This is a genomic window from Paraliobacillus sediminis (assembly GCF_003426055.1).
On the sequence record NZ_QJSI01000004.1, the window covers coordinates 57,672 to 115,342 of the forward strand.

Below are 57,671 nucleotides of genomic sequence, written 5' to 3' on the forward strand. Positions count from 1 at the left end.
ACGAAAATGTTGATGTAACAACAGAAATATTAAATGCTCTAATGTTTGCAGTAGCAGTAGCTGTTGCCGCAATTCCAGAAGCGCTTCAATCGATAGTAACAATTGTTTTATCTGTAGGTACGAATAAAATGGCGAAGCAACATGCGATTATCAGAAAGTTACCTGCCGTTGAAACGCTCGGTTCTACAAGTGTTATTTGTACAGATAAAACAGGAACATTAACACAAAACAAGATGACAATTACAGATTACTTTATTCCTGGAGATGGCGAGAAAGAACATCTTCCTGAAAGTCCAGCTAAATGGAATGAATCAGAACGTCTATTAGTTGACATCGCAGTTCTGTGTAATGATTCATACATTAACAATGATGGAAAAGAAGTTGGCGATCCTACCGAGGTTGCGTTAATAAACTTTGCTAATGATAATAATCAAGATTATCAAGAATTACGTGATACACATAAGAGAGAAGCTGAATTACCGTTTGACTCTGATCGTAAATTAATGTCTACCCTTCATACGATAAAAGGTGAGAAGTTGATGTTAACAAAGGGTGGACCTGACGTTGTCTTTAATCGCGCAAGCTATATTTTAATAAATGGTGAAGAACAACCGCTAACAGATGAATGGAAAGAAAAACTGCATGTAGCGAATGAAGATTATTCCAAACAAGCATTGCGTGTGTTAGCGTACGGTTATAAAAGATTTAATCAAGATAAATCGGCTGTAGAACTTGATGATGAATATGATTTAGTTTTAGTTGGTCTTACCGCAATGATGGACCCGCCACGAGAAGCTGTTTTTGGATCAATTGAACAAACGAAAAAGGCTGGCATTAAGACGGTTATGATTACAGGGGACCATAAGACAACAGCAGAAGCAATCGGAAGACAAATTGGTCTGATGGAAGCAGATGATATTGCCTTAACTGGACAGGAACTAGACGCTTTATCAGAAGAAGAACTGAATGAAAAGTTAGAAAAAATTTCTGTTTATGCTCGTGTGTCACCTGAAAACAAGATTCGTATCGTTCGTGCTTGGCAAAATAAAGATCAAATTAGTGCGATGACTGGTGATGGGGTAAATGATGCTCCAGCTCTAAAGCAGGCAGATATAGGTATTGCAATGGGAAGTGGAACAGATGTAGCAAAAGACTCAGCTGCAATGATACTAACCGATGATAATTTTGTATCAATCGTTAGTGCAGTTGGTGTAGGTCGTACTGTTTTTGATAATATCAAAAAAGCAATTGGTTATTTATTTGCTGGAAACTTAGGTGCGATTATTGCTATATTATTTGCTGTTATATTCGGATGGGCAAATCCATTTACAGCGTTACAACTTTTATTCATTAATCTTGTAAATGATTCATTACCAGCAATTGCGCTTGGTATGGAAAAATCAGAACCAGATGTGATGAGTCGAAAACCACGTCGTGTTGATGAAGGGATTTTCGCAGGTGGTACAATGCGCTCTGTTATAACACGAGGAACCTTGATTGGTATTGCCGTAATAATTTCCCACTATATTGGTTTGCAACATTCTGATGAAATGGGTGTGGCAATGGCATTTACGACGTTGATTCTATCTCGTACACTACAAACGTTTGCGGCTAGATCTAATACACAATCAATCTTTGGTGTGGGTCTATTAACTAATAAATATGTACTTGGAGCTGTAGCTCTATGTTTCGCTTTATATAGTGTAACAATTTTACCATTCACACGTGATGTTTTTGCTATTCCGACAGCATTTGGTTGGAATGATTGGAGTATTGCAACTGGATTAGCTATTGGTGCAGTAATTATGATGGAAGTAGTAAAAGTTACATTCCATAAATTTCAAAAATAAGAATGACTGAAAACTCTTGGTTTTATAGCCAAGGGTTTTTTATTAAATAAAATAAATACTATAATGTAGTTATCAGAATATTAATGCTATAATTAATAAAGGTAAAAGTTACTATTTGAATATCTTTTTTATAAAGGAGTTAGCTACTTGAACTACGATCAAATATGTTATCAGGACGTCTTAGATGGAATACAGGATATGGTGTTTGTAATGCGTGTCAGTGAAGATATGAAATATTTTTACTATGAGTTTGTTAATGAGCAAGCGATGCTAATAACGGGTTATAAACCAGATGTAATTGGACAGGAAATAGCAAGTGTTACCTCACCAGATCTGACAAAATTCTTACATGAAAAATATAGAGAAGTAGTTAAAGGAAGAGAACCACTTACATATGAAGATAATTTTCATTCGAATAATAGAGAAGAAAAAATCAGTAAAAATACATTAACACCATTATTTATTGACAATAAGGTTATAAGAGTGGTTACTATAACACGAGATATTACCCAACTAAAGCGAGCAGAGTTGGATAGAAATAGATCAGATGCGAAATTAAAGGTTAGTCGGCAACGCTATAAATCGTTATTTGAACATAATTCGGATGCCATACTTCATTTGGATTTATATGGTAAACTCATACGAGAGAATCATGCATTTGAAAGATTAACTGGAAAAAAGCCTAAAAGTTTAAAAGGTGTTTCTATGCTTGAACTTATTAGAGATAACGATAAAGAAAGAATTAAACAAGCATTTGATGACTCAAGTAAAGGGAGACCAACCTATTTTGAAATGACGGTAACAACAGCTTATGAGAATGAGGCTTATTTGCAGGTGAAATTAGCGCCAATTATTTTAAAAGATAATATTACCGGTGTATATGCGATAATAAAAGATGCGACAACAGAGCACAATGCGAAAGAGAATTTAATTGAAAGTGAAGAGAAGTTTCGGCTTATTACAGAGAATTCTTATGATTTAATTACACTAGTGAATAAGTATGGAAATATTATTTATGCGTCACCATCCCATACTTATGTCCTTGGTTTCCCAACAAAAGATTTTATTGGTAAACCATTATTGTTTTTAGTTCATAATGCTGATCATCCTTTAGTTGAAAAGATAATCGCAGAATCGATTAAGAATAAAAATTCATTTTCAACTGAGTTTAGAGTAATGAATAGTGAAAAGGAATGGCTTTGGTTTGAATTAAATGGACAACCCGTATTCTCACAAAATGGTGAACTAAAGCATATGGTTACTGTTGGTCGAGATATCACAGTAAGAAAGCGCTATGAAGATAGTTTGAAAACACTAGCGTATCGTGATTTTTTAACGAATCTACCAAATCGTCGTTTGTTTCAAGATCATTTAAGTAAGCTACTTGCGTCTTTTGAGAGAAATGAAAAAGAATTTGCTGTAATGATATTAGATTTAGATGATTTTAAAATGATAAATGATGAAATGGGTCATGATGCTGGCGATGAGGTGCTAATGGAATTTGGACGTCGTTTGCAACAATCAACTCGGGAGATGGATACAGTAGCTCGGATGGGTGGCGATGAATTTATTATTTTATTAACAGAAGTAGAGACAGATGAGAATGTAGCACATGTAGTTGAGCGAATTGAATCAGAAATTTCAAAACCTTGGGAAGTAGCAGGCAAAAAGTTTCATATGTGTTCAAGTATTGGTGTGGTCATTCCAAAGTGTAAAGGATTTACAGTAGAAGGTTTAATTAAAGAAGCTGACGTGGCATTATATCAAGCGAAAAAAACGGGAAAGAATAAGTCTATTATTACTGTTTGTAATAGAAAGTAAAACGAGAGAGAACATATTATATGGTATCCTTTATACTATACAATATGTCATCAATTAATGATTGCGCTTACTACTAATAATTGGAGGAAGAAAATGATGAGTAAAAAAATTGTGTTTATTGGTGATAGTATTACAGAATGGGGAAGGGAACCGGGTGTGAATGACCTAGGAACTGGATATGTAAAATATATTCATGACTATCTATTAGTAAGTGACCCGTTAAATTTTCCAGAGATAATTAATCGAGGTATCGGTGGTGACAGGATTACAAATTTAGCTGAGCGCTGGGAACAAGATGTAGTTGATCTTCAACCAGACATATTGTCTATCTCTGTTGGGATAAATGATGTTTGGAGACAACTTGATGATCCAGAAATAGAACAAGTTACTCCGGAGAGATTTGAAGTGATTTATCGTGAACTTTTACTGAAAACACAAAAAGAAACAGATGCTGTCATTATTATGATGGAGCCAACAGTTATCGAAGAAAAAATAAATTCTGAAGGTAATGAAAAATTGAAAGCATATGTGCAAATTGTAGCTGAACTTGCAAGTGAATTTAATCTCGTGGTTGTACCAACGCATCAATCCTTTTTAACCTATTTAGAAGCGAAAACCAATTATGAGCTTACAATAGATGGGGTACATATGAATGATGCAGGTAATCTATTAATGGCTAAAACATGGTTAGAGACATATAAGAAATTAAATGTATAACTAAAGAAAGCAAGCGATCATGGCTTAAGTAATTAAGTCATGATCGTTTGCTTCTTTTATTAAGATTACTACTTACGTAACATCTTGGCAATAAACACAACCAAAGCAATTACGAGTAGAATATGGACAAGACCACCTGCAATTTCAAAAGCAAACCCAAGTATCCATACTAGTAATAGAATTCCAATAATAGTCCAAATCATTTATATTCACACTCCTTTATACTTCATAAGTTACCCGTATATCCAAAAAGTAAACTATTTGGATATACTAGAGAGAAAATTATTTGTTTGTTTTGGAGAAGTGAATTCTAACAATTGGGCATGATGTACGCTATTTAGCCGTTCTCGAATTGAGGGAAGTTTATCTTTTTTGAATCTAGCAACCCAGAGGATGAATTCTAAATCCAATTTCTCAGGGCAATCTTTACCCATGTCAGGTCTGGTTTTGCCTTGATATTGGATTCTTCGTTTTGTAATACCATAAAGACAACGCAATGTAGCGTAGTTGAGAAAGATAACCGTGTCGCAAGCATGTAGACGAATATCCATTGTAGCGCTATAGTTTCCGTCTATGATCCAACTATCCTTTTTAACAAACGTTTCTTGTAAACTAGCTAGCGCTGACTTTTCAATCGGGTTCCAACCAGGTTTCCAAAAATAAGCATCTAAATGGTAAACTGGTATATCTAAAATTTGTCCGATATTTTTAGCGAGCGTTGATTTACCAGAACCACCACTACCGATTATCATTATCTTTCGCATCGTTTGCTCCTTTCTTTCTACTTAAGTGGAGAAGAAATAAGACCAGCCTCTAGTTGGTATGCTTCTTGTAATGCTTGTGTTAGCAATCCTGGTTGCCCATTCCCAATTTCTATTTGATCTACCTCAACAATTGGCATCACTTCTGCTGTACTACTAGTTATAAATACTTCATCTGCATAGGGTATATTATCTGTTGCGAATGCAGTTTCATTTAATTCCATGTCCAAAGCGTCAATGAGTGTTTTTATTCTGTCTCTAACACACCCATGCAATATATGATGTGTTTCTGGATGTGTATAAATTACATTGTTTTTTACTAAGTATACGTTCGAGGAGCTACATTCTGTGACGATGCGATCGCGATGTAATATAGCTTCAAAACAGCCATTTTCAAATGCTTCTTGTTTAGCCATGACATTTGGTAATAAGTTTAAACTTTTTATGTAACAGTTTTGCCAACGCATATCAGGTAGCGTTATTGCCTTCACACCAAGTTTAAGCTTTTCAATGGGGCGTTCTAATTCCTCCACATAGGCATAGAAATTCGCCTCAACTGCTGGGAATATGTGATTACGTTTTGCTGATCCCCGTGTTACTTGTAAATAAATTTTTCCGTTAGTATTTAAATGATTAACCTCTACTAATTGTTTTAATTCAATTCGCATTTGCTCTTTAGTGAAAGGTAATGTTAGCTTAATTGCTTCGGCTGATCGAAATAAACGATCGATGTGCTTTGAAAGCAAATAACATTCTCCATAATAAACGCGAATTACTTCATAAACGCCATCACCAAATTGTAGGCCACGTTCCTCGTATGGATAATACAATTGTGTACTATCTATTAATCCTGTCTGAGTCAAAATCATTGGATTATCAATCACGATAATTACCTCCTTTGATAGTTTTATAAAGATCATTATAACAAATATTCATAATAATAGCGTGAGAAATAATATCTCTCACGCTAAATAGAATTGATTCAATATGGTTGTACTTTTGTTGTTTTACGTTTCGAACGCTTATTCCAAGTTTTAAATATAACACCGTGCTTTGGACTAAACAAAAAGGCAAGTGAGAAAAGAATTCCAGCTGCTGTTGCCATTGAACCTGCAATAGAAACATTCCAATAAACAGCACCTATATATCCTAATAATGCAGAAATAACACCAACAACACCGCTTAGGATTAAAACGTTTAAAAAGCGATCAGTTAAAAGATAAGCAGTTGCACCAGGTACAATTAACATGGCCACGACGAGTATTGCACCCACACTATCAAAAGAAGCAACAGTAGACAACGATACCATAGTCATTAGTAAATAGTGAATAAAGACAACAGGCACCCCGATTAACGAAGCGAACTGTGGATCAAATGTAGATGTTTTAATCTGTTTATAGAACAAACCGATTAATATCAAATTTATCACTAGTACACTACCAAGCATCCAAACTGCTTTGGGGCCATAATCATTTCCATTAATCTGAACAGTATCCCAAGGTACAAAAGCGATTTCTCCCATTAATGCGTGATTTGTATCTAGGTGTACTTGATCACCAATAAAGGAAATAAACACAACAGCTAAGGCAAATAATGTTGTGAAGACAACCCCGATTGCTGCATCTGATTGCACCCCTGAATTATCTAAGGCTTCTACTAGAAATGCAGTCAATAAACCAACAATGGTTGCGCCAATAAGCATTGGAATACCATTTAAAGATTGTGTGATAAAGAATGCTCCAACAATTCCTAAAAGCACCGTATGACTAATTGCATCTGCAATCATTGACATTTTACGTAAGACTAATAAGGAACCAGTAACCCCACAAGTTAGTCCTACAAGACAACCAGTAAGAATAATCCAAAATGTATAGGTCATGCTACTTTCACCCCCTTTAGCAAAATGCCTTTACGCTTACCAAATAATAAACTAATGAAAAAAATGAGGGAGGCACTTAAGACGATCATAGGTCCAGTTGGTAAGTCACTTATAAATGTACTCATACTTGCACCAACCATACCGGATACACCTCCAAATATACCTGCTAACCATGCCATCACACTCAAATTTTCAGTCCAATATCGAGCAGCTAATGGTGGAGTAATTAATAAAGCAGCAATTAATACAACTCCGACCATTTGAATGCCAATTACAACAATTCCGACAATGAGAAAAAGTAAAACCCCATTAAAGAATCCTACAGGAATACCTACGCCACGTGCGAATGAGGGGTCGAAAATACTTATTTTAAATTCTTTAAAACAAAATGTTGTAACAATCATTAATAGTAGGGAACTAATAGCGATTAATTGTACATCGCCCTTAACTAAAGAAGCGGCTTGACCAAAGATAAATGAATTTAATCCCGCTTGGTTCCCACCAGAATTTTGTTGAATATATGTTAATAACACAATTCCGAAGCCAAAGAATACGGAAATGATTATTCCTATTGCTGCGTCTGTTTTTATTCTAGAGTGTTTTATAATAACTTGAATAGCTTGTGTTGCTAGCAGACTTGTAATAGCAGCACCTATTAATAATAGCGGCATTGATTTTTCTTGAAATATAATGAAAGCAATACAGACTCCGGGAAGTGCAGCATGTGCCATTGCATCACTGATGAGACTTTGTTTTTTTAATAAAACAAAACTTCCGATCATGCCACTTGCGAATCCTAACAATAAGCTGCCCATTAATACCCATTGTACATTTGCATTTGAAAACAACGAGATAGCTTCATCCCACATCCTACAATCCTCCTTGAAGTACGATTGGAGTCTTTTGTAAGAATGATATGTTACCACCATATGTGCGCTCTAAATTATCTAAGGTAAAAACCGACTTTGTTTCACCATATGCAATAGGAGTTTTATTAAGTAATAAAACATGATCAAAGTAATCTTCAACTGTTTGTAAATCATGATGAACAACAAGAACAGTTTTTCCTTGATTTTTCCATTCCTTCATTAATTGAATAATTGCTTTTTCTGTTGCAGCGTCAACTCCAGCAAAAGGTTCATCCATAAAGTAAATTGTTGCATCTTGAGCAAGTGCACGAGCCAAGAATACACGTTGTTGCTGTCCGCCTGAAAGTTGACTGATTTGTCTCTGTGCATAATCTAGCATGCCAACTTTATCTAGACAATTCCGTGCCCAGTCGATATCTTTCTTTTTCGCTCGTTTAAAGAAACCAATTTCTCGATAACTACCCATTAAGACAACATCAAGTGCATTAGTAGGGAAGTCCCAATCAACTTCACTTCGTTGTGGAACGTAGCCAATTAATTTCTTTTGCTGTGCATAAGGTTTCCCAAAAACCTGTATGTCACCTGTTTGCATCGGAACGAGACGTAATATCGCTTTAATTAATGTTGATTTCCCAGCTCCATTGGGACCGATAATACCTGTTAGTGATCCAACTGGTACATTAAAATCAACTTGATCAAGGGCGGGCTTTTTATCATACAAAACTTTTAAATTCTTTATTGTTAAAGCATTCATTTTCACATACCTCCTTTATTTTAGTGCATCGACAATCGTATCAACATTATGTTTAAACATTCCTATATACGTACCTTCTATCGTTCCAGCTTCACCCATTGCATCAGAATATAACTCTCCGCCAATGGAGACTTCATGCCCAGCTTCTTGCGCTCCTTCAACAACTGCATTAATCGAACGATCAGAGACGCTACTTTCAATGAACACACCTTTTACGTTTCTTTCAATTAGTAGATTAATAATTTGCTGGACATCATTGACACTATAATCAGATTCCGTACTTAAACCTTGTAAGCCAACAACTTCAAATCCATAAGCTTTGCCAAAATAATTAAAAGCATCATGAGCGGTAACTAAAACTCTACTTTCCTCAGGTATTTCCTCAAAACGTTCTTTTGCATAAGCATCTAATTCTGCTAGCTCTGCTAAATAATCAGCTGCGTTTTGACTGTATGTTTCCTCGTTTTCTGGATCTATAGCGATTAAATCATCACGTACCGCCTCTACACTATACGACCACGTCGATATGTCGAACCATACGTGAGGGTCAGTGATAGTGGGGCTTTCTGGATCACTTAATAATTTGTCTTCTGGAATATTTTCAGATACGGGTGTTGTTGTTTTGTCTTGTTCCATTTGTTCGAAGATTTCGCCCATCTGCCCTTCTAAATGAAGCCCGTTATAAAATATGATTTCAGCTTGATCTAATGTTTGGATGTCTCCTTGAACGGCACTGTATAAATGAGGATCAACACCAGGTCCCATAAGGCTTGTTACCTCTACATGTTCTCCACCAATATTTTCAACCGCATCTGCTATCTGTGCGATTGTTGTAACTACTTTTAATGGTTCCTCTGCTGTATTAACAGTTTCCTCATCTTGTGTAGCACATCCCAATAGACCGACTAACATGAACCCCATACTAATAATTAATTGTTTTTTCACTATAAATTCCTCCTTTTAAAATTAGCTTTGTATAAACGTTATGCGTTAAACTAAAAATGTTTCCCTAATGCAAATTATATTCTTTAAGGAAAGAATGTCAAGAGATAATGTGTGATTTTACATAAATTTAATCGTTTAAAGTTATTAGCCTATATACAGATACCTAACAATAATAGTTGTTTTACAAAGAAAATCGGCAAAATCTGCAAGAAGGGGTTGCATTCACAAAATTGGCTAGGTATAATAGAGAACATCAATTCAAATAGCGCCAGATTATCTGACAAAGAATTTGAAAATTGCCCAATTAAAAATGCGGGTGTAGTTTAGTGGTAAAACCTCAGCCTTCCAAGCTGATGTCGAGGGTTCAATTCCCTTCACCCGCTCCATACATATGTGTACAACGCAGTGTTTCGTTGATTTACAACGAAGTATTGCGTTTTTTTGATTGGTGCTACATTAGTGCCTCAACTTTTTCACCAAAAAAATAAGTGCTAATTGGTGACTGTTTTAAATTTGAAGTATATCTATTCTATTGCTTGACAGTCTTAAAAAAAGCCTACTTTCTAAAAGATTGTCGTTTATTACAAAACATGTATAAACTTCGATATAAACATTAATCTGACGAACTTGATATTAATTGCTAGTGAAACTTTCTTAGCCGCTACGTCAGCAAATGGATTCCCTTTCCGTGGGCAACAGCCTCAGCTAACTTGGTAAAGAAGAACGCTTTACCAAGTGGATCTTCGGCTTGTGCTGTTCCCACATTAGTGTCATCCATTTGCTTCCTTCGCTAGACAGACTTTAAATGTAGTAGGTTATTACTATCTGTTGACTCATAAAGTTATATTGTGGTTTTGACAATCAGTGAACGAGTTGAAAAATATCCAAAAAGGTCTGTTATCGTTGATATAGCGCCTCCCTCGATTAACACTACCAACTAGCGACGGAAAGCGTAGTGTATTTCCATAGCGAGTTAAGCCTGTACGTCATGATGATTATGATAGGGGTACTAAGTCAACTTCAACTTTGGATTTCGAGGCGGAAGTCGTGTTAGTAATATATAGTTAATTTGATGTATTGCTTGATACATGCTCAAGAAAGGTTGTATCCTAAGAAGGCACAATGTATGAGAAGGTGGTTTGAAAATGAAACAATTAGAAGAAAAGTTACAACAAATAGATGGTAAAGGTTATAAAGCATACAAATCGATTCATGGGAGATATTCATTTCATCGATTTGAATTGTGTGTGGACTATGTCCAAGGTGATCCATACGCCACTCCTTCAAAAGTCCGCATAATTATACCAACCGCTTACCGAAAAATAAGATCGGATTGGAAGGAAGATCGTAATCGAAAAATATATGTAGAAGATATGATAGCCCGCAGTGTAGCTAAGTCCATTGCTCAAAATACGTTAGATAATAGAAATTCAATCGTCATAGATGAACCAGGACAAGAAATTTTAGAGCGAACTGCTGTGGCACTTGACGGGGAACATGTAACGATCTGCTTAACTGTTAGCCTGCCAGCAAACGGACGTCGCATTAATGGAAAAGAAGCAAAATATCTTTTCTTTGAAATGATGCCTCGTGTTTTAGCTGGTTCGATTTTTACTATTAAAGATGAAGAGTTGGAAGAGGCAGTTAAACTCTCTGATCAACATCAAGCTATTCGAGCGGAAATGATGAAGAATAATTGGATATCGTTTGTTGCAGATGATGCAATCCTACCCCGAGAAAATGGAATAAGTAACCGCCCATTAATGAACGCTGTACCGTTTAAAAGTCCAGTTGCTAATCGTGTTAAAATCGAACTTCCACACCGGAAGGAAGCTATTTCTGGATTGGCGATATCCAAGGGGATTACACTTATTGTAGGTGGTGGTTATCATGGTAAAAGCACGCTACTACAAGCGATGGAGCGTGGTGTTTACCACCATATTAAAGGTGATGGACGTGAATATGTCCTAACTGATCCCGCGGCAGTAAAAGTTCGAGCTGAAGATGGTCGGAAAGTTAGTGGTGTGAATATCTCTGCTTTTATCAATCAGTTACCACATCAACAATATACAACGAAGTTCACGACAGATAATGCAAGTGGAAGTACCTCACAAGCAACGAACATTATGGAAGCTCTAGAAGCGGGAGCAAATACGCTGTTAATTGATGAAGATACGAGTGCAACAAATTTTATGATAAGAGATAGACGGATGCAAGAACTGGTTGCGAAAGAAAAAGAACCGATCACACCGTTTATAGATAAAGTTAAGCAGTTAAAAGATCAACTGGGCATATCCACTATATTCGTTATGGGAGGATCTGGTGATTATTTTGATGTAGCTGATCAGATAATAATGATGGACGAATATGTCCCAGAAAACGTAACAAAGGCAGCAAAAGAAATAGCCAGTAAGTATCCTGCAAATCGTATCGAAACAAACGAAACAGATTTTGGTGATGTATCAAGTCGCATTCTTTTACAAAGTAGCATAAAACCGTTTAAAGGGAAGAAATCGAAAGTACAAGCAAAAGGACTGTCAACAATAATTATCGGAGAAACTACGATTCAATTGGACTATCTTGAACAGCTTGTCGACAGTTCCCAAACGAGCATGATTGCTATGATTATCCGTTATTTGGATAAAAATCAAATTTTGAAAAATGAACTGACAATCGCCCACTTATTAGAAAAAATAGAAATGCAATTTGAAACAGAGGGTCTTGCGTCATTTGCCCCATATCCTAATAAACATCCAGGCGAACTAGCTAGACCACGTCGTTTTGAAATAGCAGCTGCGTTAAATAGAATGCGAACTGCAAAAGTTAAGTAGCTTTTATCAAGAATAAGGAAAGGAGGTAAACATATGGCTTATGAACAATTAAAAGCAGAAATCATTGCTTATAGTAAGGAAATAGGTATTGATAAGATAGGATTTGCTGCTGCGAATGAATTTTCGGAAATGAAATCCCGTTTGAAACTACAGCAAGAAGATGGCTATCAGTCTGGTTTTGAAAAGGGAACGATAGAAGAACGTACAGAGCCAGAACTTTTATTAGCTAATGCGCAATCAATAGTAGCGATTGCAGTGGCCTATCCGTCCCGATTAAAGAACCCGCCTAAAAGTAAAAAAGGGGATCGTCGTGGTAACTTTTGTCGTGCTTCATGGGGTGCAGATTATCATACAGTTCTAAATGAAAAATTAGATAAATTGAGTGCATTTATGGCGACAAAAATAACGGGATTTCAATTTCGATCAATGGTAGATACAGGTGAGTTATCAGATAGAGCTGTGGCAGAGCGAGCAGGTATTGGTTTTAGTGGAAAAAATTCAATGATTATTACCCCTGAATTCGGTTCTTATGTCTATCTAGGCGAGATGATAACTAATATTCCATTTCCTCCTGATCAACCAGTAGATGATAGCTGTGGTGCATGCACAAAATGTTTGGATGCCTGTCCAACTGGCGCACTAGTTGCACCGGGAAGGTTAAATGCACAAAATTGTATTGCTTTTGTTACACAAACGAAGGGATTCTTGCCTGATAAATATCGGGACTTGATGGGCAATCAACTATATGGTTTTGATACATGTCAGTTAGTTTGTCCAAAAAACAAGCAAGTGGATACCCATTTACATCCTGAACTAGAGCCTGATCCGGAGCTTGTTAAGCCTAAATTACTACCGTTGCTATCGATGTCAAATCGTGAATTCAAAGAGAAATTTGGTTCAATGGCAGGGAGTTGGAGAGGGAAAAAGCCAATTCAGCGTAATGCTATTATTGCATTAGCACATTATAAAGATGAATCGGCAGTAGATGAGCTAATACGTTTAATGAAAGAAGATCCACGACCAGTAATTCGTGGAACTGCCGCATGGGCAATTGGGAAAATTGGTGTACCATCGGGTTATGATGCCATTCGTTCCGCGCGATCAACCGAAGCGGATGAAGAAGTTTTAGAAGAAATGGAAAAAGGTTTAAGATTTGAGCAAACAAAAATGAATGTGTAAGCCTGAAGTTCATGCTCTTCTCACTAAGTTCATATAAATAGTGTAGAGGAGTTGATATAAATGCCATGGACAAAAAAACTGCAACACTATTGGCAAGAACAATTGGCTGTAGATCGTACTTCAGTAGCTGATAATTGGATCGCATCAAAGAAAAAGTTACATGAACAAAGAGGTAACAAAGTTCCACATGTGTTTGGGCAAGGGAAAATTATTAGAAGTAGAGCAATAAATCAAAAAGAAGTACAAATTGACTATTTGCTAAGTGTCACGTTATTAATAAAACAAGAAGCAAATTTTTATCAAGAAGAGGAACAATGTGAACATCACTGTTCCTTCTATAAAGGCACGTTAGTAGAAGATAAACCAATAAGTGTAGAATTGGATCCATCATTGGAAGTAGTTCAGTCAGTTGCAGAAGAACCGTTGTTAAAAGTAGGAGAAAAACGGTTTTCTTATGATCGTCGTGCAGCTGTTCAATATGCTGAACGGTGGTGGAACGATTATAATCCAGCATATAAAAAATTCGATGTAGATTGTACCAATTATGTTTCCCAATGCTTGCATGCTGGTGGTGCACCGATGAGAGGGTACGCTAATCGTTCCAACGGTTGGTGGTATCAAAATGAAAATTGGAGCTACAGCTGGGCGGTTGCCCACTCACTTCGGTGGTATTTAAGTGGCTCGTCGCATGGCTTAAAAGGAAAAACCATGGAAGAGGCAAATCAACTACTTCCAGGCGATGTCATTTGCTATGACTTTGAAGGTGATGGGAAATGGGATCATAACACGATTGTTGTTAGTAAAGATGAAAATGGTATGCCTTTAGTAAATGCCCATACAAACAACAGTAGGCATCGTTATTGGGATTATCAAGATTCATATGCATGGACACCAGAATGCAACTATAAGTTTTTTCGTATAGGTGAAGATTAAAGGCTTTTTATGCTATAATAAGCTAGTTATTATTGTTCTAGAGGTGAAAAAAATGGGCTTACATGTCGTATTATATCAACCAGAGATCCCTGCGAATACCGGAAATATTGCACGGACTTGTTTAGCAACAAATGCAACATTACATCTTATCCATCCATTAGGATTTTCAACGGATGATAAAATGCTTCGTCGTGCTGGGCTTGATTACTGGCAAGATGTTAAGATTATGTATCATGATTCAATAGAAGAATTGTATCAGAAGTTTCCAGTAAGTGAATTTTATTATATCGAGAATTTCGGTGAAAAGTATTATAGTGATTTTGATTTTAGTGACACAGAAAAAGAGCTTTTCTTTGTATTTGGTAGAGAAACAGATGGTATACCAAAGGCTTTGTTAGTAGGAAAAGAAGATCGTTGTCTACGAATTCATATGGCGCAAAATGACAAGGTTCGTTCACTGAACCTCTCTAATACCGCTGCGATAATTGTCTATGACGTTTTAAAACAGCAAGGTTTTCCAAATATGCATTAAAATAATAAGCACGATTCATTGGTGAAAGACTAATGAATCGTGCTTATTTTATGCTAGTAAACATTCATTTTCTTTAGGTACATGACATAGAATAGGAGTATCTAGTGAAAGGGATACTTAGGGAGGCATATGGATGGACATATTGCGTAGGGTAAAGGAATATCGCGAAGAACAGGAAAAATTAAGATGGGAAGGCACGTTGAAAGATTATTTAGAACTGCTAAAGGAACGACCATATTTGGCTCAATCTGCACATTCGCGGGTATATCAAATGATTAAGGATCAGGGAATAGAAGAAATAGATGGACACAAACAATATAATTTTTTTAAAGATCAAATTTTTGGTTTAGAAGAATCATTAGAACGGTTAATTGAAGAATACTTTCATCCAGCAGCAAAACGACTTGATGTGAAAAAGCGGATACTATTATTGATGGGTCCTGTTAGTGGTGGTAAATCAACGTTAGTTACCTTGTTAAAAAGAGGGCTAGAAGCATACACCTTTACAGATAAAGGCGCGGTTTATGCTATCAAAGGTTGTCCAATGCATGAAGATCCGCTGCATTTGCTTCCACATCACCTTCGCACTGAATTTGAACAAGATTATGGGATTAAAATAGAAGGTAATTTATCACCACTTAATGTGATGCGTTTAGAAGAAGAGTATGAAGGTCGGATTGAGGATGTTTTAGTAGAACGAATCTTCTTTTCAGAAGATAAACGTACAGGTATCGGTACGTTTAGTCCATCAGATCCTAAATCACAAGATATTGCAGATTTAACTGGTTCAATCGACTTCTCTACAATAGCAGAGTATGGTTCAGAGTCTGATCCGCGTGCTTACCGGTTTGATGGGGAATTAAATAAAGCAAACAGAGGCATGATGGAGTTTCAAGAGATGTTGAAGTCAGATGAAAAATTTCTGTGGCACTTATTATCTTTAACACAAGAAGGAAACTTTAAAGCGGGAAGGTTCGCATTAATTTCCGCTGATGAACTGATTGTTGCGCATACGAATGAATCAGAGTATCGCTCTTTTATTTCTAATAAAAAAAATGAAGCATTACACTCTCGGATGATCGTAATGCCAATCCCATATAATTTAAAAATGAGTAAGGAAGAACAAATTTATCAGAAAATGATTGAAGAAAGTGATATTAAAGAAGTGCATATAGCACCACATACTTTGAAGATTGCAGCGATGTTTACTATCCTAACGCGTTTAAAGGAGTCAGTAAAAGGTAGCGTTAGTTTACTTAAAAAGATGTATCTATATGATGGTCAAACTGTTGAAGGGTTTAGTGATTCAGATGTACCAGAGTTAAAGAAGGAATTTAATGATGAAGGAATGAGTGGAATTGATCCACGGTATGTAATTAATCGTATTTCATCTACTATTATAAAAAAAGAGATACATGCAATCAACGCCCTAGATGTGTTGCGTTCTTTAAAAGACGGTTTAGACGCACATGCATCTATTTCGAAAGAACAAAGGGAAAGTTATTTAAACTTTATTTCCGTTGCACGTAAAGAATATGATGAGTTAGCGAAAAAAGAGGTACAAAAAGCATTTGTATATTCATACGAAGAATCAGCTAAGACGCTTATGGATAACTATTTAGATAACGTGGAAGCCTTTTGTAATAAATCAAAACTTGAAGATCCATTGACTGGTGAAGAAATGCAACCAGATGAAAAGCTAATGCGATCAATAGAAGAACAGATTGGTATCTCTGAAAATGCAAAAAAAGCATTTCGTGAGGAGATCCTAATTCGTATTTCAGCTTATGCGAGAAAAGGGAAAAAATTTGATTATCAATCACATGAGCGCTTACGTGAAGCGATTCAGAAAAAACTATTTGCAGATCTAAAAGACGTCGTGAAAATTACAACATCATCGAAAACACCAGATGAGCAACAATTGAAAAAAATGAACGAAGTTGTTGCCACATTGATTGATGAATATGGATATAATTCAACATCTGCTAATGATTTGTTGCGTTATGTTGGAAGTCTGTTAAATCGTTAATCCTCCATTTGGGGGATTTTTTTTATTCTTAACTCAAATTTTGAAGTGTAAAACAGACACTTAAGTCTAGGTATAACAAGGAAGTCTCGCAATCCAAAATAGAAGTTAACCTCACACATCCTTCGAAATCAACTGCATTTCAACTGACGCACTTGAGAGAAACTCTGTTGTGTGTCTTACAACTTTAGACACGCTACGGTAGCAAATGGTCTCGCTTTCCGTGGGCACAACCTCAGCTATCTATAGAAGCAAAGAACGCTTCTATAGAGGATCTTCGGTTTGTGCTGTTCCCACAGGAGTCTCAACCATTTGCTACCTTCGCTGGATAGACTTTAAAAGTAATACGTTATCTGCTTGTCATAAAGTTTTATTGTGCTTATCACAATAGTTGTTCACATTATATTGATTGTAGCGTAGGGCAGTCGATCCTCGAAAATATAGTTCAATTTTCTTCGTGCGGTGTTGGTTCAGGAAGTAAATTCAAAGTCCTGCGGGAAAAGCAAGATCTGAAGATCCACTTCGGAAAGTGCTTTTTGGGCCTGCGATTACTCGGCCCACCGTAAACATTTGCTTTACGAAGTTAGCTGAAGACTTGCCCGCGGAAAGCGACTGCCTGAAGCGGAAATCAACATGGCAGTTACGAAAGAGTCCATGTTAATTATGTCATTGACAACAATTTTTTAGAAAGCAGACCTTTTTAAAGAATGTCACGTAATAGAACAGATATAATCCAACGCAACATAACCAACGATTAATGCTTATTTTTAAATTGAGAAAGTTGAGTTCTTTAAAAAAAACAGCATTAATTTGGGTGAATAGCACATTGTTTCCTTGAAAAGAATAGGTTATATTAAGAAATAAGAGTTACTCTGAAGACATGGAGGGATTTTATGACGCAAAGAGAATCAAAGGAACGATTCTGGCGCAACATTCATGCTGCTAACAGAAGCTACATGGAAGAACAATATCGCATGTTTATCCAAAACGCTGCTAGTGTTCCTGTATCCTTTCGTGACATGTTTGAACAATATGGTGCCCCTAACTGGGCTGAACAATCTATAAATCAAAAAAACAGTAACGATATATCGTTTGATATGCTAAAAAAGGTAACTGCGACCATAAAACTCGTTGAAGCAATACGACGATATGGACATCTTGCAGCTAAGATTTATCCTGTAGGCAGAAAGAAAAATCGTCATTCGACATTAATTTTACCTGAGAGTTATGGATTATCGGAACAAGACTTAATGGCAATCCCAGCAACAATGATTTGGGAAAAACCTACCGCTGAGCTCGAGACAGCGCATGACATTATTGACATGTTAAAAGGTTGTTATTCTGATACAATATCTTTTGAATATGACCACGTGAATCAACATGAGGAACGAAAATGGTTACAAGAACAAATTGAGTTTGGGGATTATCTGGTTCGTTTTACAGAAAGTAAGAAAAGAAACTTATTAACGCATTTGATCGAAGTTGAAGGATTCGAAAATTTCCTTGGAAAAACATTTGTTGCGCAAAAGAGATTCTCAATTGAAGGTTTAGATGTTATGGTTCCGATGCTAAATTTACTTGTCCAACAATCTTTATATGACGAGACAGAAAATGTCATGATTGGGATGGCGCATCGTGGACGATTAAGTGTATTAACACATATTTTAGGGAAACCATTCGATTTATTATTCTCTGAGTTTCATCACGCACAGAATAAAGCATTGCTTCCAATTTCTAATACGCATTCTATAACATATGGTTGGACTGGAGATGTGAAATATCATTTTGGCGCAAAGCGTGATATTGGTAAGGAGAAACCGTCTCCGACTCGAATCACTCTAGCACATAATCCGTCACATTTGGAATTTGTAAATCCTGTAGTGGAAGGTTTTACACGTGCTTGTCAAGATTACCGTTTTCAATCGGGATATCCAGAACAAGACCAAGATAAAGCATTTAGTATTTTAGTACATGGTGATGCTGCATTTATTGGGCAAGGTGTAGTTGCTGAAACACTTAATTTAAGTGCCTTACCTGGTTATCAAACAGGTGGAACGATTCACTTAATTGCTAATAACCAGATTGGTTTTACAACAAATCATCATCAGAGTAGATCAACGCGTTATGCGAGTGACTTAGCAAAGGGTTTTGAGATTCCAATTGTTCATGTTAATGCGGATGACCCAGAAGCGTGTCTTTCAGCAATGAAATTAGCATATGCTTACCGTAAGAAATTTCATAAAGATTTCTTGATTGATCTTGTCGGTTATCGGCGCTACGGTCACAATGAAATGGATGAGCCTAGAGCGACACAACCGGCACTTTATCAAGAGATTGATCAGCATCCAACAGTTACAGCACTTTATGCTGAGAAGTTGATTAAAGAAGCAGTTATAGATACAGATACTTTCCATTCTATGAAAAAGAAAGTTTGGAATGAATTGCAAGCGATTTATGAAAATATGAAAGAAAATAATAATGATGAACACGAACCAAAGGCTGCTCCAACAGCACTAGCTAATGGCTTGGATCAAATTAATACTGCTGTGCCATTTCAGTTACTGAACAAATTAAATAAAAAGTTACTAGATCGTCCAGAAGGTTTCACTACGTTTAAAAAGTTGGAAACAATATTGAAAAAGAGAGCACGAGCCTTTGATTCGAATCAAACAGTTGATTGGGCTAGCGCAGAAGTTTTGGCATATGCGACGATTTTGGCAGATGGTATTCCAATCCGTTTGACAGGTCAAGATACAGAACGTGGTACATTTGCGCACCGTCATCTCATGTTACATGATATAAATTCCGGTGAACAGTATTGCCCGTTGCACGGTTTAGATAATGCAACTGCATCATTTTCTATCCATAATAGTCCTTTATCAGAAGTAGCTGTATTGGGGTTTGAATACGGCTATAGTGTGGAAGCGCCGAAAACACTTGTTATATGGGAAGCGCAGTTTGGCGATTTTGCAAATGTTGGTCAAGTTATGTTCGACCAATTTATTTCAGCGGGTCGAGCGAAATGGGGAGAAAAATCAAATATGGTATTTTTATTACCTCATGGTTATGAAGGACAGGGACCCGAACATTCAAGTGCTCGACTGGAACGGTTTTTAACCTCAGCTGCAGAGAACAATTGGATTATTGCAAATGTCACAACAAGTGCACAATACTTTCATTTATTACGTAGGCAAGCTGCACTCGTAGATAGTGACGCAGCTCGTCCACTTATTGTGATGACACCGAAAAGTTTGTTGCGACACGCTGCAGTTGTTTCAAACATAGATTTATTATCAGAAGGAAGATTTGAAACGTGTATGTCAACCAGTAAAGAAGCAGAAGATTATTGTAAGGTTAAACGTATTATAATCGGTAGTGGAAAAGTTATGGTTGATTTAAATGAGGCGTTAGCCAAATTAGACAACACAGAATGGCTACATGTCATTCGACTAGAGCAAATCTATCCATTTCCAAAGCATGAAATAGATGTTATTTTTGCTGCTTGTGAAGGGTTAGAGGAAGTGATTTGGATTCAGGAAGAACCAGAAAATATGGGAGCATGGAATTTTGTGAAGGATAGATTATATCAGTTATTACCAAAGGCGGTTAGACTGCGTTTTGTTGGTCGATGCAAAAGATCTGCCCCTGCTGTAGGTGATTTGTCTATTCATAAAAACGAACAAAAGCATCTTATTGAAACTGCTCTTGAAGACAGAACAAGTGCTTTTAAGAAGCCTGCATATTTCGTAAAATAATCTATCGTTTGGAAAATGGGGAGGATGTCCTGATGATCGAATTAAAAATTCCGGAGTTAGCTGAATCTATTACAGGTGGAACGGTTGTAGAGTGGTTTGTAGAAACAGGTGCTATCGTAAAAAAAGGCGACCCTGTTTTAGAAATAGAAACAGATAAAATTAATGTGGAAATACCTGCAAATACGAGTGGTGTCATAAAATCAATTCGGAAGCAAGTAGAAGAAGAAGTAAATGTCGGTGATATAGTAGCAATTATTGATGATAAGCACGAATTATCCTCGGGTAAAGCAGAAAAAGTTGATACACAACCAACAGTTCAAGGGCGTACGATTCATACAGGTGAATTAAAAAAGGCTGTGGATTACATTGTTGCAACACCTTCAGCTAGGAAAAAAGCGCGACAGTTAGCTATTGATCTGAAAGAATTAAATGGACAAGTTCCCCTCACTAGAATTCAGTCTAGTGATGTAGAAGCATTTGCCAAACAGAAAGAATTAATTAACGAAAAAGTAGAAAACAAAGCACCAACAATTGATTTTGTACAAGAGGAAAAACAAGTAACAAATAATACGAAAAATGAGCGTGCAAAACAGATTGAAAGAATTAAAATGAGTCCGCGTCGTCGAACGATTGCTAAACGATTAGTGGAAGCACAACAAGAAGCAGCAATGCTGACTACGTTTAATGAAATTGACCTATCAGTAGTGATGGAGATACGCACGAAACGAAAGGATACATTCTTTAAAAAACATGGTGTTAAGCTGGGTTTTATGTCGTTTTTTACGAAGGCCGTTGTTATGGCGCTCAAGGAGTTCCCCGTGTTAAATGCAGAGTTACAAGATGATGAAATTCTACTGAAGAAGTTTTATGATATTGGGATCGCAGTTTCTACGAATGATGGTTTAGTTGTACCAGTACTTCGCGCGGCGGATGAACTTGGATTTGCTCAAATCGAAGCGGAAATAGGTCGATTAGGTGAGAAAGCGAAGGCAAGGAAGTTAGAGTTGAGTGATTTACAGGGCGGAACGTTTACGATTACAAATGGTGGTGTATTTGGGTCATTATTTTCAACACCTATTTTAAATACACCTCAGGTTGGAATTCTAGGGATGCATACTATCCAGAAAAGACCAGTTGTACTAGAAGACGATACTATTGTAGTTCAACCAATGATGTACGTTGCTCTATCATATGACCATCGAATAGTTGATGGGAAAGACGCTGTCCAATTTTTGAAATATCTAAAACAATTACTTGAAACACCATATGATCTTTTATTAGAAAGCTAAACAACGAGTCACAGTAAATGTGACTCGTTGTTTTTAAGTTAAATTAATTGATTTTTCTAAATATTAATCAAAACATTAAATACTGCATATAATAAGTAAATACACAAAAAGGAGGGGATTTACACATGTCTAAAAGTTTCTTGATTTCAGAAGATGACTGGTCACTTCATCGCAAAGGATATGATGATCAAAAGCGTCATCAAGATAAGATTAAAGATGTTCTAAAGCAGAAGCTCCCCGACCTCGTAAGTGAAGAAAGTATTATTATGTCTAGAGGCAAAAATATTATTCGAATTCCAATTCGTTCGTTAGATGAATATAAAATCCGCTACAGTCAGGAAAAAAATAAGCAAGCAGGGCAAGGAGATGGTAAAAGTAAGGTTGGTGACACTGTCGCAAAGGGTGGTAAACCTAAACAGGGTGATGGAAAAGGCGAAGGAGCCGGCGATAAACCTGGAACGGATTACTATGAAGCTGAAATATCTATGGAAGAATTACAAGAGGCTTTCTTTAGTCAACTAGAGTTACCTAATTTACAGGAAAAAGAGAAAGATAATATCGTAGTATCTGATATTACCTTTAATGATATACGAAAAAAGGGACTAGAAGGTAATATTGATAAGAAACGTACTTTATTAGAGGCCTACAAACGAAATGCAAGGCAAGGTAGTGCTGTGTTTCATCCGATTTACCCTGATGATTTACGTTTTAAAACGTGGAATGAAATTGAAAAACCACAATCGAAAGCTGTTGTTTTAGCAATGATGGATACGAGTGGAAGCATGGGACAATTTGAGAAGTATGTGGCGCGTAGCTTCTTTTTTTGGATGACTCGCTTTCTTCGAACTAACTATGAAACAGTCGATATTGAATTTATAGCCCATCATACGGAGGCAAAAGTAGTAGATGAAGAAGCTTTCTTTTCTAGAGGCGAAAGTGGAGGGACTATTTGCTCTTCAGCTTATAAAAAAGCATTAGAATTGATTGAATCAAACTATGATCCTGCTCGTTATAATATTTATCCTTTTCATTTATCTGATGGTGATAACCTTACCTCAGACAATAGACGATGTGTAGCTTTGGTAAAAGAACTGTTATCATATGCAAGTTTATTCGGTTATGCCGAAGTGAATCAATATCAGCGTCATTCTACATTAATGCAAGTCTTTAAAGAATTTGATCAGCCAAATCTAGATCATTTTATCATACGAAAAAAAGAAGATGTTTATTACGCCATGCAGCACTTCTTTAAGAATGATAAAAAGGAAGTATATGCATAATGAAAAATGGTTGAGGATAAGTGTGAGTAGTTTAATTTTCGTGGATGAACTATTTATGACCAAATTGTACTTTGATTTGGTCTTTTATATTTATGGATGGGAAAAAATTATGTTTATGCAAACTGACTCTTTGAAAGGTATTGGAATATTTATGATAAAATAAATGTAAAGAAGATTATATATACCAAGGGAGAGCCGAGAATGTTAATACATAAGATTGATGAAGAAGTTTCATTGAGAATGCTCAATGAAGATGACGCTGAAGAATTCTATAAATTAACCATTAATTCAAAAGAATATTTACGAGAATGGCTTGGTTGGCTGGATAACATTAAAAGTTTAGAAGATAGTACTCAAAATATAAAAGCGAGATTAAAAGCGTTTGCTGAAAATGGTGGATACCCAAAATCTTTCGCCATTATCTATAAAGGAGTCATTGCAGGAACAATAGGATTTAATGACATTGATAAGAGAAATAAAATTGGTTAGGTGTGAAGTTTCAAGGTGTGGGTGTTATGTCGAGAGCTTTTAAGACTATAATTGATTATGGGTTTAACGACCTTGGACTTAATAAAATTGAGGTGAATGTCGCTACTGAAAACAACAAAAGTAGAGTACTTCCTGAACGTTTTTGCTTTAAAGAAGAAGGTAAATTAAGACAAGCAGAGTGGCTATATGACCATTATGTGGACCACGTTATTTATGGGCTTTTGGCTGAAGAATATAAATAAATATTTAGGTTTAATAATAAATAAACACTATGAAAAATGCTTGGAATTTCCAAGCATTTTTATGTGTTAAATTTTAAGCGATTTATACTGCCTATCGGAATGAAGTATTGATTCACCTTTTTTTAATATCTATTTCTTAAGGTGTCCAAGCTGTGTAATCACTACTTTCCCATAAAGTGAGGAATAAATCATTCCATTCTGTTGCTAATTCAGTATGCTCAATAGCGAAAAGGAGCTCCTGGTTTTCTTCACTTGAATTGTCTGTGTAATTAAATGAACCAGCCACTACTGTTGTTTGATCTGAAATTGTTAATTTTAAATGCATTTTTGTTTTTGTATTTATTTTTATCGGTATACCAGCTTCAGAGAGTGAGGTGAAAATTTCTTCACTATCATCATTCGCTAATTTTTCTTGATCTGTTATTATCTGAATAGCTACACCTCGCTGATTCGCATCAAGTATAGCTTCTGCAATAGCTGTATCATCAAGGTTATATATAGCTATATCAAGACTTTCTGTTGAATTGTTAATAATATCTAGCAATTGTTGCTCTGGATCTCCTTCCAAATTACTAAGAGAATAAGAGATCTTGCTTCCTGTTGCGTCAATTTCATTTGTATTGTTATCAAAGATGAAATAGACATTTAACAGGATGGAAAGTGCCAAAAAGACACTAATAATTTTATTCATAATATGTTCCTTTCTTAGGTGAAATGTTATCCTATGTTACCAATTATATAATTCATTTCTTAAAAATCCCTTAAATAAAGATAATCTATTTTTGAGAAGAGAATTTTTTCTGAATATTATATTTTCTTTTGTCGAAAAGTGTTACTATATGTATACTTTACGATTTTAACAGGGGGAAATGAACATGGCGACATTTTTAATCGCATTATTTGCACTTATACTTGGTTACGTTTTTTATTCTAAATTCGTAGAGAAGATTTTTGTAGTAAACGATGAAACAGTAACACCTGCATATAGTAAGCGTGATAATTTAGACTTCATTCCTATGAGTTGGTGGAAAGGGAATTTGATTCAATTATTAAATATTGCAGGATTAGGTCCTATATACGGGGCAGTTGCCGGTGCTTTATACGGACCAGTAGCATTCTTCTGGATTGTATTAGGCAGTATCTTTGCAGGGGGAGTACACGATTATTTTTCCGGAATGATGTCCTTACGTCATGGTGGGGCACAATTTCCAACACTTGTTGGTCGATATTTAGGGAAGTATATAAAGTCATTTATTAATGTTATTTCACTTGTATTAATGATTTTGGTTGCAGCTGCATTCACGGCTGGACCAGCACAATTAATTTCGCAAATTACACCATTAAGTTTTTTTGTTGCGTTAGTAATTATTTTTGCCTATTTTGTTATAGCAACTGTATTGCCAATTAATCGTGTTATTGGACGAGCCTATCCTATTCTAGGCGCAATTTTGTTAATAATGGCGGCTTCTGTTGGAATTGCCCTGCTGTTTTCAGGAAAACCGATCCCTAATATTACATTGCAAAATTTACATCCTGGAGAATTACCGATTTGGCCTTTATTAATGGTTACAATATCGTGTGGGGCAATTTCTGGTTTTCATTCGACACAAAGTCCGATTATTGCTAGGACAATGAAAAATGAAACGGATGGACGTAGAATATTTTACGGAGCAATGATCACTGAGGGAGTTATTGCATTGATTTGGGCTGCTGCTGGGATGACTTTCTTTAATGGAACTGCCGGGTTACAAGAAGCTTTAGCGGCTGGAGGGCCGTCAGGTGTTGTTAACGAAATTTCAACGTCATTACTAGGGGTTACTGGTGGGATTTTAGCAATATTTGGTGTGATTATTCTTCCGATAACTACTGGGGATACTGCATTACGATCATCACGAATGATTTTGACGGATATGCTTACGAATATATTTGATATGAATAATAAAATTAAAGTACTACTTGTTGCAATACCGGTTTCTATTCCTGCTTTCTTTTTAGCAACCATTGATTATACATTCTTATGGCGTTATGTGGGCTGGACAAATCAAGTTGTTGCAACAGTAATGCTTTGGACAGCTGCAATGTATCTAGTTGAAAGTCATAAATTTCATTGGATAGCAGCGATACCAGCAACTTTTATGACAGGTGTATCGGCAACGTATATTTTTTATGCACCTGAAGGATTAGGATTAGATTATAATTTATCTTTGGCAATCGGATTTGTATTAACCTTAATTGTATTAGCTTGGTATGTGACGCAATTAGTTAAATACCAAAAAATAAAAAAAGAAATGCGCAATTAAACATAGTATAACTAAAGTTAATTTATTAAATAAGTAGCTTCTAATATTATGCATACTATGATATTATATGTAAGCAATTAGAACTACATACTTTGGCAAACTTATTGAAAGATAAGGACGCAAAGCCACGAATCTAAAGCTTTAGAGCAAAGATGGTCGGGTTGCATTTAGTCATTTAGCACGTATTAAAATGATTATGAGCCTACAAATATTTTTGTAGGCTTTTTGCGTACATGGTATAAAAATAGGAGGAAAATTAAAATGGAAAAGTACAGTATTAAGGTTGATAAAACAAATAAGAAAGTAGACATGATGGTTAGTGGTTCATTTGAACCTGAGGATGTGGAACTTTTTGTGAAAGATTATCAAACAAAAGTAGGTTCTATTACGGCTAATCAATATACATTAGATGTAGATTGTACAACTATGAATATACTGACAAAAGATATGGTTCCGAGTTTAGAAAATTCATTTAAAATGTATAACCAATCAGGATTTGAAAAAGTTCTTTTTACAATTAAGAAAAGCCCTGTTATAAAAATGCAGTTGAAACGGATTGCTAAGAATGCAGGTTTAACAAATGGTGAAGTAGTCGAGATTGCGTAAAACTGCTTGAATGGAGTTAGTATAAAGGTGGGGATTGTTAGTGGAAAACATCCGAATTAAAGGGGTAGATGTTTATCATCCGGATAAAATTCTGGATAATGAATACTTCATTAATCATTTTGCTGAGAGAGATAAAGATATAGAGCGGTTTTTAGCACATATGGGTAGAAATAAGAGATATGTAATTGATAACTCAGAAGAAAATGGTTTGACAATGGGAGTAGCTGTTGCTCAAAAATTATTAAATAAACTAAAGCTCACTGGTAAAGATATCGATATGATTGTATTTTCAACGCAAGTACCAGAAACAACTTTTCCTACCAATACGATGTTTTTACATGATGCAATTGAGGCAAATAGTGAGACGATAATATTTGACTCTAATGCTAATTGTGCAGGCATGACAGTTGCTGTAGAACAAGCGTCTTATTATATGAAAGCAAATTTTCGAATAAATAGAACGTTAATTGTAGGCTCTGATTATAATTCGCTTATTAGTAATCCAGAAGATGAGATTACATATGCTAATTATGGTGACGCTGCTGCGGCTGTAGTACTGGAGAAAACAGAGAAAGATAGTGGTTTCATTGATGCTATATACCATACTGATTCTGTTAATCGTGATAAAATCATGTACCCTGGTAGCGGCTTATCGAATATGAATAGTGTAGAGGATAAATATATTAAATGGCTTCCGTTTAACGCCGATTTAGCAATGCCACCAACTTACAGGATGTTAGAAAGATTATTAGAGAGAAATAATCTAACAACAAAGGACATAAAGGCCTACTGCTTATCCCAATTCTCTTTAGCTAACATCTTAAAAATTAAAAATGAATTTACTTTAGAGCAGAAACAATTAATTTATGTTGGAGATCGTTTTGGTTACACAGGTACTAGTAGTCCATTTATTGCTTTACATGAAGCAGTAGAAACTGGCGTTGTAACCCGTGGAGATTATGTTGTTTTTTGGACGATAGGTGCAGGTTTTCAACTTGTTGCAATGTTGTTTAAATATTAGTTCGAATGTTAGAATGGTGCTAGAGGTGAATTTTGTATGAGAGCAGTTCTTTATATTTGCCATGGTAGTAAAAATAATCAAACGAATAAACAATTTCAATTAGAATTGAAAGAGATGGAGCGATACATTGCTGCTCCAATACAGGTTACAACTTTTCTTGAAGTAGAGCCTTCAATTATTGAAGGTGTTACACAATGTGTGAAGCATGGTGCGACAGAAATTATTCTTGTACCGGTATTTTTATTACCTGGAGTACATGTAATAGAGGATATTCCTAATGAAGTAAAAAAGGCACAGCATAAATTTCCCGAGTTAGCTATCCATGTAAGTGAGCCGTTAGGAGCCAGCGAACAACTTATTGTAAATACACAAAAAAGAATAGTAAATAGGCGTGTGATGCATGAACAAAAAAGAGAGGCAGTTCTCCTTGTTTCTCATGGTAGTAGGTATTTAGAAGCAAGTGATATGTTTGCATCTTTTGGTCGTGAATTAGAAAATAAGTTAACAGGAATGCCTGTTTATGAATCTTATTTAAATTCGAATGATCCAAATTTTGAAGTCGAGTTGGAGCGATTGCTAGCAGCAGATTATGACGTTATTTATCTTGTACCACACTTTTTTTCGATAGGTTTTTTCCCTGAAAAGATACAGCAAATAGCATCATCTGTTCAGGCGAAACAGAAGCGGACAGTAGTTATTTATGTGGATCCAATTACATTTGATCAGGATATTTTTACAAACATCGCTACTAATTATAATCGAACACTTATCCAATAAATGGACCAGTGTTTGATTTTTTTTAAATAACCCGAAACGTAATGGAAGTGTCGCACGTCTAATAAATAGCATATTTCATGTGCATAGAAAAATGAAGGAGGGACGAAGTGTAATGAAAAGATATCTAATCTTGTGCATGATAAGTTTTTTTGCATTGATCGGTTGCAAACAACAGGTATCCATTCCTGAGGGTTATTATACGTATGAAAGTTCGGAAGTGAAAGAAGCTTTAGATGGATTGTCATTCAATCCTGAAACACCGGAATTCGTCCCTATTCAAGTGGACTTTATCATTTCAGATCAATATGTTGTTAAGGGTACAAGTCAAGAGGCATTAGATGTTAGTTTTTATTCACAAGAGAACGACCTATTAACTTTTCAAGCAGTTGAGGGAGATTTTAAGAATCTTGCTACAGGTGATTCGGTTATGATCGATGAAGAAATAAGTGGATCATACATTGATAATACCTTTGCAAAAACGCTTTATTGGAGTAAATCAGGTATATCTTATAAACTAGTTTATCGTTCTGGGATCATTAAAACAGAAGATGTTTCTAATAAAATAACAAAAAATGAACTAGTAAAAGTTGCGGAATCGTTTCAATTATAAAAATGATCCGTTCTTTTTTCCAATAGTAATTGTTTCATACATATTTGCCTTTCTTTTATGGTAAAATTCTTAGAGAGTACTGTGAATAAAGAGAGGGTTTTATTAATGAGTGAAAAGTGTATCGTATTTACTGGTGGAGGAACTGCTGGTCATGTTATGGTAAACATTGCAATTATTCCTACTTTTTTAGAACAAGGTTGGAAAGTTGATTATATTGGATCAAAAACTGGAATTGAACGCGAATTGATAGGGAAATTAGAAGGTGTTACATATCATCCGATTTCAACTGGAAAGTTACGGAGATACATGTCTAAGGAAAACTTTAAAGATCCGTTTAAGGTAATGATAGGTATTGAGCAAGCATATCGAATTTTAAGAAGAGTGAAGCCGAAAGTTATATTTTCTAAAGGTGGATTTGTCTCTGTTCCTGTTTTAATAGCAGCTCGACTGAGACGTGTTCCAGCTGTGATACATGAATCAGATATCACACCCGGATTGGCCAATAAACTTGCAATGCCCTTTGCAAAAAAAATACTAGCAACATTTCCTGAAACAATGCAACATTTACCTGATAAGAAAGCAGAATGGATTGGTGCGGTTGTGAGACCAGAACTTTTCCAGGGGAGCAAGCAAAAGGGATTAGCGTATGCTGGGCTTCAAGGTATTAAGCCTTCTCTTCTTATTATGGGAGGGAGTGCGGGTGCACAGCGAATTAACCAGACTGTAAGAGATGAATTGACCGCACTAACCTCACAGTTTGAGATTATTCATATTTGTGGAAAAGACAATGTGGATCAGACTATAACTGTATCTGGATACAAACAGTTTGAGTATGTACATGAGGAATTAAGTGATTTATTTGCTGCTACTGATTTTGTTTTGTCGAGGGCTGGAGCAAATGCTATTTTTGAGTTTCTAGCGTTACGAAAACCGATGCTTTTAATACCACTATCTCGACAAGTAAGTCGTGGCGATCAAATCTTAAATGCGGACTCCTTTAAAAAACAAGGTTATGCGCATGTATTAGAAGAAGAAGAATTAACAGGAGAAACGCTAGTAAATGCTTTACACAAATTAAAAGAAGAAGGTCCGATTTTCGAAAAGAATATGCGTAAGTATGAAAGTCGTCAAGCTAGAGATGAAGTAATTTCAATCATTAAAAATACAGCAAAATAGTAAAAAGATGAAAAAACTCGCAAACGATTGGTTTGCGAGTTTTCTATCGTGTTACAATCAGAACTTTCTTTTATGAAACGAGTTTAAGACCTACTGCGGCTCCTAAAACCATGCCAATAAAAACAAGTCTTTTCCAGTCTTTTGATTCACCATATAAAACCATACCTAAGATTGCTCCACCAGATGCACCAATTCCTGTCCAAATAGCATAAGCTGTACCCATAGGGAGTGTTTTCATTGAATAAGCAAGAAGAATAAAACTTGCTCCAAAGCCGAGAATCAAAAGTGCGAATGCTTGCCAATTACGGTCTTGATGCAACTTATTTATCATGACAACACCAAACATTTCACACAAACCTGCTAAGATTAAAGAAATCCATGCCATTAGGATTCATCCCCTTCCTGAACTTTTTCTGTTGTAACTAATTTCAAACCAATTACACCTGCTAATAATAGTAAAATCAAGAATACTTTTTCTGCTTTAAATGGTTCTCCAAAGAATAGAAATTCAGAAAGAACAGTTCCTGCTGTACCTATACCAACAAAAACTGCATATACAGTTCCTACGGGAAGTTTTCGTCCAGCCATAATCATTAAATAGAAGCTGATAAAGATAGCGACACCTGTTCCACCCCAAGTCCAAAAGGTATTTGCATGTTTTAAACCAATAACCCAAAAAATTTCAAAGAAAGCAGCAATAGATACTTTAATCCATTCATTATTCATCTAAAAGGCACCTCCAATAGCATTATTAATAAAAAAAGCCTAAGAGTTAACTGTTAAACAGTTTCTCCCAGGCTTTTGTCCTTCCGTGACACAGCTTAGCTGTGAGTTTTCTCTCGGACCAGACCAACATAAACGTTGTTGCGGAACCCTAGAAAACATTTTAAGTGTGCAATTACTGTACATTATACAAGTTTTTATATCTTAGTCAATATTAGATTTGGTCCTTATGGTTTAATGAAAAGTATGTGCTCCAAAGTCATAATACAGTCAGGTACCATAAAAGATTGTGGATATTCAAAACCAATAAGATTAACATATTTAAAGAAAAAGGCACTTATTTTTTAATATGTATAGAAAAATTGTTATAATTAAAAGGTTGAAGGGAGAAAAGTGATGAAATTAATTATATGTCCATATTGCAAGAAACCAATTGAAGAACGTGATCAACTTGTAACCGTAAGTAACATGTTTCGTATTCGTCCTTATCACTATGTTTGTTATCAAAAAGTAGAATTGGAAACAAAAACAATTTGGAGTCTTTGGACACCATTAAATGGTATTTCGGGAACTGTACGGTTTATTATTTTACTAGGGATTGCCATTTGGTTACTAACAACTAACGAATTCGGCTTAGGTGGAGAGTTACTGGGGTTGTTTGCAATGTATAACGTTATTGTACATATTACTGCTTATTTATTATATGATCGACGTTTACCAAAGTTATAGCGAGAAAATCCCCATTTTGCTTATTAGCCTTCGATATTATGAGGAATAGGGCAGAGCAAACAGTTTGAAACTATCCACTCAAGATAAAAGGAATAGAACACATCTAGTTGTATTTTAAACTCTATAAATGATGGCATACATATTGCAATATGTATGCCATCATTTATGGATAATTTTCTTAGTAACCTTTGCTAACTAAATCTAACTTTCCAGTATGCGGATCTATTACTAATCCGTGAACAGGAGTATCCTTGGGTAACAATAAATGATTCTCGATAATAGAAATAGAAGCTTTGACTGAGTCTTCAACATTTGTAAATCCTTTAAGCCAATCTGTTGGGTTTACAGGTAGTTTTTCTATATCCTCATCTGTTATGCCTTGTGATTTCATTATTTCTATTAGTGTTCCTGTATCAAGGTTAAGCATACCACAGTCATGATGCGCAACAACAAATACTTCTTTCGCTTTTAAAGCGTGAATAGCTATTAGAATACTCCGCATTACACTGCCGTATGGATGTGTAAGGAATGCTCCTGCAGTTTTAATGATTTTAACATCACCATTTTTGAAGTTTAGTGCTTTTGGTAATAATTCGACTAGACGTGTATCCATACAAGTCAGAATTACCGCCTTTTTATTTGGAATACCATCAGTTTCGTATTGTTGATACGATTTATCGTCTACAAATTTCTCGTTAAAAGTAAGTATCTCCTCTAATAACATGTTTAGCCCCCTTTTATTTAACGCTCCTTATATAATAGTTGATATATGCTATGTATTTCAAGTATTATGTCGAAAATTTTCATTATGGTGAATTTTTGCAATTTTCATTGACTGAAGAAATAGTTAAGCTTATAATATGTATATTGAATTCACGAGAGGAGGTCACGAAAATGAAAATGCAGAAAATCTATTCAGTTACAGTTTTCACTAATTTTATAAATAACGTGACCTCCAAAGCGAAATTAGGGTTTGAGTGAATTGTATGGTCAACTCTAAGTGTTTTAATACGTAAGTGTATTGATGTGGTCACGTAAGTTGTCCGTGATTATATATGTATTTGTGTAAAGCACATACGTCTTCGGACGTATGTGCTTTTTATATTTTGTGAAATTTTTGAGTTGTTGGATGTAAAACTGGTTGTTCAGTTTTAAAAAAATATGAAAAGGAGTGAGGTCAAATGTTTAAATTTATTGGAATAAAACAACATGTAATGGTGAGGAAAGACGGCGGTTGACTAAATTGAATAGTAGATGAAATGGGTGATTTTGTGATAGCTGAAAAAGAAAACAAAGATTTTGTATTAAATCGATTACTAAAGCGATATGTTTTAATATGCGTGATTTTCAGAAAAGAAAACAGAATAGGAATAGATAGAATTATTTTTATAGTTTGTCGAAAATAATGTTAGCTAAGGAGATAATAATATGAAAATACATCAATTTATAATAAGAGATATAACAAAAATAAAATGTTGGAAAGATAGCGGCTAGTAATACTAAATCATTCTATTTCCCAGGAAATAAAAATGTCGAAATTATTATTAATAACTCGAACACAACAGTTATGTTATATTCAATCTGTTAGAATTAGTATGAAGCAAGATGACTTATAGGTAGAGTGTATTAATAATGGGGTGACACGGCGTGGATGATAATAACGAAAAGTCAGATGTGATTGACAAGGACTTATATGAAGATATAGATGAAGAAGAATTACTAGAGATTTTTGATAAAGATCGCCAAGAAGAAAAAAATGATGTTGATAAAGAAAAAAAGACGAAGCGTCCTTTTCCTAAATGGGCATTTTGGTTAATTGCAGGCTCATTGTTTTTAAATGTTGTAGCAATATTGCCACAAACATTTTCTATACCAGCGATTGAATTTTTAATAACTTCAACAAAATTGTCTGCGGATCCAACTATTAGCTCTTATAAAGAAGCAGTCGTTGTAGTGGAGGCAGGAAACAGTAAGGGTACGGGTTTTTCGATTGCTTCGGATGGCATGATTCTTACCAATTATCATGTCATTGAAGAAGAAGATCAAATTTCTATTTCCTTTCCTGAAGAGGGTTTATTTGCAGCAGAAGTGATCGAATCCTATCCAGAGATAGATTTAGCTGTTTTACAGGTAGAAGCAAGTGGACTTCCTCACTTAGAATTAGCTGAGAATGGAGATTTTGAAGTTGGGGAAAAAATTAATTTCATTGGTAATCCACTGCGTTTTAACGGTATAGCTAACCAAGGAAGTATGATTGGTTACACGAATTTGAAAAGTTGGGATCAAGAAGTAATGATGTTAGAAGCACCGGTTTATCGCGGAAATAGTGGTAGTCCAGTATTAAACCAGCAAGGAAAAGTTATTGGTGTTATTTTTGCAACTATGAACCATGAGCAACATGGGAAGGTCGGTTTAGCTGTGCCAATTACTTATTATAAAAACACTCAGAAAGAGTAGAAAAACCCGTAGACATTAAAATACAATGTTTACGGGTTTTTTGCAGGATAATTTTAGGGTTGTTCTCTAATTATGACTAATTGTTTTCATTTAGATGATAAAATAGGCGGTTTGCACTATTTTTTGATATGTATTCTTAAGAATTTGTAAAGTTCCTGTGATGGTTTCCTTCCTATTTCTCTTGTATCATTTGATTAGATAGAAAATTACTGCGAACAATAACAATTAGATGCAAGTAAACTGGAGTTGAATCAAGATGAAAAACCTAGCAGATATGGAAACAGCTACATTAGAGAGACAAGTTCATCTTGTACAATTAGGTGATCGTAAATTACAAAACAAGCTATTAAAGGCATATAAGCCATATATCGCAAAATGTGTATCGGAAGTTTGTAAAAGATATATTAATCCAAGCAGAGATGATGAGTTCAGTGTTGGTCTATTTGCTTTTAATGAAGCAATGAACGGCTATTCAAGTGAAAAAGGGAGTTCATTTCTAAGTTTCGCTCAATTAATTATTAAACGAAAAACAATAGATTACATTAGAAAAGAAAGTGCTAGACTGAAGGTGATATCATTAGACGAGAACTTTGATAACGTCATGATGGATAATCCAATTGAAATAAATGTAGCGAATAAAGTGGACAAGTTTAATATAGATCAATGGAATCGACGCAATGAAATCCTTATGTTTGCAACAGAATTAAGTTATTTTCACTTATCTATCTCGGAGTTAATGCGTGTATCACCAAAACACAAAGATGCCCGTGAATCAGCAATTCAAGTTGCACGGACGTTATATCAAAATGAAAAGATGCGTGAATTTGTCCAAACAAAAAAGAAGATACCAATTACACAATTAATGGAATACGTTACGGTAAGTAAGAAGACCTTGGAACGTAATCGTAAGTATATTTTAGCGATATTTATAGTATTAGATGGAGACTTTCTGTATATAAAGGAATATATAAAGGGTGTTGGCAGATTGGATTAAAAGATAAATTAAAATGGTAAATGTTTGATAAATTCATGCTATAATGTCCTTAACTATTCAGTAGACAGGAAGGTGTATGACATGAAAAGGAAGGTTCGTGTTGGTGTAGTTGGACTTGGTGGAATAGCACAAAAAGCGTATTTACCAATCTTAACTACCCAAGAGAATTGGGAGTTAGTTGGTGCTTTTACGCCGAATCAAACAAAATCAAAAAAAATTTGTGCGAGCTACCGTATGCAATCCTTTGCAAGTATGGAAGCTTTAAGTAAGGAATGTGATGCTGTTTTTGTTCACAGTTCAACAGATACACATTATCAAGTGGTCGACTATTTATTAGATCAAGGCAAGGATGTATATGTTGATAAACCATTAGCATCGAACATAGAAGAAGCGGAACTATTAGTAGAAAAAAGTGAGAAACTTGGATTGAAGTTGATGGTTGGTTTTAATCGAAGGTTTGCGCCTATTTATCAAGAAGCAAAAGAATTAGCAGGAAATTTTGACGCTGTACACATTGAAAAGCACCGTCCATTTGGCATAGGGCCTATGCTATTTAATGAGACGATGTTAGACGATTATTTACATGTAGTGGATACGGTACGTTGGTTAGCAAATGATGACCTTAAAATTAAGAATTTTTTCGCCAAGCAAACGACTGAGCAGGAAATGATATTTGCTAATCATACGTATGAAAGTCAAGATAGATTATATACAACTTCCATGCATCGTCAAGCTGGTTTAGATTTGGAAAAATTAGAATTTATAACAGATCAATCAATTATTCGGGTATGGAATATGCGTGATTTAGAAAGAAATGAAGAAAAAATCACAAAGAAAAGAACTTCTGGATCATGGCAAACAGTGGGTAATATTAGAGGGTTTGAAGGAGCAATTAAACATTTTATTACGTGTATTGAAAATAATACAAGACCAATTATTGATGGAATGGAAGGCCTTAAATCACAACGTCTATTACAACTTATGATAGACCAAGCCAAATAAAAACGCATTATAAAGAAGGGAAGAATACTTATCCAAGGTACTCTTCCCTTTGTACATGTTACAGCATTTCTATTTCAGCAATTGGTGTGTATCCCATCGCGTGATCAATATAATGCAATAAGGAATCATGGTCGGTCATAATTTGCTGTTCATTGTGACTATAATGAAAGGCGTGAAGAAATGCCTCGATTTTTTTTGACAAAATATCATCATGGGTGCGTACCATTAGCACTAGTAGATCATCCCATTGGCCCCAAAGCGTAAAATATAATGCTTTATCATAATCAGGTATTCCCATCATTGTCACCCCTCTTTCAAATTTATTCCATGGTATTTGGAACAGTATCTAAAGGGCTACTGTTAGTATGGCTAACTTCATTAAAATAACGATGCCACATTCTTGGGTCTCTTACCATTTATTAAATCATATGCAATGAATAAGTATTCAGTGCATTTATTTAGGGTAAGATGAAAGGTTTTACTTCTTGTCTTACACATGTATAAAGAAAAACTTCATTCACATACTATTTATGACTCTAAAAAAGGAGGAGTTAAGTATGGAATGGAAAAAGGCAAGTATCGCATTATTGACAGTAACAACATTAGTTGCCTGTGGGGCACAAGATAATAATGAATTGGGGCAACGTGGTACAAACAATCTTGAACCAGTTCGTAATGAAAGTACTTTAGATGCACCATTTGGTAATCGCAATGTACAGAATGGGCAAATGAACAATGGTACAAATGGAAATAATGGTACGACGTATGATGGCACATATCAGCGTGGTACAGATTTAACGGCAGATAATGTAAAACAGGATAAGACGAATAAGAATCAAAATAACACTAGCAGTAGACACAACACAAATGGGAATCAGCAGGGGAATAATGAATACGAAGTAGCTGACAAGGCCGCAGATCGTATTGCGGATGAAGTAGATAGTATTGACCGTGCTTATGTTTTAACAACTGATAACAATGCCTATGTTGCAGCTGAATTAAATGAAGGTACGAAAGAAAATGGTAAAAATGGTGAAGTAAGTGAAAAAGTGAAAAAACAGGTTACAAAAGTCGTAAAAGCTGAAAATGATAATATTGATAATGTGTATGTATCAACAAATCCTGATTTTGTTAATTTGACAACGGGTTATAGGGACGACGTTGAAAATGGTGAACCAATTGAAGGCTTTTTTGATCAATTTGGAGAAATGATACAACGTGTATTTCCAAATCAAGCAGATTAATTAATAGAAGAAAAGCGTCTGTTACTAATTGCGGGCGCTTTCTCTTTACATATAACGTCTATTTCACGATCGCCTATTTTGTGTTATCTTATTCCTATAGGAAGATAAATACTTAAAGGAGCTGAGGAGAAATGGTCGAAAAAATGAATGTAGAAAGTTTCAATTTAGATCACACAAAAGTGAAAGCCCCTTATGTACGTTTAGTTGGTGTTACTACTGGACAAAGTGGGGATAAAGTATATAAATATGATGTTCGTTTTTGTCAGCCTAATAAAGAACATATGGATATGCCTGGCTTGCATTCAATTGAGCATTTGATGGCAGAAAACATTCGTAATAATATTGATGATGTCTTGGATATTGGTCCAATGGGGTGTCAAACAGGTTTTTATTTAGCAATATTAAATAACGACAGCTACGATGCTATTTTAGTTGCTTTGGAAAAAACGCTTAATGATGTATTAGATGCAACTGAAGTACCAGCATGTAATGAGGTACAGTGTGGTTGGGCGGCTAATCACAGTTTGGAAGGTGCGAAGGAAATTGCTTCACGTATGCTAGAACAAAAAAATGAATGGCACATTGTGTTTGCTGAATAAATAATCATTAAACGTAAGAAGAGCTGGTATATAAACGTACTGCTCTTTTTATCTTTAATCTGAAAGGGAAGTGTATGGTTTATGACAGAGGAAGTATTACAATATTTAAAAGAAAATAGGGATGCACAACTCAACGTATTACATAATTTTTTATCGATTCCTAGTATTAGCACGGACAGTTCACATAAACAAGACGTGAACAAAGCTGCGGAGTTTGTAGCAGATTACTTAAATAGTATTTCGTTTGATAAAGTAGAAATACAAGAAACAAAAGGACATCCACTTGTATATGGAGAGTGGCTTGGTGCTGGTGAAGATGCTCCGACTGTTTTGTTATATGGTCATTATGATGTACAACCAGCCGAGCCGTTAGAGCTATGGGAGAGCGAACCATTTGAACCTGAAATTCGGGATGGTCGTTTATATGCCCGTGGATCTAGTGACGATAAAGGGCAGGTATTTATGCATTTAGCGGTTTTTGAAGCATTTATCAAAACAAAAGGTGCATTACCGATTAATGTAAAGGTTTGTATAGAAGGGGAAGAAGAAATTGGTAGTGAGAATTTATATGCTATCTTAAAGGAAAAGAAGGACTTATTCCAAGCAGACTTTGCTGTTATATCTGATTCTGGAATGGTGGCAAGCGGTCAACCTACAATTTTATATGGGTTAAAAGGTTTTACTGGACTTGAATTCACATTGCAAGGTCCATCAAGTGATCTTCATTCGGGATTATATGGTGGTGCGGTAAGAAACCCTGCTATGGCAATGGCACATCTTTTAGCATCCTTAAAAGACGAGGATGAAGTAGTACAAGTAGAGGGATTCTATGATGATGTAGAGCCGTTGACAGAAGAAGAGAGAAGTCTAATTGCAGCGGTTCCAGGCGAAGATTATCAACAATCCACCGGTGTAACAAAAACAGTATCTGAAAAGGGATATACAGCTAAAGAACATACAATGGCACGCCCAACTTTAGAAATAAATGGCCTATTTGGTGGTTATCAAGGTGAAGGAACAAAAACAATCATTCCGGCTTCTGCAACGGCAAAAATGACTTGTCGTTTAGTTCCAGGACAAGAGCCTGACAAAATTCAAGATTTACTGATTAAACATTTGGAGAAATATGTGCCCACTGGAGTTACACTAAATGTAAAGCGTGAAGCATTATCAGCAAAAGCATATAAAGTAGATCCAAATCATGAACTTATTAAAAAGGCAGCAGAAAGTTATGCAAAAGCATTTGGAAAAGAAACAGTATTTGTGCGTATGGGAGGATCTATTCCAGTTGTAGAATGGATTGATGCCATTTATAATATACCGATTGTTTTATTAGGGTTTGGTACACCGGAAGATCGATTACATTCACCAAATGAGAGTTTTCCATTAGAAAGCTTTGATAAAGGTTTAGAAACGCTCGTGCATTATTGGAATGCAGTGAAGATGAAATAATTGTATTGAAACGGGGCCTATAGAAAAAATTAGGTCTCTTTTAAAATCGCAAATTATCAAATAAAACATAATATGTGGGAGCAAAACATTTTAATTGACCTTTATACCTTAGCGGGTATATAATGGGTTTTCAAATGAATGTATTAATAATTGGAGTGATGTAATTGATGATACTGTTGGTAATTCTGTTAGTGATTGTGGCTTACGTGTTATATTCACGATATTACCCTGTTAAAGGTGTTCCTTGTATGGATGAAAAGCAATCAAAAGAGAAAAATGATAGTGTTACTCTAGATATTCGAGATTATAATACGTCATCAAAGGAGTCGACAAATGATTCGATTTTTATGCCTATCGCATATTTGAAACGATATCATCATGAAATACCATCCAAGTATATATATATAATTGCTTCTGATAAAATAGAAAAGAATTTAGGTATCCGATTTTTAAGTCAAAGGGGATATCAAGTCATTGGATATAAGTTGGCTAATTGCAACTGTAAAAATAAACTAGAGAATTTATTTTAAATACTGAAAGAAATGGAGGAAATACAATGGAATATACTGACCAAATGAAAAACAGAGTAAAACGGATAGAAGGCCAATTACGCGGGATTTTGAAAATGATGGAAGAGGGAAATGATTGTAAAGATGTTATTACACAAATGTCCGCTGCTCGCACTGCAATGGATCGTACGATGGGAGTCGTTGTAAGTTCTAATTTAGTGGCATGTGTTAAAAGGGCTGAAGAAGAAGGAGAAGACACAGCTGAATATGTCAATCAAGCTGTAAATTTATTAGTAAAAAGTAGATAAATAAGATATTTATAACAATGTATTTATAAAAACAAGTCCAACACCTTTCATCATTCATACGCACAGATCATATACTGATGATAATCCAGTCAAAGGAGCGATCATGAATGAAACAATCGGATCAGAAACAATTGGAATACGCGATTGATGAGATCACAGAAATTGCAAAGGGTTTTGGACTTGATTTTTTTCCTATGCGTTACGAAATTTGCCCCCCCGAAATAATCTATACATTTGGTGCCTATGGCATGCCTTCCCGCTTTTCCCATTGGAGTTTTGGTAAACAATTTCACATGATGAAATTACAATATGATTTAGGGCTCAGTAAAATTTACGAATTGGTGATTAACTCAAATCCATGTTATGCCTTTTTACTAAACTCAAATAGCCTAGTACAAAACAAACTAATTGTTGCACATGTTTTAGCACATTGTGATTTTTTTAAAAACAATGCACGTTTTCAAAATACACAACGTGATATGGTGGAAAGTATGTCAGCAACAGCAGAACGAATAGCCGCTTATGAAAAGCAATATGGCGATCATGAAGTTGAAGTTTTTCTTGATGCAGTATTAGCAATTCAAGAACATATTGACCCTTCTTTAATGAAATCAAAATTCGATTGGACATTAGATGAGTTAGAGGAAGATGAAGCAGTACAAAGGCAAACTGTTTATGACGATTTATGGAAACTAGATGAGAAACCCCAAATTGGACCTGACCCGATTAAAAAGAAAAAAAGAATGTTACCGCCAAGACCAGAAAAAGATATCGTTTTGTTTATTGAGGAATATAGCGCTCACTTAGAAGATTGGCAACGTGATATTTTAACGATGATGCGAGAAGAAATGCTTTATTTTTGGCCGCAGCTGGAGACAAAAATCATGAATGAAGGGTGGGCTTCTTATTGGCATCAACGTATTTTAAGAAGCTTGGATTTGAAAAGTGACGAAGCTGTCGAGTTTGCTAGTCTGAACGCTGGGGTCGTGCAACCTTCTAAAACCCAAATTAATCCGTATTACTTAGGCGTTAAAATGTTTGAAGATATCGAAGAGCGATTTGATAATCCTACGGAGGAAATGAGAAAGTGGGGAGCGGTTCCTGGAAAAGGGCGTGAGAAGATGTTTGAAGTTAGAGAAATTGAATCAGACATTTCATTCTTACGTAATTATTTGACAAAAGACTTTGTTGAGAGAGAAGACTTATACTTATTTCAAAAACAAGGGAATGACTATAAAGTTAGTGATAAAAATTGGGAAAATGTCCGAGATCAATTAATTACAATGCGTGTTAATGGTGGTTTCCCTTTTATTACAGTAATAAATGGCGATTATGCCGGTAATGGAGAGCTTTATTTGAAACATCATTATGAAGGTGTTGAACTGGATATGCGCTATCTTGAGAGAACGATACCTTACATTTATCAACTTTGGGGAAAAACAGTTCATATGGAAACAGAAGTGGAAGATAAACATGTTGTCTTTAGTTTTGATGGGAAAAAAGTTAGTAAAAGACAGTTGTAAAGTCAGCACATCTTCTAAGTTTCAACAAAAGGGAAACAGTAGAAATTAACTGTTTCCCTTTTGTGTTTATTCATGTAAAGCATGGTGTATGGTTTGTTCTAACGTCCTCATAACATGTTCATCATCATGTGAATAATAAATTGTTTTACCATCTCGTCGATATTTAACTAAGCGTAAATTTTTCAAAAAACGAAGTTGATGTGATACGTTCGATTGTTTTAAATCAAGGTATTCTGATATTTCCGTAACAGAACATTCTTTCTCAGATAGTAAATGCAAGAGTCGAATTCGAGTTGGATCAGCCAATGCTTTAAACGTTTGAGAAACGATAAATAACGTTTCTTCATCAAGTCCGATATAATCATTTTTCTTTAATTCATCCACTATAAGCAACTCCTAGTTAAATCTAATTACAACAATCTTCATGATCCTGTAATGTTGTACCTTCTCCTTCAATTTGAATGGTTGTATGTTTTAATTTAAAATTCTCTAATAATAATTTTGAAGAAACTTGTAAAATATCATCTCTATTATGATTCTGCTCAACCTTTAAATGACAACTAAGAGCAGGAAAATCAGAGGTTATTGTCCATACATGTAGATCATGTACATTTTTTACCCCATCGATTGACATAAGGCATTCTTCTACTTCAGCAACATCAATTTGGTTTGGTATGCCCTCCATTAATACATGGAAAGAATCCTTTGTCACACGCCAACCACTAAACAAGATTAAGCAAGCAACAATGACACTTGCAATTGGATCAGCAATATTCCAATTAAATAATAAAATTAGTACCCCAGCAATAATTGCGCCAACAGAGCCAAGTAAATCTCCAAATACGTGTAACAAAGCACTGCGCATATTTAAATTGTCTTCTGTATCACCACGCATTAGAATCCAAGCAACTAAAATGTTAATCAAAAGGCCGATAATTGCTATTATCATCATACTTCCATCCACATTTGGTGGCTCTAAGAAACGACTGTATGCCTCCCAAAAAATATAAATGGAAATAGCCAGTAATGTGATGCCATTAATAAAGGCTGCTAATATTTCAAAACGTTTATAACCATAAGTCTTAGTTGAAGTTGCGGCTCTTTCGCCAAATTTAAATGCAAATAAACTTAATCCTAAGGCAGTAGCATCGCTTAACATATGCCCTGCATCAGATAACAGCGCTAAGCTATTAGTCAGTATGCCGCCAATAACTTCTACAACCATGAAGGTTGCAATTAAGATAAAACTTAATAACAATGCTTTTTTATTAGCATTATGCCCATGTTGGTGGTCATGTCCGTGCGTATGCTCATGTCCCATTCGAATCACTCCTGTATTTTCATATGATCATGTATTCATATTATAATACAATCAATGAAAATACAACCAACTTTCGCCCGAAATTCTTTAAAACTTATTATATTTTAAATATGTATTATAATGGATCTGTCTTATTTTATTTTTGATAATTGGTAGCATTAAACGGAATCCAATTTATGGGCCCCCATTTTTTCCTCGGTTATAATCAATTAAACCTGACAATATTTAATCGACATATGAAAAAGGATATACTTTGCCACCAACTTTAAATAATAACGGAATAAGTGCTAATAAAATAATCCCTACAACTAACGTAGCTATTAGTAACTCCTTCCATAGAATCAAATTCTCTACAAACATTTGATAAATAACCAATGAGTTTATAGGAATGTTAAGCAATAAGCCAGTAAGAAGTCCAGGTGCATACTTTTTCATCAAAACAGTTGCAGTTAGATGTGGAAAAATAGCATTGAAAATCATTGAACCTAAAAAGCCAATGAAAATCCATTTTGTGATATTTGATTCTGGTATATATAAATAACTAAGTGCAGATAAATGAGCCAAAATAGTTATTACAATGATGGCAATATGAAATTCACTTGAAGTAACTGGCTTTTGAAACTTTGAAGAGTATTGAGACCACTTAGATAACCAAATTGCTTCCTCAATATTATGCAGTGTAATAGCAAAACAAAAAAATACTACGAGATAATCCATGTACCTTTTCATCCTCCATCTTAAAGTAACTTAAATACAAGATTGTTCTTTAACAGAGCCATTATATTAAAAGGATAATATCTAAGTTAGTTTTAAAAGAAACCCACCAAATGCTCCAAATAGTACGATCAACCATGCCGGTAATTTCCAATAGACCAACATACTAAATAATACTGCAGCAAATGCAAAGTCAAGAGGATTAATAATAGTAGTTCTCCAAATGGGTTGATAAAATGCAGCAATTAAAATACCAACAACAGCAGCATTAACGCTTATAAAAGCACCTTTCATTTTAGCGTGATTTCGTAGACGATCCCAAAAAGGCAGCACACCAACTAGCAATAAGAATGATGGCAAGAAAATAGCGATTGTTGCCGTCAAACCACCTAACCAACCAGATTTTACAGCACCAATATATGCAGCAAAAGTAAATAATGGCCCCGGTACAGCTTGTGCAGCGCCGTATCCAGTTAAAAATTGTTGTTCTGTTAAAAAGCCACTAGGAACAAACTCTCTTTCTAGTAATGGCAATACAACATGTCCACCACCAAAAACTAGCGCACCAGACCTGTAAAAACTATCAAACATCGCAATCCAAGTGGTCCCAAACACTTCACGAAGTATCGGCAAGATACCGAATAATGCAAAAAACAGCAAAATAGAAAATCCAGCGACTTTTTTTGAGATGGTTACAGTGATCAAAGATTTATCTTTTTCTAGTTGATCGCTAAATAAGAAAAGTCCAGCAATGGCTGCTAGTAGTATAACAACTACTTGTGATAAGGTTGTTTGCCATAATAATGTAATAATTAAAGCAAGTAATGCAATTAACTTATGAGTTAGTGCGGGTGTTAGTTTTTTACCCATATTTAAAATTGCATGGGCGACAACAGCAACTGCTACAATTTTTAAACCTTGAATTGCACCTGATTCTGCAATTGAAAAAGTATTCAAAAAGTATACAAATAGAATGAGTGCTATAACAGATGGTAATGTGAATCCTATGAATGAGACAATACCACCCAACAAACCACCTCTAATAATCCCAATCCCCATGCCAACCTGGCTACTTGCTGGACCAGGTAGAAATTGACATAATGCAACCAAGTCTGCATAGCTTTTATCGTTCAACCATTTTTCTCTTTTCACGTAAGTTTCATGAAAGTAGCCTAGGTGAGCAATTGGTCCACCAAATGATGTTAGTCCTAATCGAGTTGATATTTTTAATATTTCCCATAAAGTGTTGCGTTTTGTTTTATTGTTAATCGTAATTCACCCCTAATGGTTATTTATTATTTCTTCTATAGATATCACTTTTTAGTTAAATTGTAAGGCAGTACGCGTTGTTTATCAATAATAATAATGTAAACTATATGTAGTTTTTAAAATAAAACGTAACGATTACTGTTTACAATACGTAATGATTACGATATAATCCATATAAAGTTAATATACGGGGGAGAGTTAAGAAATGAGATTGTTATTACGATACATGTTAGTTATGTTGGTTGGTGGAGTATTGGTTGCTTGTGGAAGTGAGGAACAGTCAAAGTCTGAGTCAGAAGCAGTATCTGGAACAGAATCAGAACAAGTACAAATATATACGACCTTATATCCATTAGAATATTTTGCGAATGAGATTGGTGGATCCTATGTTGATGTAACTTCTATTTTACCCGCTGGTGCGGACCCGCATACGTATGAACCAACATCAAAAACGATGGTTGATATTGCAACAGCAGATGTCTTTATTTATAATGGTGCAAATTTAGAAGCCTATGCCGAGAAGATTCAAGAAGCTTTAATAGATGAAGAGGTAAAAATGCTTGCAGCTACTGATGGTTTAGATTTATTAAACTATGAGCATGAAGATGAAGAACATGCGCATGAAGAAGAAACAGAAAGTACAGAGGACGATGGTCATGATCACGGAGATATTGATCCACACGTATGGTTAGATCCAATGCTTTCTATTTCTTTAGCAGAAAATATTAAAACAGAATTAGTAGCACAAATGCCTGAACAAGAAGAGACCTTTGAAGCGAATTATCAGGACTTGGTTTCAAGACTGGAAAACTTAGATAGCACTTTCCATGAAACAATTGAAGGTTACGAACAAAATCAAATTTTAGTTTCACATGCAGCTTACGGATATTTGGAGAAAGCTTACGGAATTGAACAATTAGCGATTTCAGGAATAACTTCTTCAGATGAACCGTCACAAAAGGAATTAGAAGACATCATTGAACAAGTTAAAGAAAATGATATTAATTATTTGTTTTTCGAGCAAAACATCCAACCTAAAGTAGCAACTGTTATCCAGCAGGAGACTGGTGTCGACTCGCTAGAATTGCATAACCTTTCTGTGTTAACAGAGGAAGATATCGAAAATAATGACGATTACTTTACATTAATGGAGCAAAATTTAGAAGCAATAGAAACAGCCTTAGCTGAATAATAAAAGCGTGTGTCTTCTTAAAAACAGAAGATGCACGCTTTTTGTCGAACGAATAGTTATTTATACCTATTCAAACGAGCTTGAGGTGTGTTTTTCTTACATAATCTACGTATTTTAAGCAATTTATGCAAGAAAACTGATGAATATGCTTTAAAATGTGTGTGATTTTACCTATATTTGATAATGTTATTCAAAATAATGAGTTGAAATATCTTATATTTAGCATTAATGTATAAATATATATATTTATAGTAGATTGTAGATAAATTGATTCTCACAAATGTACAGTATTGGAGAAAAAAACATGGTATATGATGGTATTCTATTCGCTGTAATTGTTGGTTTTATACGGAAAGGAAATTTAAAGTTCTTAACAGAACCTTTATTTCGTTGGGGATGGATATTCCCAGTCATCTTAATAATTCAAATTTTTGTTTTCAATTTTCAAAACCAATTACCTATTCTAGGTGAATGGAGTAACAAAATATTTATCTTTGTATATATAGTTGGTTTATTCTTCCTTTGGCTAAATCGTAAACATGCTGGTTTTAATATAATAATGATAGGTGTGTTGTTAAATTTCATTGTTATGGCTATAAATGGAGGTCGCATGCCAGTTTCTGAAGAGGCTTCAACTATATTAGATCCGATGTATATGGAAGCAATTAAAAATGGATTTTATGGAAAGCATGCACTCTTGACTGAATCTACGAAACTAGCTTTTTTGGGTGATATTATTCCGATTACTTCCCCATATCCAAGAGATCAAGTTATTAGTATTGGTGATGTCATTATGAATGTTGGTATTTTCCTTTTTATTCAAAATAAGATGTTGCAGGACAAGCCAGCAAACGAGGAAATGATCTCAACGCATGAACTTAAAGGAGGTGAAATCAAATGAAAAAAGCAATGCAAAGCAATACAGGAATTAAACTTACTGGAGTTGTAATCAATGCTATAATTATAGGTACGTTATTAGTGGGATTAACATCAGGATTTAAGTTAGGTTAATAGTATAATAGTGGAGAGTTTAGACTCTCCATAGTTTCTTTTAAAGAGAGTTGATAAAATGATAATAGAAAAAAGGAAATTAAATATATTAATATTTCTCTCATTTGTGTATGTATTTGGTGTATTCTCTTTTTTAATATATATTGATTTCTCTTATCAATCTAATTTAGAATGGATCCTTTTGTACTCTCTTGTAGGTGCCTCTCTTATATTAAATCATTATAAAATACAACTTTTACCTGTTGGTAACTTTTTGTCACTGGATTCTTCTATTTATTTAGCAATATTATTTACATTCGGTATTAGTTTAACGCTAACTGTTTTATTGATAAACAGCATTATTTATTTCTTTTATGATAGAATATTAATTTGGTGGAAACATATTTTTAATTTTTCAATTTACTCAATCATGTTGTTTTTTTCATTTCATGTTTTTCAATTGTTAGGTGGTAGTGTTGGATTTGTGGATCCTCAAAATACAATTGCCTATATTAGTTCATTGTTCTGTTATTTTATTGTGAACACCCTTTTAGTTAGCATATACTTTTGGTTATTAGAAAGAAAAAACTTACTAGAAGCACTTAGAGGTTTAATGAAAGGTACAATTGAAAGTTATGCTACTACAATGTTGCTATCTATTGTTTTAAGTATTTTGTTGCAAAGCACACCAATTTTTGGATTATTTCTTTTTGTAATTATAACAGTACTACTATCTTTTACATTCAGGCAACAATTTACTCTTTACGAGTCTGTAAAAAGCAAAGCAAATATGGATCATTTAACGGGTCTTTATAATCATGGTTATTTTAAAGAAATACTAAATGAAAAGTTTGACGAAATGAAACAGGTTACTATTAATAAACCATTATCCTTGGCTATGTTGGATATTGATGATTTTAAAATATTTAATGATAGTAATGGTCATATGAAAGGTGATCACGTATTAACGTTATTTGGTGAAATATTATTAGAAAAATGCCGAGAGAAAAATTATGTGGTGGCACGGTATGGTGGCGAAGAATTTGTGGTTTTAATGCCTGAAACAAAAGAAAACCAGGCAAATGATTTCATTGAATGCATTAGAAAAGAACTAAACAATACATATATAGATGGAGTAGAAAGATTACCATATGGATGTCTATCATTCTCAGCTGGTATTATTGAATGGAATATAGAAATGTACAATCCGACCGAATTTTTAACACATGCAGATCAGGCGATGTATTATGCAAAAGAACAAGGCAAAAATAATACACATATACACGGTCACGAATTTGAACCGCTGGAAATTACAGCTTCTATAGAAGAATTGGAACAGCAGTTAAAATTACTTTTGGCCAAAGATATTTATACATATAGACATAGTAAACGTGTGTTTAAGTTTGCAGTAGAGTTTGGTAAATACCTACTACTTAGTGAACAAGACAAGAAAATACTTACCCTAGGAGCACTTGTCCATGATATAGGCAAACTAGAAGTGCCTAGAGATATTATTAATAAAACTGGAAAATTAACAGCTGAAGAATGGAATGCTGTGAAGCAACATGTAACATGGGGAAAAGAAATTATAGAAGTTGATAAGAAAAATGCTTCTTTAGTACCTTTGGTCGAATTACATCATGAGCGCTTTGATGGAAAAGGTTACCCGTATGGTAAAAAGGCAGAAGAAATACCTAAGTTAGCGCGGATCTTATGCGTTATTGACTCATTTGATGCAATGACAACGGAAAGACCATATCAAGAGACCAAATCTTACAAAGATGCATTAGATGAATTACGTGTTTGCGCAGGAACTCAATTTGATCCATATTATGCGGAAGCATTCATAGATTTTTTTAATAAAGAGTATATAGAGCCTGAAGAGGATATAACTATATAGAAGAAAAATTGCTTGGGATAAATTATCCAAGCTTTTGTTATGTTTACTAAAATAAAAAATAAAGCCACGGATTTGTTCAGAATCGTTCTTATTTGTAAACAATTATACAAAATCTAAGCCCAGAAATAATGGTTTGATTTATGATAAACTTTTCCTTAATTATGAACGTTTTGTGACACTTTGATATAATGTGTTACTTATCTACTTATAATTGTTAAAATAAGATTTAGCAATACTATTATTTACACTTTGTAGTCAATTAAGTATAATAACTCTTGTTATGCACAAAAATCAATAATAGATTACTAATGGATTTTAAGAAAGGAGAAGATGTAATGAAGCGTATTCGTACTATTTTCAGTATCACAGCAATATTGTTAGCTACGCTAACTTTAACTGGTTGTGAATCAAAGCTTGTAGTTTTTGATCCACAGGGTCCTGTGGCACGTAATTTAACTGATTTAATTATATTTTCTATTATTTTTATGCTGTTAATTGTTATAGTAGTTTTCATTTTATTTGGTTTCATCGTTTGGAAGTATCGTGCAAAACCTGATAATGAAGATTATGAGCCTCCACATGAGGAGGGAAGTACTGCGTTAGAAATCACGTGGTTTATTATTCCTGTAATTATTGTAGTTGCATTAACTATACCAACGATAATCACAATTTCAGATGTTGAAGATGTTCCGGAGGGTTATGAACAACATGAACCTCTAATTATTCATGTAACTTCTGCGGACTGGAAGTGGATTTTTAGTTATCCAGAGCAGGATATTGAAACGGTGAACTACGTTAATATTCCTGCAGAACGCCCGATTCAATTTAAAATGACATCTGCTGGCACAATGCAGTCATTTTGGGTTCCTGCGCTTGCTGGACAGAAGTATACGATGGCAAACATGCAGACACAACTTTATTTAGTAGCTGATCGACCAGGTGAGTATATTGGTAGAAATACTAACTTTAATGGTGAAGGATATGCACATATGTCTTTTGAAGTTGTTGCAGAATCACCAGCAGACTTTAACGAATGGGTATCTGATGTTAAAAATACTGCAAATGTATTAACAGAAGAAGAGTATAGAGAAATTCTTACACCTTCTATAATTGGACGTAAGACCTATAATGAGACGCATTTACAATGGATTGACCATGCACATGGTGGTTCAGAAGATTATATTAATCCTGAAGATTATGAAACACATCTTTATGAACAAGAAGGCGAGATAGATGAAGAAGATTCAGACGTATCTATCACAGATACAGAAACTGAAGAAGAGCAAGATGAGTCTGAATCAGATCAAACCCATGAAGAAATGGATATGGATGAATCAGAACACGAAGGACATTAAGTTGGGGGTGAGAAGCATATGAAATTAGATGAATTTTTTGTAACTGGAGATCCGATTATTTTCTTATCCCAAATTGCGATTGGATTAACAATTGTCGGATTGGTTGCACTTATAAGCTACTTGAAAAAATGGAAGTATCTTTGGCAAGAGTGGTTTACAACAGTAGATCATAAAAAAATCGGAATAATGTACGTTATTTCAGGTGTATTAATGTTTTTCCGTGGTGGAGTAGATGGTCTGATGATGCGTGCACAAACATCTCGACCGGGGTTAGAACTTCTAGACGCGCAGCATTATGATGAAATATTTACAACACATGGTGTTGTAATGATTTTATTCATGGCTATGCCACTGTTGATCGGTATTATGAACGTAGTTCTACCATTGCAACTAGGAGCACGTGACGTTGCATTCCCTAAATTAAATGCATTAAGTTTCTGGTTATTTTTCGGGGCAGCAATGTTATTTAACATTTCTTTCGTAATTGGTGGTTCTCCTGATGCTGGTTGGACAAATTACTTTCCTTTAGCGGGAGTAGAATTCTCGCCTGACATAGGAAATAACTTCTATGCAATTGCACTTCAAATTGCAGGTATTGGAACACTGGCCACTGGAATTAACTTTATTGTAACGATTCTTAAAATGAGAGCTCCTGGAATGACATTGATGAAAATGCCAATGTTTACTTGGACATCATTGGTTACATCTGTGTTAATTGTGGCAGCATTTCCAATTTTAACAATTGCATTATTGATGATGACACTCGATAGAATGTTTGGAGCACATTTCTTTACTGTTGCAGCTGGTGGAGACCCAATGCTTTGGTTAAACCTATTCTGGCTTTGGGGACACCCTGAAGTATATATTGTGGTTTTACCTGCATTTGGTATGTACTCGGAAATTATTGCAACTTTTTCAAGAAAGAACTTATTCGGCTATAAAACAATGGTAATCTCTATTGTAGCTATTGCATTTTTAAGTATGCTAGTTTGGGTGCACCATTTCTATACAATGGGTAATAGTGCAGCAGTTAACTCAGTCTTCTCGGTAACAACGATGATGATTGCGATACCTACGGGTGTCAAAATATTTAACTGGCTATTCACGATGCGAAAAGGTCGAATCAAATTTACCAATGCGATGATGTGGTCGCTAGCATTTATTCCATGTTTCACCATCGGTGGTGTAACAGGTGTTATGTTAGCAATGGCAGCAGCTGATTATCAGTACCACAACACAATGTTCTTAGTGGCACACTTTCACTATGTACTAATTCCTGGTGTTGTATTCGCAGTATTTGGAGCTCTTTATTACTGGTGGCCAAAAATGTTTGGTTTCACATTAAATGAAAGAATTGGTAAATGGCATTTCTGGTTATTTGTAATCGGCTTTAACATGACATTCATGCCAATGTTCTTTGTTGGATTAGATGGAATGTCACGTCGTATGTACACTTATTCAGAGAGTACAGGTTGGGCACCGTATTTAGGGTTCTCAGCTGTCGGTTCTTTAGTGCTAGCAGCAGGTTTCGCAGCTTTAGTTTATAATATTTATTGGAGTTTCCGTTACGCATCACGTGATATCGGAGGGGATCCTTGGGATGCTCGTACACTAGAATGGGATACAGCATCACCTGTTCAAGAATATAACTTTGCTATAATTCCTGAAGTAACTGAGTTAGATCAGTTTTGGAAAAATAAAAAAGAAGGTAGTAACAAGCTGAAAAAGGAGAATATAAAAGATATCCATATGCCAAGCAACTCAGGTATTCCATTTATAATGAGTATAGCATTCGGTATCGTTGGTTTCTTCTTAATATTTGAGTGGTTTACTTTAGCAGCTATTTTCTCTATTGGAATAATTGCTGGTTTAATTGCTAGTTCGTTTGATTATGACGATGGCTATCATATTCCAGCTAAAGAGGTATTAGAAACAGAACGTAAGTGGAGAGGTGATCTATAATGGCATCACAATCATCAACACCGTTAGAGTATAGTACGCATCAAAATGAAATGAATATTTTAGGTTTCTGGTTATTCCTAGGTGCAGAGATTGTTCTGTTTGCTACTTTATTTGCTGGTTACTTTGTATTGCAAGATGGAACAGCTGATGGACCAACGTTAGCTGAAATATTTGTCTTAAATGATGTATTAATTGAGACATTTTTACTTTTAACAAGTAGTTTCACGATGGGATTGGCGCTACATCAAATGCGTCACAATAATCTTAAGGGTATGCTCATTTTCACTGTGATTACTTTGTTCCTTGGACTTGGTTTCATGTATATGGAAATTAATGAATTTATTCATTACGTACATGAAGGTGCGACATTACAAACAAGTGCATTTACATCTGCTTTCTTTACCTTATTAGGTACACACGGAGCACACGTATCTTTTGGTATTGTTTGGGTCACAATGTTAATCATTCAATTAGTACGTAGAGGTATTACACCAGTGACATCTCGTAAATTCTTTATTGCTAGTCTATATTGGCACTTTTTAGATGTTGTGTGGATCTTTATCTTTACCTTCGTCTATTTGAGAGGAGTGTTGATGTAAGATGAAAAAACAAACATTATTTCCGATGAATCACGTAGTTGGTTTTGTTTTGTCAATTGTATTAACAGTCGCAGCAGTATTAGTTGTTTATGAAACTACTTTTGCAGCATCGATTAAGATGGGCATTATCGGTATTTTAGCAATTTTTCAAGCTTTAGTTCAGTTAATTATGTTTATGCATGTTACTGAAGGTAAATCAGGCGGTGTTAATATTATTAATATTGCATTTTCTGTTTTCGTGGCTGGTGTTATTGTTGCAGGTTCAATATGGGTCTTAACTACAGGACATGCAGCACATTAATTTAATCAATAACGCGTTATTATCTAATTGAGATAGTAACGCGTTATTTTTTTTGGTCTGAGAAAGAAATCAGTCCACAGACTTAATAGAATTCAAGCTTACTGCGGTTTTGAAAGCCATTTGTAAACATTATACTTACATTATCAAGAAAAAAGGAGGTTAAATCGTATGTGTAATGTTTATGAAATAGAGAATCAGATTAACGCTAGACGACCGAAGTAAGTAAGATAATTTAGGAGTGGAGGTACGATCACATGACGGCCGTCATAAATAGGAATAAATAAAAGCTATTTTCCGTGCATTAGTTGTGGAGAATGGCTTTTATTTATTTCTCTTTTTGATCATGATATACTAATAAGATAAAATGATTAAGAAAAAGGGACCGATCAGCTAATGGAAGATTTCACGCAAGTTGTTATTCATGTTATTCGTAGTATACCTGAAGGGAAAGTCATGTCTTATGGTCAAATAGCGCGTGTGGCAGGAAATCCAAGAGCAGCAAGACAAGTTTCACGTATTTTACATAGTATGAGTAAGAAGTACAAGTTACCCTGGCACCGTGTGATAAATAGCAAGGGTGAGATTAGTTTGCAAGGGGAAGGTCATGCATCACAAAAGTGGTTACTTGAACAAGAAGGTATTCTATTTGATACAGCATCTAAGATTGATTTATCCGTCTATCAGCATCGGATGGAAGAAGTGATGTAAGAATGGTTTTTTTCTTCATAGTAAGATAAAGTAGTAACTAACACTTCATAAGGGGAGAGAGAATAGTGGGTCATAAATTCGATACAAAATCCGTACATTTAGCTTTAAAAAATAAGAATGTTATAGATAGCAAAGTAACACCGATCTATCAAACAACAGCTTTTAAGTTTTCCGATTTAGATGATTTAGAGGGTTTTTATCAAGGTGAAAAAGATTATCTCTATTCAAGAGTAGGAAACCCAAATACCGATGAACTTGGATCTGCGGTTGCACAATTAGAAAGTGCACCTAAAGGGCTTGCGACTTCTTCCGGTCTATCAGCTATTCTAGTTGGAATTTTAGCGATGGCTAAATCAGGGGATCATATTTTAGCTTCTACTGATATTTATGGTGGGACTTATCAGTTATTAGCACATGAGTTAGCTGATTTTGGGATAGAAGTTACCTTTGTGAATTTTGAAAAGATTGACGATTTGGAACAACATATCCGTGAGAATACGAAGCTACTGTATTCTGAATCTGTCACAAATCCATTACTTCGTGTTGAAGATATAGTGTCGCTTGTCAAACTCGCTAAAAAGAATGATATTTATACGATGATTGATAATACATTTGCTACACCGTATTTATGTCAACCATATACAGATGGGGTTAACCTAGTTGTCCATAGTGCGACTAAATATTTAGGTGGACATAGTGATGTAACAGCAGGAGTACTTGTTGGTGATGAATATTTAATTGATAAAGCGAAAGCAAAAGTCGTGAATATTGGAACGAACTTGAGTCCATTTGAGGCTTGGTTAGCATGTCGAGGAATAAAAACACTTAGTGTCCGAATGGAACGTCATGTGAAAAATGCACAGGCGCTAGCTGACGCGTTACATGAAAATTCTTTCGTTACAAAAGTCTATTATCCGAAGAAAGTTTCAAGTAAGGGAAATGGTGCAATTGTTTCTATTGATGTTACAGGTAAGTGTGATATTAAAAAGTTCTTTCAATCTTTAGATTGGGTGAAAATTGTTCCTACATTAGCGGGTGTCGAAACTTCTGTCTCTTATCCGCTCACAACTTCGCATCGCGCTCTACCTAAAGAATCACAGGATGAATTAGGTATTACCGAAGGATTGGTTCGTATTTCTGTAGGTATTGAGGATGCAGAAGATATTATCACTGTATTTGAACAAGCAATTAAAGCTTCGAAATTATAGAGAAAATGCACCTTACAAACAAAATGTGAGGTGCATTTTTTAAATAAATATTCAGAAAATGTATAGAATAAACGAGGAGGTTTGATGATGAAATATGCTGTTATAACAGGTACTTCAAGAGGTCTAGGAGCATCACTTGCAAAATTATGTATGGAACAAGGAATGCATGTATTTGGTGTTTCTAGACAAACGGACATTACACTAGAGAAAGTAGCTAATAATACATCAGGTACATATGAACACCATGCATGTAATCTAGCAAACGTAGAAGAAGTAGAAAAAGTGTTCACAACAATCGCGGATCAGGTGTTTACAAAAGAGACAACCTACGTGTATCTGATTCACAATGCAGGAATAGTTAATCCTATCGATACTTCTGATAAACATACGATAGAAGCGATAAACACACATACCCATGTTAATTTAATTGCACCAATGATAACGACTAGTTTATTTTTGGGTAAAGCCATCCAAACAGATGTCCCATTAATCATCGCTAACGTAACATCTGGTGCAGCTGATCGTTCCGTCTATGGTTGGAGTGCATACAGTGCAAGTAAGGCAGGATTGAATCGTTATACAGAATCTGTTGCACTTGAGCAAGAACAATTACAAACGAAAAATAAAGTCATTTTATTTGATCCAAGTATTATGGATACTGATATGCAAGGTGAAATCCGCTCTTCAAGCAAAGAAGCATTTAAAGATGTTGAACAGTTTAAGCAATATAAAAACGATAATAAATTAAGAGATACGGATACAGTAGCAAAAGTACTAACTTCTGTATTATTTAATCCTGAAGATGTGATAAACGGTAAGTATTATAGTGTGAAAGACTTCTTATGAGATAAGGGTTAGCATTAAAGAATGCTCATTTAACGCTTTAAAACTAAGCAAAGCACCCATTTTTTGAAATTATACTTCCATTCTGAGGCTTATTACATATTCTATAAGTGTAATAAGTAAAGGAGGGGTTACAAAGATGAGTGCAGGATATAGTTATGGTTCTGGATTTGCGTTGATTGTTGTTTTATTCATCTTATTAATTATAATTGGTGCTTCATGGGGTATCGGTGGATACTAAATTTGCATAAAAGCATCTAATAAAAATAGAGGACTCTAATAAAAGGGTCCTCTATTTTTTATGTGTTATTTGGTAATTTTGATTGAGATACACAGACGGTGCCATACCAGTAACTTTCTTAAAGACACGACTAAAATAAAAGGCGTTTGAAAAGCCTAGCTTATCACTAACTTCTGAAACATTAATCAATTCTGTTTTGAACAAATTCATCGCTTTTTCAATTAATATTTCATTTTGAAACTGTGTAATACTTTTCCCTGTTTCTTTCCGAAATATAGTCGATACATAAGCATAATTCATATCCATTGCCTGACTAATTTCTTCAGCAGAAAGTTTTTTGGTTGTCTGTCTGCATATTTTTGTTAATTGTGCAATAATTCGCTCGGTTCTTGGATGGACTTTTGACTCCTTTGAATCTTTGTATAAGTTAATAAATAATGTATAGGTCATTTGTGATAACATAAGTGGCCTAATTTCATCTTGGCTTTTATCTTGTTCAACTAACTTATCTAACTGTAATGTGTAAAAATCAGGTTGTGTAACTTGCCCTTTTTTAGGTAAATTTAGTTGTTGGTGATAAGTATCTTTTGCAATCAAGGACGTTTGTTGGAAATTATGATAGTCATCTAAAGGCGCTATTTCTATTGGTGGATCATAAAAGTGAATGTAATACCAGCTTGTCCCTGGAATATAGGGACTGGCACCCCAATGGATAACATTTTTTCTTAAAAAAAGATAGGAACCACCTAATAATATATGGGCATTGCCATCTTCAATTACTTCTATTCTCCCTTTAATAACAAAGATAAAGACATTAATATCCTTTAACTTGCGATGGGGATGATATAAAACACCATGTTCATCTAACATAAATCCTACTTCTCTA

The 57,671-nt window shown here is 35.0% G+C and carries 57 protein-coding genes, 1 tRNA gene and 2 riboswitches (2 of these 60 cut by a window edge); of the genes, 41 read left to right on the plus strand and 17 right to left on the minus strand.

The window, feature by feature from the left end:
- The 3 genes from D2K60_RS19320 to D2K60_RS19330 all read left to right on the plus strand — a co-directional run.
- A protein-coding gene (locus D2K60_RS19320; protein ID WP_117170746.1) for a cation-translocating P-type ATPase crosses the window boundary here: on the plus strand, positions 1–1,850 show its 3' portion. The gene continues 796 nt to the left of window position 1, outside the view; the window shows 1,850 of its 2,646 coding nt (coding positions 797–2,646); its start codon lies beyond the left edge, outside the window; it ends in the stop codon at positions 1,848–1,850.
- Between the two features lie 147 nt (positions 1,851–1,997).
- Positions 1,998–3,671, plus strand: a complete 1,674-nt coding sequence (locus D2K60_RS19325) for a sensor domain-containing diguanylate cyclase (RefSeq protein ID WP_117170747.1) — start codon at positions 1,998–2,000, stop codon at positions 3,669–3,671.
- A gap of 96 nt (positions 3,672–3,767) precedes the next feature.
- A complete protein-coding gene (locus D2K60_RS19330; protein WP_338048382.1) occupies positions 3,768–4,388 on the plus strand; it encodes an SGNH/GDSL hydrolase family protein in 621 nt (206 codons plus the stop codon).
- Positions 4,389–4,456: 68 nt separating this feature from the next.
- Here the strand turns inward: D2K60_RS19330 and D2K60_RS19335 are convergent, their stop codons facing one another.
- From D2K60_RS19335 to D2K60_RS19365, 7 genes are all read right to left on the minus strand, one after another.
- On the minus strand, positions 4,457–4,591 hold the full coding sequence (locus D2K60_RS19335; RefSeq protein WP_117170749.1) for a lmo0937 family membrane protein: 135 nt from the start codon (positions 4,589–4,591) through the stop codon (positions 4,457–4,459).
- A gap of 54 nt (positions 4,592–4,645) precedes the next feature.
- Positions 4,646–5,152, minus strand: coding sequence for a DNA topology modulation protein (locus D2K60_RS19340; protein WP_117170750.1), 507 nt, complete (start codon positions 5,150–5,152; stop codon positions 4,646–4,648).
- A 17-nt stretch (positions 5,153–5,169) separates the two neighbouring features.
- Positions 5,170–6,033 (minus strand): D-amino-acid transaminase, encoded by an 864-nt coding sequence (gene dat / locus D2K60_RS19345; RefSeq protein ID WP_240335355.1) that lies wholly within the window; start codon positions 6,031–6,033, stop codon positions 5,170–5,172.
- 98 nt (positions 6,034–6,131) lie between these two features.
- Positions 6,132–7,028: a metal ABC transporter permease gene (locus D2K60_RS19350; protein ID WP_117170752.1), complete on the minus strand. Its 897-nt coding sequence runs from the start codon at positions 7,026–7,028 to the stop codon at positions 6,132–6,134.
- Positions 7,025–7,897: a metal ABC transporter permease gene (locus D2K60_RS19355; protein WP_117170753.1), complete on the minus strand. Its 873-nt coding sequence runs from the start codon at positions 7,895–7,897 to the stop codon at positions 7,025–7,027. The genes D2K60_RS19350 and D2K60_RS19355 overlap by 4 nt, the downstream gene beginning before the upstream one ends.
- A gap of 1 nt (position 7,898) precedes the next feature.
- A complete protein-coding gene (locus D2K60_RS19360; RefSeq protein ID WP_117170754.1) occupies positions 7,899–8,651 on the minus strand; it encodes a metal ABC transporter ATP-binding protein in 753 nt (250 codons plus the stop codon).
- A 15-nt stretch (positions 8,652–8,666) separates the two neighbouring features.
- Positions 8,667–9,596: a metal ABC transporter solute-binding protein, Zn/Mn family gene (locus D2K60_RS19365; RefSeq protein ID WP_117170755.1), complete on the minus strand. Its 930-nt coding sequence runs from the start codon at positions 9,594–9,596 to the stop codon at positions 8,667–8,669.
- A 312-nt stretch (positions 9,597–9,908) separates the two neighbouring features.
- Between D2K60_RS19365 and D2K60_RS19375 the strand changes: the two genes are divergently transcribed.
- The 11 genes from D2K60_RS19375 to D2K60_RS21235 all read left to right on the plus strand — a co-directional run bounded on the left by D2K60_RS19375 (position 9,909) and on the right by D2K60_RS21235 (position 24,152).
- A tRNA-Gly gene (locus D2K60_RS19375) sits at positions 9,909–9,982 on the plus strand.
- Between the two features lie 759 nt (positions 9,983–10,741).
- Positions 10,742–12,427 carry an ABC-ATPase domain-containing protein gene (locus D2K60_RS19380; RefSeq protein ID WP_117170757.1) on the plus strand — a complete coding sequence of 562 codons (1,686 nt, stop codon included), beginning with the start codon at positions 10,742–10,744 and terminating at the stop codon, positions 12,425–12,427.
- Between the two features lie 33 nt (positions 12,428–12,460).
- Positions 12,461–13,606: a tRNA epoxyqueuosine(34) reductase QueG gene (queG, locus tag D2K60_RS19385; RefSeq protein ID WP_117170758.1), complete on the plus strand. Its 1,146-nt coding sequence runs from the start codon at positions 12,461–12,463 to the stop codon at positions 13,604–13,606.
- Positions 13,607–13,666: 60 nt separating this feature from the next.
- Positions 13,667–14,539 carry an amidase domain-containing protein gene (locus D2K60_RS19390; RefSeq protein WP_117170759.1) on the plus strand — a complete coding sequence of 291 codons (873 nt, stop codon included), beginning with the start codon at positions 13,667–13,669 and terminating at the stop codon, positions 14,537–14,539.
- A 52-nt stretch (positions 14,540–14,591) separates the two neighbouring features.
- The gene (locus D2K60_RS19395; protein WP_117170760.1) at positions 14,592–15,071 is read left to right on the plus strand and encodes a tRNA (cytidine(34)-2'-O)-methyltransferase; all 480 of its coding nucleotides are present in this window, start codon (positions 14,592–14,594) and stop codon (positions 15,069–15,071) included.
- 133 nt (positions 15,072–15,204) lie between these two features.
- On the plus strand, positions 15,205–17,100 hold the full coding sequence (locus tag D2K60_RS19400) for a PrkA family serine protein kinase (protein ID WP_117170761.1): 1,896 nt from the start codon (positions 15,205–15,207) through the stop codon (positions 17,098–17,100).
- Between the two features lie 890 nt (positions 17,101–17,990).
- Entirely contained in the window at positions 17,991–20,852 is a 2,862-nt protein-coding gene (locus tag D2K60_RS19405) for a 2-oxoglutarate dehydrogenase E1 component (protein ID WP_117170762.1), read from the plus strand.
- Positions 20,853–20,884: 32 nt separating this feature from the next.
- Positions 20,885–22,141 (plus strand): 2-oxoglutarate dehydrogenase complex dihydrolipoyllysine-residue succinyltransferase, encoded by a 1,257-nt coding sequence (gene odhB, locus D2K60_RS19410; protein WP_117170763.1) that lies wholly within the window; start codon positions 20,885–20,887, stop codon positions 22,139–22,141.
- A 125-nt stretch (positions 22,142–22,266) separates the two neighbouring features.
- Positions 22,267–23,421: a sporulation protein YhbH gene (gene yhbH / locus D2K60_RS19415; protein WP_117170764.1), complete on the plus strand. Its 1,155-nt coding sequence runs from the start codon at positions 22,267–22,269 to the stop codon at positions 23,419–23,421.
- Between the two features lie 201 nt (positions 23,422–23,622).
- Complete coding sequence (locus D2K60_RS21230) at positions 23,623–23,910, plus strand: GNAT family N-acetyltransferase (RefSeq protein WP_338048383.1); 288 nt, start codon at positions 23,623–23,625, stop codon at positions 23,908–23,910.
- A gap of 26 nt (positions 23,911–23,936) precedes the next feature.
- Positions 23,937–24,152 (plus strand): GNAT family N-acetyltransferase, encoded by a 216-nt coding sequence (locus D2K60_RS21235; RefSeq protein WP_338048384.1) that lies wholly within the window; start codon positions 23,937–23,939, stop codon positions 24,150–24,152.
- A 136-nt stretch (positions 24,153–24,288) separates the two neighbouring features.
- Here the strand turns inward: D2K60_RS21235 and D2K60_RS19425 are convergent, their stop codons facing one another.
- Positions 24,289–24,843: a phospholipase D-like domain-containing protein gene (locus D2K60_RS19425; RefSeq protein ID WP_117170765.1), complete on the minus strand. Its 555-nt coding sequence runs from the start codon at positions 24,841–24,843 to the stop codon at positions 24,289–24,291.
- A 184-nt stretch (positions 24,844–25,027) separates the two neighbouring features.
- Between D2K60_RS19425 and D2K60_RS19430 the strand changes: the two genes are divergently transcribed.
- From D2K60_RS19430 to D2K60_RS19455, 6 genes are all read left to right on the plus strand, one after another.
- The gene (locus D2K60_RS19430) at positions 25,028–26,452 is read left to right on the plus strand and encodes a carbon starvation CstA family protein (protein ID WP_117170766.1); all 1,425 of its coding nucleotides are present in this window, start codon (positions 25,028–25,030) and stop codon (positions 26,450–26,452) included.
- An 84-nt stretch (positions 26,453–26,536) separates the two neighbouring features.
- Positions 26,537–26,621: riboswitch (cyclic di-GMP riboswitch) on the plus strand.
- Between the two features lie 92 nt (positions 26,622–26,713).
- Positions 26,714–27,058 carry a hypothetical protein gene (locus D2K60_RS19435; RefSeq protein WP_117170767.1) on the plus strand — a complete coding sequence of 115 codons (345 nt, stop codon included), beginning with the start codon at positions 26,714–26,716 and terminating at the stop codon, positions 27,056–27,058.
- 40 nt (positions 27,059–27,098) lie between these two features.
- Positions 27,099–28,079: a ketoacyl-ACP synthase III gene (locus D2K60_RS19440; RefSeq protein WP_117170768.1), complete on the plus strand. Its 981-nt coding sequence runs from the start codon at positions 27,099–27,101 to the stop codon at positions 28,077–28,079.
- A gap of 36 nt (positions 28,080–28,115) precedes the next feature.
- A complete protein-coding gene (locus D2K60_RS19445; protein WP_117170769.1) occupies positions 28,116–28,856 on the plus strand; it encodes a sirohydrochlorin chelatase in 741 nt (246 codons plus the stop codon).
- Positions 28,857–28,968: 112 nt separating this feature from the next.
- Positions 28,969–29,466: a hypothetical protein gene (locus D2K60_RS19450; RefSeq protein WP_117170770.1), complete on the plus strand. Its 498-nt coding sequence runs from the start codon at positions 28,969–28,971 to the stop codon at positions 29,464–29,466.
- A gap of 105 nt (positions 29,467–29,571) precedes the next feature.
- On the plus strand, positions 29,572–30,642 hold the full coding sequence (locus D2K60_RS19455; RefSeq protein WP_117170771.1) for an undecaprenyldiphospho-muramoylpentapeptide beta-N-acetylglucosaminyltransferase: 1,071 nt from the start codon (positions 29,572–29,574) through the stop codon (positions 30,640–30,642).
- Between the two features lie 70 nt (positions 30,643–30,712).
- On the opposite strand, the gene D2K60_RS19460 is transcribed toward D2K60_RS19455, so the two are convergent.
- Together D2K60_RS19460 and D2K60_RS19465 are read right to left on the minus strand one after the other, a co-directional pair.
- Entirely contained in the window at positions 30,713–31,027 is a 315-nt protein-coding gene (locus D2K60_RS19460; protein ID WP_117170772.1) for a DMT family transporter, read from the minus strand.
- Positions 31,027–31,368, minus strand: a complete 342-nt coding sequence (locus tag D2K60_RS19465) for a DMT family transporter (protein WP_117170773.1) — start codon at positions 31,366–31,368, stop codon at positions 31,027–31,029. The genes D2K60_RS19460 and D2K60_RS19465 overlap by 1 nt, the downstream gene beginning before the upstream one ends.
- Before the next feature lie 62 nt (positions 31,369–31,430).
- Positions 31,431–31,531, minus strand: a riboswitch (guanidine-I (ykkC/yxkD leader).
- Positions 31,532–31,761: 230 nt separating this feature from the next.
- Between D2K60_RS19465 and D2K60_RS19470 the strand changes: the two genes are divergently transcribed.
- Positions 31,762–32,094 (plus strand): hypothetical protein, encoded by a 333-nt coding sequence (locus tag D2K60_RS19470; RefSeq protein ID WP_117170774.1) that lies wholly within the window; start codon positions 31,762–31,764, stop codon positions 32,092–32,094.
- Positions 32,095–32,272: 178 nt separating this feature from the next.
- Here D2K60_RS19470 and D2K60_RS19475 read toward each other — a convergent pair whose 3' ends face one another.
- Positions 32,273–32,818 carry a beta-class carbonic anhydrase gene (locus tag D2K60_RS19475; protein ID WP_117170775.1) on the minus strand — a complete coding sequence of 182 codons (546 nt, stop codon included), beginning with the start codon at positions 32,816–32,818 and terminating at the stop codon, positions 32,273–32,275.
- Between the two features lie 923 nt (positions 32,819–33,741).
- On the opposite strand from D2K60_RS19475, the gene D2K60_RS19480 reads away from it, so the two are divergent.
- The 3 genes from D2K60_RS19480 to D2K60_RS19490 all read left to right on the plus strand — a co-directional run bounded on the left by D2K60_RS19480 (position 33,742) and on the right by D2K60_RS19490 (position 36,547).
- Positions 33,742–34,551, plus strand: coding sequence for a S1C family serine protease (locus D2K60_RS19480; RefSeq protein WP_117170776.1), 810 nt, complete (start codon positions 33,742–33,744; stop codon positions 34,549–34,551).
- A gap of 256 nt (positions 34,552–34,807) precedes the next feature.
- The gene (gene sigI / locus D2K60_RS19485; RefSeq protein ID WP_117170777.1) at positions 34,808–35,545 is read left to right on the plus strand and encodes an RNA polymerase sigma-I factor; all 738 of its coding nucleotides are present in this window, start codon (positions 34,808–34,810) and stop codon (positions 35,543–35,545) included.
- 81 nt (positions 35,546–35,626) lie between these two features.
- Positions 35,627–36,547: a Gfo/Idh/MocA family protein gene (locus tag D2K60_RS19490; protein WP_117170778.1), complete on the plus strand. Its 921-nt coding sequence runs from the start codon at positions 35,627–35,629 to the stop codon at positions 36,545–36,547.
- A 58-nt stretch (positions 36,548–36,605) separates the two neighbouring features.
- On the opposite strand, the gene D2K60_RS19495 is transcribed toward D2K60_RS19490, so the two are convergent.
- Positions 36,606–36,845 (minus strand): YhdB family protein, encoded by a 240-nt coding sequence (locus D2K60_RS19495; RefSeq protein ID WP_112182653.1) that lies wholly within the window; start codon positions 36,843–36,845, stop codon positions 36,606–36,608.
- 259 nt (positions 36,846–37,104) lie between these two features.
- Here D2K60_RS19495 and D2K60_RS19500 point away from each other — a divergent pair, with 259 nt between their 5' ends.
- From D2K60_RS19500 to D2K60_RS19525, 6 genes are all read left to right on the plus strand, one after another.
- The gene (locus tag D2K60_RS19500) at positions 37,105–37,791 is read left to right on the plus strand and encodes a YhcN/YlaJ family sporulation lipoprotein (protein WP_117170779.1); all 687 of its coding nucleotides are present in this window, start codon (positions 37,105–37,107) and stop codon (positions 37,789–37,791) included.
- A 131-nt stretch (positions 37,792–37,922) separates the two neighbouring features.
- On the plus strand, positions 37,923–38,390 hold the full coding sequence (locus tag D2K60_RS19505; protein ID WP_117170780.1) for an S-ribosylhomocysteine lyase: 468 nt from the start codon (positions 37,923–37,925) through the stop codon (positions 38,388–38,390).
- 81 nt (positions 38,391–38,471) lie between these two features.
- Positions 38,472–39,842: a dipeptidase gene (locus D2K60_RS19510; RefSeq protein WP_117170781.1), complete on the plus strand. Its 1,371-nt coding sequence runs from the start codon at positions 38,472–38,474 to the stop codon at positions 39,840–39,842.
- A gap of 164 nt (positions 39,843–40,006) precedes the next feature.
- Positions 40,007–40,372: a hypothetical protein gene (locus D2K60_RS19515; RefSeq protein ID WP_162880799.1), complete on the plus strand. Its 366-nt coding sequence runs from the start codon at positions 40,007–40,009 to the stop codon at positions 40,370–40,372.
- A gap of 26 nt (positions 40,373–40,398) precedes the next feature.
- Positions 40,399–40,659 (plus strand): metal-sensitive transcriptional regulator, encoded by a 261-nt coding sequence (locus tag D2K60_RS19520; protein WP_117170783.1) that lies wholly within the window; start codon positions 40,399–40,401, stop codon positions 40,657–40,659.
- Between the two features lie 107 nt (positions 40,660–40,766).
- Positions 40,767–42,182 (plus strand): SpoVR family protein, encoded by a 1,416-nt coding sequence (locus D2K60_RS19525; protein ID WP_117170784.1) that lies wholly within the window; start codon positions 40,767–40,769, stop codon positions 42,180–42,182.
- Positions 42,183–42,248: 66 nt separating this feature from the next.
- Here the strand turns inward: D2K60_RS19525 and D2K60_RS19530 are convergent, their stop codons facing one another.
- From D2K60_RS19530 to chrA, 4 genes are all read right to left on the minus strand, one after another.
- The gene (locus D2K60_RS19530) at positions 42,249–42,566 is read right to left on the minus strand and encodes an ArsR/SmtB family transcription factor (protein ID WP_117170785.1); all 318 of its coding nucleotides are present in this window, start codon (positions 42,564–42,566) and stop codon (positions 42,249–42,251) included.
- A 22-nt stretch (positions 42,567–42,588) separates the two neighbouring features.
- Positions 42,589–43,509, minus strand: a complete 921-nt coding sequence (locus D2K60_RS19535) for a cation diffusion facilitator family transporter (RefSeq protein WP_240335361.1) — start codon at positions 43,507–43,509, stop codon at positions 42,589–42,591.
- A 219-nt stretch (positions 43,510–43,728) separates the two neighbouring features.
- On the minus strand, positions 43,729–44,220 hold the full coding sequence (locus D2K60_RS19540) for an HXXEE domain-containing protein (protein WP_117170787.1): 492 nt from the start codon (positions 44,218–44,220) through the stop codon (positions 43,729–43,731).
- Between the two features lie 81 nt (positions 44,221–44,301).
- The gene (gene chrA, locus D2K60_RS19545) at positions 44,302–45,486 is read right to left on the minus strand and encodes a chromate efflux transporter (RefSeq protein ID WP_420818834.1); all 1,185 of its coding nucleotides are present in this window, start codon (positions 45,484–45,486) and stop codon (positions 44,302–44,304) included.
- 205 nt (positions 45,487–45,691) lie between these two features.
- On the opposite strand from chrA, the gene D2K60_RS19550 reads away from it, so the two are divergent.
- The 11 genes from D2K60_RS19550 (at position 45,692) to D2K60_RS19600 (ending at position 56,785) form a co-directional block, all read left to right on the plus strand.
- Positions 45,692–46,678: a metal ABC transporter solute-binding protein, Zn/Mn family gene (locus D2K60_RS19550; protein WP_117170789.1), complete on the plus strand. Its 987-nt coding sequence runs from the start codon at positions 45,692–45,694 to the stop codon at positions 46,676–46,678.
- Positions 46,679–46,982: 304 nt separating this feature from the next.
- The gene (locus tag D2K60_RS19555; protein ID WP_117170790.1) at positions 46,983–47,579 is read left to right on the plus strand and encodes a DUF5317 domain-containing protein; all 597 of its coding nucleotides are present in this window, start codon (positions 46,983–46,985) and stop codon (positions 47,577–47,579) included.
- A 168-nt stretch (positions 47,580–47,747) separates the two neighbouring features.
- On the plus strand, positions 47,748–49,568 hold the full coding sequence (locus D2K60_RS19560) for a bifunctional diguanylate cyclase/phosphohydrolase (protein ID WP_117170791.1): 1,821 nt from the start codon (positions 47,748–47,750) through the stop codon (positions 49,566–49,568).
- A 335-nt stretch (positions 49,569–49,903) separates the two neighbouring features.
- Entirely contained in the window at positions 49,904–50,923 is a 1,020-nt protein-coding gene (gene qoxA / locus D2K60_RS19565) for a cytochrome aa3 quinol oxidase subunit II (protein ID WP_117170792.1), read from the plus strand.
- An 18-nt stretch (positions 50,924–50,941) separates the two neighbouring features.
- Positions 50,942–52,885: a cytochrome aa3 quinol oxidase subunit I gene (qoxB, locus tag D2K60_RS19570; protein ID WP_117170793.1), complete on the plus strand. Its 1,944-nt coding sequence runs from the start codon at positions 50,942–50,944 to the stop codon at positions 52,883–52,885.
- Entirely contained in the window at positions 52,885–53,484 is a 600-nt protein-coding gene (qoxC, locus tag D2K60_RS19575) for a cytochrome aa3 quinol oxidase subunit III (RefSeq protein ID WP_117170794.1), read from the plus strand. The genes qoxB and qoxC overlap by 1 nt, the downstream gene beginning before the upstream one ends.
- 1 nt (position 53,485) lies before the next feature.
- Entirely contained in the window at positions 53,486–53,785 is a 300-nt protein-coding gene (gene qoxD, locus D2K60_RS19580; protein ID WP_117170795.1) for a cytochrome aa3 quinol oxidase subunit IV, read from the plus strand.
- Positions 53,786–54,178: 393 nt separating this feature from the next.
- The gene (locus D2K60_RS19585; protein WP_117170796.1) at positions 54,179–54,493 is read left to right on the plus strand and encodes an MGMT family protein; all 315 of its coding nucleotides are present in this window, start codon (positions 54,179–54,181) and stop codon (positions 54,491–54,493) included.
- Positions 54,494–54,558: 65 nt separating this feature from the next.
- Positions 54,559–55,701 carry a trans-sulfuration enzyme family protein gene (locus D2K60_RS19590; protein ID WP_117170797.1) on the plus strand — a complete coding sequence of 381 codons (1,143 nt, stop codon included), beginning with the start codon at positions 54,559–54,561 and terminating at the stop codon, positions 55,699–55,701.
- Between the two features lie 87 nt (positions 55,702–55,788).
- Positions 55,789–56,547 (plus strand): (S)-benzoin forming benzil reductase, encoded by a 759-nt coding sequence (locus D2K60_RS19595; RefSeq protein ID WP_117170798.1) that lies wholly within the window; start codon positions 55,789–55,791, stop codon positions 56,545–56,547.
- 136 nt (positions 56,548–56,683) lie between these two features.
- Positions 56,684–56,785, plus strand: coding sequence for a YjcZ family sporulation protein (locus tag D2K60_RS19600; RefSeq protein WP_117170799.1), 102 nt, complete (start codon positions 56,684–56,686; stop codon positions 56,783–56,785).
- A 51-nt stretch (positions 56,786–56,836) separates the two neighbouring features.
- Here D2K60_RS19600 and D2K60_RS19605 read toward each other — a convergent pair whose 3' ends face one another.
- A protein-coding gene (locus D2K60_RS19605; RefSeq protein WP_162880800.1) for a helix-turn-helix domain-containing protein crosses the window boundary here: on the minus strand, positions 56,837–57,671 show its 3' portion. The gene runs 41 nt beyond the window's last position; 835 of the gene's 876 nt are visible here — the last part of the coding sequence; the start codon falls outside the window, past its right edge; it ends in the stop codon at positions 56,837–56,839.

Excerpts from the sequence above, each read along its gene's own strand:
- D2K60_RS21235 (WP_338048384.1), top strand. The coding sequence starts at position 23,937 with ATGTCGAGAGCTTTTAAGACTATAATTGATTATGGGTTTAACGACCTT.
- D2K60_RS19435 (WP_117170767.1), top strand. The coding sequence starts at position 26,714 with ATGGAAAAGTACAGTATTAAGGTTGATAAAACAAATAAGAAAGTAGAC.
- D2K60_RS19340 (WP_117170750.1), bottom strand. The coding sequence starts at position 5,152 with ATGCGAAAGATAATGATAATCGGTAGTGGTGGTTCTGGTAAATCAACG.
- D2K60_RS19330 (WP_338048382.1), top strand. The coding sequence starts at position 3,768 with ATGAGTAAAAAAATTGTGTTTATTGGTGATAGTATTACAGAATGGGGA.
- D2K60_RS19425 (WP_117170765.1), bottom strand. The coding sequence starts at position 24,843 with ATGAATAAAATTATTAGTGTCTTTTTGGCACTTTCCATCCTGTTAAAT.
- qoxD (WP_117170795.1), top strand. The coding sequence starts at position 53,486 with ATGAAAAAACAAACATTATTTCCGATGAATCACGTAGTTGGTTTTGTT.
- sigI (WP_117170777.1), top strand. The coding sequence starts at position 34,808 with ATGAAAAACCTAGCAGATATGGAAACAGCTACATTAGAGAGACAAGTT.
- odhB (WP_117170763.1), top strand. The coding sequence starts at position 20,885 with ATGATCGAATTAAAAATTCCGGAGTTAGCTGAATCTATTACAGGTGGA.
- D2K60_RS19560 (WP_117170791.1), top strand. The coding sequence starts at position 47,748 with ATGATAATAGAAAAAAGGAAATTAAATATATTAATATTTCTCTCATTT.
- D2K60_RS19400 (WP_117170761.1), top strand. The coding sequence starts at position 15,205 with ATGGACATATTGCGTAGGGTAAAGGAATATCGCGAAGAACAGGAAAAA.
- D2K60_RS19505 (WP_117170780.1), top strand. The coding sequence starts at position 37,923 with ATGGTCGAAAAAATGAATGTAGAAAGTTTCAATTTAGATCACACAAAA.
- D2K60_RS19360 (WP_117170754.1), bottom strand. The coding sequence starts at position 8,651 with ATGAATGCTTTAACAATAAAGAATTTAAAAGTTTTGTATGATAAAAAG.
- D2K60_RS19460 (WP_117170772.1), bottom strand. The coding sequence starts at position 31,027 with ATGGCATGGATTTCTTTAATCTTAGCAGGTTTGTGTGAAATGTTTGGT.
- D2K60_RS19595 (WP_117170798.1), top strand. The coding sequence starts at position 55,789 with ATGAAATATGCTGTTATAACAGGTACTTCAAGAGGTCTAGGAGCATCA.
- D2K60_RS19470 (WP_117170774.1), top strand. The coding sequence starts at position 31,762 with ATGAAATTAATTATATGTCCATATTGCAAGAAACCAATTGAAGAACGT.
- D2K60_RS19475 (WP_117170775.1), bottom strand. The coding sequence starts at position 32,818 with ATGTTATTAGAGGAGATACTTACTTTTAACGAGAAATTTGTAGACGAT.
- qoxA (WP_117170792.1), top strand. The coding sequence starts at position 49,904 with ATGAAGCGTATTCGTACTATTTTCAGTATCACAGCAATATTGTTAGCT.
- D2K60_RS19540 (WP_117170787.1), bottom strand. The coding sequence starts at position 44,220 with ATGGATTATCTCGTAGTATTTTTTTGTTTTGCTATTACACTGCATAAT.
- D2K60_RS21230 (WP_338048383.1), top strand. The coding sequence starts at position 23,623 with ATGTTAATACATAAGATTGATGAAGAAGTTTCATTGAGAATGCTCAAT.
- D2K60_RS19380 (WP_117170757.1), top strand. The coding sequence starts at position 10,742 with ATGAAACAATTAGAAGAAAAGTTACAACAAATAGATGGTAAAGGTTAT.
- D2K60_RS19490 (WP_117170778.1), top strand. The coding sequence starts at position 35,627 with ATGAAAAGGAAGGTTCGTGTTGGTGTAGTTGGACTTGGTGGAATAGCA.
- D2K60_RS19495 (WP_112182653.1), bottom strand. The coding sequence starts at position 36,845 with ATGGGAATACCTGATTATGATAAAGCATTATATTTTACGCTTTGGGGC.
- queG (WP_117170758.1), top strand. The coding sequence starts at position 12,461 with ATGGCTTATGAACAATTAAAAGCAGAAATCATTGCTTATAGTAAGGAA.
- yhbH (WP_117170764.1), top strand. The coding sequence starts at position 22,267 with ATGTCTAAAAGTTTCTTGATTTCAGAAGATGACTGGTCACTTCATCGC.
- D2K60_RS19525 (WP_117170784.1), top strand. The coding sequence starts at position 40,767 with ATGAAACAATCGGATCAGAAACAATTGGAATACGCGATTGATGAGATC.
- D2K60_RS19390 (WP_117170759.1), top strand. The coding sequence starts at position 13,667 with ATGCCATGGACAAAAAAACTGCAACACTATTGGCAAGAACAATTGGCT.
- D2K60_RS19585 (WP_117170796.1), top strand. The coding sequence starts at position 54,179 with ATGGAAGATTTCACGCAAGTTGTTATTCATGTTATTCGTAGTATACCT.
- D2K60_RS19445 (WP_117170769.1), top strand. The coding sequence starts at position 28,116 with ATGAGAGCAGTTCTTTATATTTGCCATGGTAGTAAAAATAATCAAACG.
- D2K60_RS19450 (WP_117170770.1), top strand. The coding sequence starts at position 28,969 with ATGAAAAGATATCTAATCTTGTGCATGATAAGTTTTTTTGCATTGATC.
- D2K60_RS19520 (WP_117170783.1), top strand. The coding sequence starts at position 40,399 with ATGGAATATACTGACCAAATGAAAAACAGAGTAAAACGGATAGAAGGC.
- D2K60_RS19405 (WP_117170762.1), top strand. The coding sequence starts at position 17,991 with ATGACGCAAAGAGAATCAAAGGAACGATTCTGGCGCAACATTCATGCT.
- D2K60_RS19600 (WP_117170799.1), top strand. The coding sequence starts at position 56,684 with ATGAGTGCAGGATATAGTTATGGTTCTGGATTTGCGTTGATTGTTGTT.
- D2K60_RS19510 (WP_117170781.1), top strand. The coding sequence starts at position 38,472 with ATGACAGAGGAAGTATTACAATATTTAAAAGAAAATAGGGATGCACAA.
- D2K60_RS19455 (WP_117170771.1), top strand. The coding sequence starts at position 29,572 with ATGAGTGAAAAGTGTATCGTATTTACTGGTGGAGGAACTGCTGGTCAT.
- D2K60_RS19355 (WP_117170753.1), bottom strand. The coding sequence starts at position 7,897 with ATGTGGGATGAAGCTATCTCGTTGTTTTCAAATGCAAATGTACAATGG.
- D2K60_RS19555 (WP_117170790.1), top strand. The coding sequence starts at position 46,983 with ATGGTATATGATGGTATTCTATTCGCTGTAATTGTTGGTTTTATACGG.
- qoxC (WP_117170794.1), top strand. The coding sequence starts at position 52,885 with ATGGCATCACAATCATCAACACCGTTAGAGTATAGTACGCATCAAAAT.
- D2K60_RS19395 (WP_117170760.1), top strand. The coding sequence starts at position 14,592 with ATGGGCTTACATGTCGTATTATATCAACCAGAGATCCCTGCGAATACC.
- D2K60_RS19350 (WP_117170752.1), bottom strand. The coding sequence starts at position 7,028 with ATGACCTATACATTTTGGATTATTCTTACTGGTTGTCTTGTAGGACTA.
- D2K60_RS19465 (WP_117170773.1), bottom strand. The coding sequence starts at position 31,368 with ATGAATAATGAATGGATTAAAGTATCTATTGCTGCTTTCTTTGAAATT.
- D2K60_RS19500 (WP_117170779.1), top strand. The coding sequence starts at position 37,105 with ATGGAATGGAAAAAGGCAAGTATCGCATTATTGACAGTAACAACATTA.
- D2K60_RS19430 (WP_117170766.1), top strand. The coding sequence starts at position 25,028 with ATGGCGACATTTTTAATCGCATTATTTGCACTTATACTTGGTTACGTT.
- D2K60_RS19335 (WP_117170749.1), bottom strand. The coding sequence starts at position 4,591 with ATGATTTGGACTATTATTGGAATTCTATTACTAGTATGGATACTTGGG.
- qoxB (WP_117170793.1), top strand. The coding sequence starts at position 50,942 with ATGAAATTAGATGAATTTTTTGTAACTGGAGATCCGATTATTTTCTTA.
- D2K60_RS19550 (WP_117170789.1), top strand. The coding sequence starts at position 45,692 with ATGAGATTGTTATTACGATACATGTTAGTTATGTTGGTTGGTGGAGTA.